The organism is Caldisericum insulae (assembly GCF_047785965.1).
Lineage (GTDB): Bacteria > Caldisericota > Caldisericia > Caldisericales > Caldisericaceae > Caldisericum > Caldisericum exile_A.
Map to the genome: position 1 here is coordinate 1 of NZ_JBLOBF010000002.1, position 57,479 is coordinate 57,479.

Annotated in this window: 60 protein-coding genes and 2 tRNA genes (1 of these 62 running past the window's edge); 25 read left to right on the forward strand and 37 right to left on the reverse strand. The window is 34.0% G+C overall.

Annotated elements, in window-relative coordinates:
* Positions 1-195 (forward strand): hypothetical protein (locus tag ACMV0E_RS01850; protein ID WP_416084677.1); only part of this gene is annotated, 195 nt, incomplete at its 5' end.
* A 198-nt stretch (positions 196-393) separates the two neighbouring features.
* On the opposite strand, the gene ACMV0E_RS01855 is transcribed toward ACMV0E_RS01850, so the two are convergent.
* The 15 genes from ACMV0E_RS01855 to ACMV0E_RS01925 all read right to left on the reverse strand — a co-directional run bounded on the left by ACMV0E_RS01855 (position 394) and on the right by ACMV0E_RS01925 (position 12,438).
* A complete protein-coding gene (locus ACMV0E_RS01855; protein WP_416084678.1) occupies positions 394-1,779 on the reverse strand; it encodes a J domain-containing protein in 1,386 nt (461 codons plus the stop codon).
* A 2,253-nt stretch (positions 1,780-4,032) separates the two neighbouring features.
* Positions 4,033-4,107, reverse strand: a tRNA-Ala gene (locus tag ACMV0E_RS01860).
* A 5-nt stretch (positions 4,108-4,112) separates the two neighbouring features.
* Positions 4,113-4,189, reverse strand: a tRNA-Ile gene (locus tag ACMV0E_RS01865).
* Positions 4,190-4,245: 56 nt separating this feature from the next.
* Positions 4,246-5,430 carry an iron-containing alcohol dehydrogenase gene (locus ACMV0E_RS01870; protein WP_416084679.1) on the reverse strand — a complete coding sequence of 395 codons (1,185 nt, stop codon included), beginning with the start codon at positions 5,428-5,430 and terminating at the stop codon, positions 4,246-4,248.
* Between the two features lie 68 nt (positions 5,431-5,498).
* Positions 5,499-6,713 (reverse strand): NAD(P)/FAD-dependent oxidoreductase, encoded by a 1,215-nt coding sequence (locus ACMV0E_RS01875; RefSeq protein WP_416084882.1) that lies wholly within the window; start codon positions 6,711-6,713, stop codon positions 5,499-5,501.
* 17 nt (positions 6,714-6,730) lie between these two features.
* A complete protein-coding gene (locus tag ACMV0E_RS01880; protein ID WP_416084680.1) occupies positions 6,731-7,222 on the reverse strand; it encodes a ferritin family protein in 492 nt (163 codons plus the stop codon).
* A gap of 2 nt (positions 7,223-7,224) precedes the next feature.
* Positions 7,225-7,383: a rubredoxin gene (gene rd / locus ACMV0E_RS01885; RefSeq protein ID WP_416084681.1), complete on the reverse strand. Its 159-nt coding sequence runs from the start codon at positions 7,381-7,383 to the stop codon at positions 7,225-7,227.
* 13 nt (positions 7,384-7,396) lie between these two features.
* On the reverse strand, positions 7,397-7,900 hold the full coding sequence (locus ACMV0E_RS01890) for a rubrerythrin family protein (RefSeq protein ID WP_416084682.1): 504 nt from the start codon (positions 7,898-7,900) through the stop codon (positions 7,397-7,399).
* A gap of 35 nt (positions 7,901-7,935) precedes the next feature.
* A complete protein-coding gene (locus ACMV0E_RS01895) occupies positions 7,936-8,697 on the reverse strand; it encodes a HesA/MoeB/ThiF family protein (RefSeq protein ID WP_416084683.1) in 762 nt (253 codons plus the stop codon).
* On the reverse strand, positions 8,698-8,871 hold the full coding sequence (locus ACMV0E_RS01900) for a YHS domain-containing protein (RefSeq protein ID WP_416084684.1): 174 nt from the start codon (positions 8,869-8,871) through the stop codon (positions 8,698-8,700).
* Positions 8,872-9,096 carry a MoaD/ThiS family protein gene (locus ACMV0E_RS01905; protein ID WP_416084685.1) on the reverse strand — a complete coding sequence of 75 codons (225 nt, stop codon included), beginning with the start codon at positions 9,094-9,096 and terminating at the stop codon, positions 8,872-8,874.
* A 4-nt stretch (positions 9,097-9,100) separates the two neighbouring features.
* Positions 9,101-9,736, reverse strand: a complete 636-nt coding sequence (locus ACMV0E_RS01910; protein ID WP_416084686.1) for an iron-sulfur cluster assembly scaffold protein — start codon at positions 9,734-9,736, stop codon at positions 9,101-9,103.
* A gap of 1 nt (position 9,737) precedes the next feature.
* Complete coding sequence (locus ACMV0E_RS01915) at positions 9,738-10,886, reverse strand: cysteine desulfurase family protein (protein WP_416084687.1); 1,149 nt, start codon at positions 10,884-10,886, stop codon at positions 9,738-9,740.
* Entirely contained in the window at positions 10,883-11,188 is a 306-nt protein-coding gene (locus tag ACMV0E_RS01920; protein ID WP_416084688.1) for a metal-sulfur cluster assembly factor, read from the reverse strand. The genes ACMV0E_RS01915 and ACMV0E_RS01920 overlap by 4 nt, the downstream gene beginning before the upstream one ends.
* A gap of 11 nt (positions 11,189-11,199) precedes the next feature.
* Positions 11,200-12,438, reverse strand: a complete 1,239-nt coding sequence (locus tag ACMV0E_RS01925; RefSeq protein WP_416084689.1) for a DUF438 domain-containing protein — start codon at positions 12,436-12,438, stop codon at positions 11,200-11,202.
* Positions 12,439-12,613: 175 nt separating this feature from the next.
* Here ACMV0E_RS01925 and rpsU point away from each other — a divergent pair, with 175 nt between their 5' ends.
* Both rpsU and ACMV0E_RS01935 read left to right on the forward strand, forming a co-directional pair.
* Positions 12,614-12,775 carry a 30S ribosomal protein S21 gene (gene rpsU / locus ACMV0E_RS01930; RefSeq protein WP_014453423.1) on the forward strand — a complete coding sequence of 54 codons (162 nt, stop codon included), beginning with the start codon at positions 12,614-12,616 and terminating at the stop codon, positions 12,773-12,775.
* 49 nt (positions 12,776-12,824) lie between these two features.
* Positions 12,825-13,079, forward strand: coding sequence for a DUF6812 domain-containing protein (locus tag ACMV0E_RS01935; RefSeq protein WP_416084690.1), 255 nt, complete (start codon positions 12,825-12,827; stop codon positions 13,077-13,079).
* Here the strand turns inward: ACMV0E_RS01935 and ACMV0E_RS01940 are convergent, their stop codons facing one another.
* On the reverse strand, positions 13,080-14,318 hold the full coding sequence (locus tag ACMV0E_RS01940; RefSeq protein WP_416084691.1) for a threonine synthase: 1,239 nt from the start codon (positions 14,316-14,318) through the stop codon (positions 13,080-13,082).
* Between the two features lie 119 nt (positions 14,319-14,437).
* Here ACMV0E_RS01940 and ACMV0E_RS01945 point away from each other — a divergent pair, with 119 nt between their 5' ends.
* The 4 genes from ACMV0E_RS01945 to ACMV0E_RS01960 all read left to right on the forward strand — a co-directional run bounded on the left by ACMV0E_RS01945 (position 14,438) and on the right by ACMV0E_RS01960 (position 19,240).
* Positions 14,438-15,640 (forward strand): BMP family ABC transporter substrate-binding protein, encoded by a 1,203-nt coding sequence (locus tag ACMV0E_RS01945; RefSeq protein ID WP_416084692.1) that lies wholly within the window; start codon positions 14,438-14,440, stop codon positions 15,638-15,640.
* 70 nt (positions 15,641-15,710) lie between these two features.
* On the forward strand, positions 15,711-17,264 hold the full coding sequence (locus ACMV0E_RS01950; RefSeq protein ID WP_416084693.1) for an ABC transporter ATP-binding protein: 1,554 nt from the start codon (positions 15,711-15,713) through the stop codon (positions 17,262-17,264).
* Entirely contained in the window at positions 17,248-18,315 is a 1,068-nt protein-coding gene (locus tag ACMV0E_RS01955; RefSeq protein WP_416084694.1) for an ABC transporter permease, read from the forward strand. Before ACMV0E_RS01950 ends, ACMV0E_RS01955 begins: the two co-directional genes overlap by 17 nt.
* Before the next feature lie 4 nt (positions 18,316-18,319).
* A complete protein-coding gene (locus ACMV0E_RS01960) occupies positions 18,320-19,240 on the forward strand; it encodes an ABC transporter permease (protein WP_416084695.1) in 921 nt (306 codons plus the stop codon).
* A 47-nt stretch (positions 19,241-19,287) separates the two neighbouring features.
* Here ACMV0E_RS01960 and allB read toward each other — a convergent pair whose 3' ends face one another.
* The 5 genes from allB to ACMV0E_RS01985 are packed head-to-tail and all read right to left on the reverse strand — an operon-like array spanning position 19,288 to position 25,133.
* Entirely contained in the window at positions 19,288-20,664 is a 1,377-nt protein-coding gene (gene allB / locus ACMV0E_RS01965) for an allantoinase AllB (protein WP_416084696.1), read from the reverse strand.
* A gap of 10 nt (positions 20,665-20,674) precedes the next feature.
* Positions 20,675-22,402, reverse strand: coding sequence for an adenine deaminase (ade, locus tag ACMV0E_RS01970; RefSeq protein ID WP_416084697.1), 1,728 nt, complete (start codon positions 22,400-22,402; stop codon positions 20,675-20,677).
* A gap of 2 nt (positions 22,403-22,404) precedes the next feature.
* Positions 22,405-23,730 carry a putative aminohydrolase SsnA gene (gene ssnA, locus ACMV0E_RS01975; protein ID WP_416084698.1) on the reverse strand — a complete coding sequence of 442 codons (1,326 nt, stop codon included), beginning with the start codon at positions 23,728-23,730 and terminating at the stop codon, positions 22,405-22,407.
* Between the two features lie 12 nt (positions 23,731-23,742).
* Positions 23,743-24,021 carry a DUF503 domain-containing protein gene (locus ACMV0E_RS01980; RefSeq protein WP_416084699.1) on the reverse strand — a complete coding sequence of 93 codons (279 nt, stop codon included), beginning with the start codon at positions 24,019-24,021 and terminating at the stop codon, positions 23,743-23,745.
* Complete coding sequence (locus tag ACMV0E_RS01985) at positions 24,021-25,133, reverse strand: ABC transporter ATP-binding protein (protein WP_416084700.1); 1,113 nt, start codon at positions 25,131-25,133, stop codon at positions 24,021-24,023. The genes ACMV0E_RS01980 and ACMV0E_RS01985 overlap by 1 nt, the downstream gene beginning before the upstream one ends.
* A gap of 102 nt (positions 25,134-25,235) precedes the next feature.
* On the opposite strand from ACMV0E_RS01985, the gene ACMV0E_RS01990 reads away from it, so the two are divergent.
* From ACMV0E_RS01990 to gmk, 7 genes are read left to right on the forward strand one after another with little or no spacing between them, the layout of a single operon-like run.
* Complete coding sequence (locus tag ACMV0E_RS01990) at positions 25,236-26,675, forward strand: glycoside hydrolase family 57 protein (protein WP_416084701.1); 1,440 nt, start codon at positions 25,236-25,238, stop codon at positions 26,673-26,675.
* Between the two features lie 10 nt (positions 26,676-26,685).
* Complete coding sequence (gene galT, locus ACMV0E_RS01995; RefSeq protein ID WP_416084702.1) at positions 26,686-27,699, forward strand: galactose-1-phosphate uridylyltransferase; 1,014 nt, start codon at positions 26,686-26,688, stop codon at positions 27,697-27,699.
* A complete protein-coding gene (glgA, locus tag ACMV0E_RS02000; RefSeq protein WP_416084703.1) occupies positions 27,696-29,123 on the forward strand; it encodes a glycogen synthase GlgA in 1,428 nt (475 codons plus the stop codon). The genes galT and glgA overlap by 4 nt, the downstream gene beginning before the upstream one ends.
* Complete coding sequence (locus tag ACMV0E_RS02005) at positions 29,113-30,543, forward strand: phosphoglucomutase/phosphomannomutase family protein (protein ID WP_416084704.1); 1,431 nt, start codon at positions 29,113-29,115, stop codon at positions 30,541-30,543. The genes glgA and ACMV0E_RS02005 overlap by 11 nt, the downstream gene beginning before the upstream one ends.
* Entirely contained in the window at positions 30,533-31,900 is a 1,368-nt protein-coding gene (locus tag ACMV0E_RS02010) for a glucose-6-phosphate isomerase (RefSeq protein WP_416084705.1), read from the forward strand. The genes ACMV0E_RS02005 and ACMV0E_RS02010 overlap by 11 nt, the downstream gene beginning before the upstream one ends.
* 10 nt (positions 31,901-31,910) lie before the next feature.
* A complete protein-coding gene (locus ACMV0E_RS02015) occupies positions 31,911-33,032 on the forward strand; it encodes a S41 family peptidase (protein WP_416084706.1) in 1,122 nt (373 codons plus the stop codon).
* Entirely contained in the window at positions 33,029-33,592 is a 564-nt protein-coding gene (gene gmk / locus ACMV0E_RS02020) for a guanylate kinase (RefSeq protein ID WP_416084707.1), read from the forward strand. The genes ACMV0E_RS02015 and gmk overlap by 4 nt, the downstream gene beginning before the upstream one ends.
* Here gmk and ACMV0E_RS02025 read toward each other — a convergent pair.
* The 3 genes from ACMV0E_RS02025 to polA are packed head-to-tail and all read right to left on the reverse strand — an operon-like array spanning position 33,537 to position 37,467.
* Positions 33,537-34,304, reverse strand: coding sequence for a RecB family exonuclease (locus ACMV0E_RS02025; protein ID WP_416084708.1), 768 nt, complete (start codon positions 34,302-34,304; stop codon positions 33,537-33,539). The two genes, gmk and ACMV0E_RS02025, sit on opposite strands and share 56 nt — an antisense overlap.
* Positions 34,277-34,879: a dephospho-CoA kinase gene (gene coaE / locus ACMV0E_RS02030; protein ID WP_416084709.1), complete on the reverse strand. Its 603-nt coding sequence runs from the start codon at positions 34,877-34,879 to the stop codon at positions 34,277-34,279. Before coaE ends, ACMV0E_RS02025 begins: the two co-directional genes overlap by 28 nt.
* A complete protein-coding gene (gene polA / locus ACMV0E_RS02035; protein ID WP_416084710.1) occupies positions 34,876-37,467 on the reverse strand; it encodes a DNA polymerase I in 2,592 nt (863 codons plus the stop codon). Before polA ends, coaE begins: the two co-directional genes overlap by 4 nt.
* Before the next feature lie 52 nt (positions 37,468-37,519).
* On the opposite strand from polA, the gene ACMV0E_RS02040 reads away from it, so the two are divergent.
* Both ACMV0E_RS02040 and ACMV0E_RS02045 read left to right on the forward strand, forming a co-directional pair.
* The gene (locus ACMV0E_RS02040) at positions 37,520-38,719 is read left to right on the forward strand and encodes an iron-containing alcohol dehydrogenase (RefSeq protein WP_416084711.1); all 1,200 of its coding nucleotides are present in this window, start codon (positions 37,520-37,522) and stop codon (positions 38,717-38,719) included.
* A gap of 36 nt (positions 38,720-38,755) precedes the next feature.
* Positions 38,756-39,520 carry a Gmad2 immunoglobulin-like domain-containing protein gene (locus tag ACMV0E_RS02045; protein ID WP_416084712.1) on the forward strand — a complete coding sequence of 255 codons (765 nt, stop codon included), beginning with the start codon at positions 38,756-38,758 and terminating at the stop codon, positions 39,518-39,520.
* On the opposite strand, the gene ACMV0E_RS02050 is transcribed toward ACMV0E_RS02045, so the two are convergent.
* Both ACMV0E_RS02050 and ACMV0E_RS02055 read right to left on the reverse strand, forming a co-directional pair.
* Positions 39,517-39,813 carry an iron-sulfur cluster assembly protein gene (locus tag ACMV0E_RS02050; RefSeq protein ID WP_416084713.1) on the reverse strand — a complete coding sequence of 99 codons (297 nt, stop codon included), beginning with the start codon at positions 39,811-39,813 and terminating at the stop codon, positions 39,517-39,519. The two genes, ACMV0E_RS02045 and ACMV0E_RS02050, sit on opposite strands and share 4 nt — an antisense overlap.
* Positions 39,810-40,697 (reverse strand): dihydrodipicolinate synthase family protein, encoded by an 888-nt coding sequence (locus ACMV0E_RS02055; protein ID WP_416084714.1) that lies wholly within the window; start codon positions 40,695-40,697, stop codon positions 39,810-39,812. Before ACMV0E_RS02055 ends, ACMV0E_RS02050 begins: the two co-directional genes overlap by 4 nt.
* A gap of 87 nt (positions 40,698-40,784) precedes the next feature.
* On the opposite strand from ACMV0E_RS02055, the gene ACMV0E_RS02060 reads away from it, so the two are divergent.
* From ACMV0E_RS02060 to ACMV0E_RS02095, 8 genes are all read left to right on the forward strand, one after another.
* A complete protein-coding gene (locus ACMV0E_RS02060; RefSeq protein ID WP_416084715.1) occupies positions 40,785-41,642 on the forward strand; it encodes a damage-control phosphatase ARMT1 family protein in 858 nt (285 codons plus the stop codon).
* A gap of 74 nt (positions 41,643-41,716) precedes the next feature.
* Complete coding sequence (locus ACMV0E_RS02065) at positions 41,717-43,300, forward strand: ABC transporter substrate-binding protein (RefSeq protein WP_416084716.1); 1,584 nt, start codon at positions 41,717-41,719, stop codon at positions 43,298-43,300.
* 55 nt (positions 43,301-43,355) lie between these two features.
* The gene (locus ACMV0E_RS02070) at positions 43,356-44,357 is read left to right on the forward strand and encodes an ABC transporter permease (RefSeq protein ID WP_416084717.1); all 1,002 of its coding nucleotides are present in this window, start codon (positions 43,356-43,358) and stop codon (positions 44,355-44,357) included.
* Positions 44,358-44,366: 9 nt separating this feature from the next.
* Entirely contained in the window at positions 44,367-45,266 is a 900-nt protein-coding gene (locus ACMV0E_RS02075) for an ABC transporter permease (protein WP_416084718.1), read from the forward strand.
* Between the two features lie 56 nt (positions 45,267-45,322).
* The gene (locus tag ACMV0E_RS02080; protein ID WP_416084719.1) at positions 45,323-45,619 is read left to right on the forward strand and encodes a hypothetical protein; all 297 of its coding nucleotides are present in this window, start codon (positions 45,323-45,325) and stop codon (positions 45,617-45,619) included.
* The gene (locus ACMV0E_RS02085; RefSeq protein WP_416084720.1) at positions 45,616-46,155 is read left to right on the forward strand and encodes a QueT transporter family protein; all 540 of its coding nucleotides are present in this window, start codon (positions 45,616-45,618) and stop codon (positions 46,153-46,155) included. The genes ACMV0E_RS02080 and ACMV0E_RS02085 overlap by 4 nt, the downstream gene beginning before the upstream one ends.
* Complete coding sequence (locus ACMV0E_RS02090) at positions 46,152-47,000, forward strand: nitrilase-related carbon-nitrogen hydrolase (protein ID WP_416084721.1); 849 nt, start codon at positions 46,152-46,154, stop codon at positions 46,998-47,000. The genes ACMV0E_RS02085 and ACMV0E_RS02090 overlap by 4 nt, the downstream gene beginning before the upstream one ends.
* Positions 46,993-47,814, forward strand: a complete 822-nt coding sequence (locus tag ACMV0E_RS02095; RefSeq protein ID WP_416084722.1) for an NAD+ synthase — start codon at positions 46,993-46,995, stop codon at positions 47,812-47,814. The genes ACMV0E_RS02090 and ACMV0E_RS02095 overlap by 8 nt, the downstream gene beginning before the upstream one ends.
* 46 nt (positions 47,815-47,860) lie before the next feature.
* Here ACMV0E_RS02095 and ACMV0E_RS02100 read toward each other — a convergent pair whose 3' ends face one another.
* From ACMV0E_RS02100 to ACMV0E_RS02150, 11 genes are read right to left on the reverse strand one after another with little or no spacing between them, the layout of a single operon-like run.
* On the reverse strand, positions 47,861-48,232 hold the full coding sequence (locus tag ACMV0E_RS02100; RefSeq protein WP_416084723.1) for a roadblock/LC7 domain-containing protein: 372 nt from the start codon (positions 48,230-48,232) through the stop codon (positions 47,861-47,863).
* A gap of 31 nt (positions 48,233-48,263) precedes the next feature.
* A complete protein-coding gene (locus tag ACMV0E_RS02105; protein WP_416084724.1) occupies positions 48,264-48,740 on the reverse strand; it encodes a metallophosphoesterase family protein in 477 nt (158 codons plus the stop codon).
* Positions 48,741-48,742: 2 nt separating this feature from the next.
* Positions 48,743-50,629 carry an aldehyde ferredoxin oxidoreductase family protein gene (locus ACMV0E_RS02110; protein WP_416084725.1) on the reverse strand — a complete coding sequence of 629 codons (1,887 nt, stop codon included), beginning with the start codon at positions 50,627-50,629 and terminating at the stop codon, positions 48,743-48,745.
* A 17-nt stretch (positions 50,630-50,646) separates the two neighbouring features.
* Positions 50,647-51,639: a M42 family metallopeptidase gene (locus tag ACMV0E_RS02115; RefSeq protein WP_416084726.1), complete on the reverse strand. Its 993-nt coding sequence runs from the start codon at positions 51,637-51,639 to the stop codon at positions 50,647-50,649.
* 11 nt (positions 51,640-51,650) lie between these two features.
* Positions 51,651-52,667: a M42 family metallopeptidase gene (locus ACMV0E_RS02120; RefSeq protein WP_416084727.1), complete on the reverse strand. Its 1,017-nt coding sequence runs from the start codon at positions 52,665-52,667 to the stop codon at positions 51,651-51,653.
* On the reverse strand, positions 52,654-53,688 hold the full coding sequence (locus ACMV0E_RS02125; protein ID WP_416084728.1) for a M28 family peptidase: 1,035 nt from the start codon (positions 53,686-53,688) through the stop codon (positions 52,654-52,656). Before ACMV0E_RS02125 ends, ACMV0E_RS02120 begins: the two co-directional genes overlap by 14 nt.
* Positions 53,689-53,691: 3 nt before the next feature.
* Positions 53,692-54,093, reverse strand: coding sequence for a nucleoside-diphosphate kinase (gene ndk / locus ACMV0E_RS02130; RefSeq protein WP_416084729.1), 402 nt, complete (start codon positions 54,091-54,093; stop codon positions 53,692-53,694).
* Positions 54,090-54,581 carry an AAA-associated domain-containing protein gene (locus ACMV0E_RS02135; RefSeq protein WP_416084730.1) on the reverse strand — a complete coding sequence of 164 codons (492 nt, stop codon included), beginning with the start codon at positions 54,579-54,581 and terminating at the stop codon, positions 54,090-54,092. Before ACMV0E_RS02135 ends, ndk begins: the two co-directional genes overlap by 4 nt.
* On the reverse strand, positions 54,581-55,372 hold the full coding sequence (locus ACMV0E_RS02140) for an ABC transporter ATP-binding protein (RefSeq protein WP_416084731.1): 792 nt from the start codon (positions 55,370-55,372) through the stop codon (positions 54,581-54,583). The genes ACMV0E_RS02135 and ACMV0E_RS02140 overlap by 1 nt, the downstream gene beginning before the upstream one ends.
* Positions 55,372-57,069, reverse strand: coding sequence for an ABC transporter permease subunit (locus ACMV0E_RS02145; protein WP_416084732.1), 1,698 nt, complete (start codon positions 57,067-57,069; stop codon positions 55,372-55,374). The genes ACMV0E_RS02140 and ACMV0E_RS02145 overlap by 1 nt, the downstream gene beginning before the upstream one ends.
* Before the next feature lie 3 nt (positions 57,070-57,072).
* Positions 57,073-57,378 carry a TIGR04076 family protein gene (locus tag ACMV0E_RS02150; RefSeq protein WP_416084733.1) on the reverse strand — a complete coding sequence of 102 codons (306 nt, stop codon included), beginning with the start codon at positions 57,376-57,378 and terminating at the stop codon, positions 57,073-57,075.
* Positions 57,379-57,448: 70 nt separating this feature from the next.
* Here ACMV0E_RS02150 and ACMV0E_RS02155 point away from each other — a divergent pair, with 70 nt between their 5' ends.
* Positions 57,449-57,479: the 5' end (the start) of a phospholipase D-like domain-containing protein gene (locus ACMV0E_RS02155; RefSeq protein WP_416084734.1), read on the forward strand. 1,013 nt of this gene lie beyond the right edge of the window; only the first 31 of its 1,044 coding nucleotides appear in the window; it begins with the start codon at positions 57,449-57,451; the stop codon falls past the right edge of the window.

Consider the following 57,479-nt stretch of genomic DNA (forward strand, 5'->3'; position numbering starts at 1 on the left):
GATTTCTTTTATGGGATATCTAATGTAGATAAAGATCTTGCAAAAAAGATTTTAGAAAAGAGAGATGTTGATGATCTTATAGAGAAAGTTAAGAGGGAAGAGGATATTGAGAAGATTGGATGGTTCTTTGATGGGATATCTAAGGTAGATAACGATCTTGCAAAAAAATTGGAGAAAGAGTTAGGAGTTAATTAAATCAATCTTGAAAAGATGTTTATACAATCTATTACTGTATAGGAAATCTACTAAAAGGGCAATAAGATTTGCTAATGAAATTTGTTGAAAAAAAATTATTAATTAATTTTGATCCTTAAGGATATTTAAAGTTATAATTTTTTATTAATATCAAATGCTACAATATTAGATCAAAAGTTCATTAGAGAAAAGTTAAAATTAGATCAGTATTAAAAGGATCAACATTACAAATATAAGAAAGAACCAGCCTACAGTAAATACAAAATTTAAAATAAGTGCAAGAACATAACTTGTTGTAAGTGGCGATGAAGATAGTAAAGTCGGATTAAACCAATTTTCATAGAACGAAACTCTACGAAAGAGAGGATATAATATTCCAACTATTAAAGATGATATTAATGTGTGAAGAGCCACTTTCTCTATAAGAGCTGCGTTAATTTTCGAATTCAAAATTAGAACATATAAAAGAAGATTTCCAGCAGCAAAAATAATTGCGCTAATTCCAATTTCAAGTATTCTTCTCTTACTTTCTCTTGTAGTTCGTACTGTACGATCATATATAAAACTTAAAGTAAAAGCTACAATTCCCCAAAGAATTATCTGAGCAATAAGAATTGGTTTATCGATAAATGGCGTAAAGATCTTTGAAAGAAGGCTCATATTTTGAATAGAAGGTTTTTTTATCCAAGTCCAATTTCTCAATGTTTTAACTCCAACAGAACTGATTTTTACAAGCGGTTTTGATTTGATTGTTGTTAATAATAATCCTAATGAAGATTCACCCTTGAGAAGAGCAATAACTTCTCCCATAAAACAAGCAATCGCTGATGTAACGAAAGCAGATCCCACAGGTAAAAAACCAGAAATAAAGGGAATGATGGGTAATAAGAAATAAAGTTTTGGATTAAAAGCAAATATAACAGTAGCTGCAAATACAACAAAATGATATGGTTGCATTATACCAAAGACGAAAGTAATAAATAAAAAAACTATATAAATTTCCGCAAGAACAATAGAATTATAAGCAATGGGTACTGCATAAATTGCACCTGCAACTAAAATACCAATTGTTGGTTTGAACCATGCTATAAGGGCAATTAAAGCAACAAAAATCCAGTCCCATCCCTTAGGATAATAAGGGATAGATCTCATAACAAAATAACTGAAACTTGCAAGCAAAAGAGAAAAAGGAAATTTTGAGATTTCGTTTTCCTTTTTTATTCTTTCTCTAATATAATTAACATAATTATAAAAAAATTCTCTGAAAATTTCATTTTCCCTGTTATAACCCCCATAGGTATTATAACTTTCATAGCCTGATTCTTTGCTACTTGTTTGTGCTTGTGAGTTATAATTAAATAATTGCTCATCATAGGCTTTTCTCTTAACTGGGTCAATAAGAGTTGCATAAGCTTCGTTGATTTCGGCAGCTTTCTCAGACAAAACCTTTTTTGCTTCCTCTGAATCATTTTGATGAAGATCTGGGTGATATTTTTTAATGAGTTCTTGATAAGCTTTCTTGATTTCATCAGGAGTCGCGTTATACCTCACACCTAATATATCATAATAGTTTTTCGGTTTCATAGAACTCTCCTCCTTGCAATTAATTCTTGCAATATATCCATCTTAACCTTTATTCTAACCTAAATTAAGCGATTTTCTATCACTAAAGTTTTAGTATTTTTTTTGAAAATTTGCAAGTTTTTTTGGACTATATTTTTTTGCCTTTGTATTTTGTTATGATTAATGTGATTTTAAATTTCTCAATTTAAGCAATTTTACTGTATTTTATGCATTTTAAGCATAATTACCCTATCCTTTTATCTAAGAAAGAGAATTATAGAAATTGATTACTCTATCTCTATGCGATAACAGTTGGACTTAATTTTCTAAAACCTGTGACCTTTTTCAACAGATTATTGCACTTTGAAAATAATTTTTCTACCTGTATGGGTAATCTTATTTGCATTCTCAATAAGCATCCTTCTAAATGTTGTATGATAGCTTTTCATGCAAATAATGCCTTTTTTACACCTCTTTTGTAATCCACACTCCTTTTCAGTGGATTCTGATATGAGTGAGAGATTCTATTACTGTGTCAGAATGGTTTATGGATATTCCACCTCCTAAGACAGCATCAATTAGATATTCATTTTGCCATAATCTAACAGTAGTGACTTGAAGAATCTCTTTGCACTGTGAAAGTTCAACATTCCTATGACGCCATTCTCTATTGTCTCTGTATACCCCCGCTATCGCTTAAAAAGTCGTCAAAATGTTTTAGATAAAGCGATATACAATCTCATAATGAAACAGAATAACTACTTGAATGTTCTTTCAATTGGTATTCCTTTCCTGATTTTTCTGGTACTCCCGAAGTATTTCATAACCTTGTGGTATATCCCTATCTTTGAAAGATACTGTTCAAACAGTGCAAGACCTGCTTTGTCGGGAAATGAATCTGATGTTTTTTCAATACTATCTATCTATATTTCATACGAGTTCTTCCTGTTTGGTTTTTTCATTTTTGTTTGTCATATTTTCAACTCATTAAGATAGTGCTTCATCGCCAAGTAAGTGAAAGCACTATCTTTTTTATATGCTCAAATTATACATTAAATCTATGTTGTACAAAAGAAAATATATGATAAATTTGGAGAATCGCTCAGGTTAGGATTAATCATTTCGTGTGCAGGCATTAAGCATTGGCTTGGTCATCCATTAATTTTTGATCAAGGATAGATAAAAAGTTGAGTTGCGCAATATGAACAATTTAGCTAAAGAAAAGATGTATAGCAAAATCTCGAAAAATGGAGATTTATAGCAAATGAAAACTACGATAGTACATAAGGGTTCCCATTCCCAATTAAGCAGAGGAAGTCGAAAGCCTTGGATTGCAAAAAGAGCGAATTCTGGAATATATCAAGGCCCAAAACTGTAAATCGTTTAAAAATTTATTAAGATGCAAGGCTTTCAAGCGGTTTGACAAAGTGGCGAGCATTCCAAGAACTCTCAAAAGACGCACAGAATAAGCTTTTTGGTGTCGTTTTGGTCTATAAAATAGATAGGTTAAGTCTCTTCATTGTAGATTTTTAATACTCTTCAATTATTTGAAAACAAGGCATTGCCTTTGTGTCTATCACTCAGCAGTTTGATACTTCAACGACTACGGAAAGACTCGCAATGTTAATGATAGTAAGTTTAGAAGACTTCGAAAGGTCAATCGGAATCAAAAGGGAAAAGACAATTCCTTTTTATTCCGGATATTTAGCATAAAAGAGAATTCACATTAAAAAGAAGAGTTCAGAGTTAGAATGGAAATTCTATCCGGGAAAGCACGAGGCAATTATACCTTATGAAAAATGGAAGACAGACCAAGATATCAGGAAAAATAAAAAAGCCTCCGTAAGAAAAAAGTTTACCTCTTTATTCTCAAGATTAATCTACTGCGCTAAAGATAAAACATAATGCGACTTTCCAAATAAAACGAAATACTCCTTGCTATGTTTGCCTTCCTATTTATGAAGGAGATACATACTGTAACAGAAAATTAAAAGGAATTGATTTGGAAGAAAAACTTTTAAAGACTATCGAGATGAGATAAAAACAATTGAAAGAAAGATCACACGGGCAAAGAACTGGAGGAAAATGAAATTTGTCTATATAACAAGCAAGAAAAATACCCGCACATGACAAAAGAAGAGAAAGCCTTATTTTGGTATATTTTAATTAAGCAAATTACAGTAAAGTCTCACTGAATCCAAACAGTTTAGACTTTTGATTTCTCTGCTTCAGAGTTTCGTTTAAAGCCACACCAGATATAAAAAGGGTAAAATATGGTGGAGATGAGGGGATTTGAACCCCTGACCCCATGGATGCAAACCATGTGCTCTACCGCTGAGCTACATCCCCACCTCTGGTGGGCTTCTCTGGACTCGAACCAGAGACCTCGTCCTTATCAGGGACGCGCTCTAACCTACTGAGCTAGAAGCCCTTACGCAGTATATTCTAATAAATTTAACCTTTTTGTCAAGAGCTTAAGAGCATATGTTACACATTTTTAAATAAATCTTTATAATCAAAAGCAAGTTCATAAATTTCCAAGACTTTCTCTTTACTTAAAGGCTCCCTTGCTAAAATGACATTCTTCCCCTCATCTTCAAATGCCATTCTTGCAAATTTTTCAAGATCATCCTTTTTAACACCATATTTTTTTAGCGATTCAAATGCCTCAACCTTTTTAAGGTAATGAACAAGTCTTTCGATGGTTTTAGAAGGCGAGTCAGTTGAGAAAATTTCTCGACCAAGGCGTTTTAATCTATCTTCATGTACATCTTTTGTTATATACAAAAAAGCAGGAAGCAAAATCGCTAGTCCACGTCCATGTGAGATTCCATAAAGTCCAGAAATGGGATGCTCAAGTCGGTGAATAGGGAAGGGTCCGCTTCTTCCAGCAGAAGGAATACCTGAAAGTGCAAGAGAAGATATCCAAGAAAGTGATTCTCTTGCATTTACATCGTCAGGTTTATTAAATGCTATTTCACCAAACCTTAAAGCCTCTTTCATTAGAGCTTCTGAGATAGAGTCTGAAACGGGTGCGTAAGCCTTAGATGATAAATAACTCTCAAGAACATGAGTAAACATATCAATGACGCCATCAACGGTTTGTTTTGGTGGAATCGACAAAGTAAGAAGGGGATCAATGATTGAAATCTTGGGAAACAAGAAAGGAGAGATTATTCCCCTTTTACTTCTTGTGTCTGTATTTGTTATAACTGCAGCACCATCAAGCTCGGATCCAGTTGCAGCAACAGTTATTACAGATAAAATTGGAAGAACTTCACTTTTGACGGTCTTTTTAGGTGGCCGTTCAAGATAATCCCAAATTTTGTCCCCGGTTTTTGCAACAATCGCTATTCCTTTTGCAGCATCAATAACGCTTCCACCACCAATTGCTATGATGAAGTCAATGTTCTCTTTTCTTGCAATTTCACCACCTTCATCAACTGTTTTTGATTCTGGATTTGGTTCTATTTCAGAATATACAACATACTTAATACCTACTTCATCCAATTGTTTTAGTGCTTTATCAAGTAATCCTGATTCTTTTGCAAAACGTCTTCCTGTTACTACAAGTGCACCCTTACCAAGTTCTTTTGCATGCTTTCCAAGAGAACTAAACTCTCCTTTTCCAAAAACTACCTTCGTTGGTATATGTAACACAAAATTGTCCATAGTATTTTCCTCCTTGTGAGGATCAGAGAGGGTATTTTATGCCCCCTCTTTTTTAAAATAAAAAATCGTTAGGCACTAATTTCTTTGAGAGAAAAATTAATATCACCTAATTTATCCTTATATTGGGTGACATCCACCTTTTTGTTAACAAGTTTGTTTGCTATATTTGCTTCCTTAATACCAAGTATAATTATTCCCACAACCTTATTATCTTTAAGTACAATCTTTCTATATTTATGAGACGACTCGTCACTTGCTCGTATAACTTCATAACCATCTTCCTTAGGATTTACAAGACCAACAGAAGTCAAATCAAGTCCAACAACCTTCAAAGTATTAGATGGAACAGAGCCTTTATACTCTAATGATCTATCTTTAACCATGTTTGTTGCAGCAATTGTTGCTTGTTCTATTGCCGGAGGAATTATTCCATAAATAGTTCCATTAAACTCCGCTATATCCCCGGCAGCAAAAATGTCTTCTGAAACCTGCATATAAGAATCGACAATAGCACCTCTATTAAATGGCAGCTTAGAGAGTTCTAAAAGTGAAGTATTAGGACGAATACCTGTAGATAAAAGAACCATTTCTGCCGGAACAACCGTGCCATCGGCCAAAACAACTTTTTCTACATTTGTATTTCCCTCAATTCTTTCTACTTTTGCATTTTCCAAAACACCTATTCCCCAACTCATTAATATACCTTTTAGAATTTTTGAACCTTCCTCATCTAGCTGCCTTGGTAGAAGATAAGGAGCGCCCTCGACAACAACAGGCTTGAGTTTATTTTTTAGAAATGAGTATGCCGCTTCTAATCCTAAAACACCACCACCAATAACAGCAGTCGGTTTTCCGTTACCTATAAGAAAAGAATGTCTTCTAATTTTAAATGCATCATTTAGATTTCTCAAAGTAAATACGCCTTCTGTATAAACTCCATCAATAGGTGGAACAAAGGAAGAAGCCCCATTTGCAATCAAAAGTTTATCATATGCAACACTGCCTCCCATATCCAGATATAATAGATGCTCCTTAGGATCAATTTTTCTAATCTTTACACCAAGGTGAAGCTTTATATCTCTTTCTTCATACCACATTGAATCATAGAAATATAAATCTCTAGCCTTTATTTCCTCTCTTATAACCTCAAACAATTTAGGTCTAGGATAGTAAAGGGTGGGCTCGTCCGAAAAAATATGAATTTCTCCCTTGGGATCTAATTGTCTTATAATCTTAGCAGCTGTAACGCCTGCAACCCCTAAACCAATAATAGCGTATATCATATCTTTCACCTACCAATTTAAAATGGCGAAAAATCATTTACCTGCCAAAATCTTTCTTTTAAATCGTTATATTCATTAGTAAGCATATTTAGATGCTCTTCTTCCCACTTCATAAGTTCTTCAAATAGGTATTTTACCTTTGGATCGTGGGCTTTCTCTGCTTGCTCCTTATAGAACAGAATTGAATTTTTCTCCAATATCATTCCCGTAGAGATTGCAGAAAATTCGTAATTTTTACCTTTCAGATTGTTTAAGAAATCCTCAGAAAAAATTCTTTTAAAAGTCAAGCTTGGCTTAGGAATGCTATTTACATCAAAATTAGTCTTGTTCTTTATTGCATCGTGTAATTCTTTTAAATATCTATAGTGTTTGCCTTCTTCCTGTGCAAGGAAAAGAAAAACTTCTTTTGCTTGTCTATCCTCTGTTTTTTCAGCTGCAGTTTTATACAAATTTATGCCATCAAGTTCAACTTCCATTGCAGCTTTCAAAATTTCCAAAACATCATCCATGTTTAAATCTCCTCAAACTGGTCTTTTGTAGCTCCACAAACTGGACAAGTCCAGTCTTCTGGCAAGTCCTCAAAGGGTGTTCCAGGAGGGATATCCTGGGTGTCATCGCCTTCTGCTGGATCATAAACATACCCACAAACCATGCATTTGTACTTTTTCATTTTTGCCTCCTTATTAAAATTCTTTAAAAGCACTCTTTGGTGCTCCACAAATCGGGCACTGTTCTGGTGCTTCACCAATTACTGTATAACCACAAACAGGACAAATATAAATCTTATCAAATTTGACTTCCTCACCTTTGTCTAATTTTTCTTTAGTTTCTGCGTAGAGTTCTCTATGTATTTTTTCGGCTGATAAAGCAAAATGAATTGACCTAAGAGCATCTTTCTCGTCCTGCAAAGTTGCTATCGCATTGTAAGCAGGATACATTTCTTCAACCTCAAAATTCTCTCCACCCCAAGCTGATTGAAGATTTTCAGAAGTTTTCTTAAGCTCCATTAAGGCTTTAAAGTGATTGGTAGCATGAACTTGTTCTGCAAACGAAATCGCCCTGAAAAGTCTTGCTACATCATGTAATCCTTCTTTCTCAGCTTGTTCTGCAAAAATTAAGTACTTCATGTGAGCTTGAGATTCACCCGCAAATGCTTCTCTTAAACTTTTTTCCGTCATTTGTCTCATTTCAATTTCCTCCTTTCAAATAATTATAAATACTATCAAATTATACTACAAATTTTACAATTTGGATCTCTTTCTAAACTAATTATCGAAAATTCATTAGTTAAACCATCAAATATTAGAAGCTTATTTTTAAGTAAGGAACCGATGCCTAAAGTATATTTTAAAAACTCATTTGCCACAATTGTTCCTGTTACTCCAACTGTAGTTCCAATAATACCTTGATTCCTATTTTCTTCGGTTAATTTAAAAAGAATTTGTTTTTCTCTTTCTGGAAAGATACAGTTTAAACAAGCTGTCTCATGTGGTATTACAACCATTACTTGACCAACGAAACGCCCAACAGCCCCAATAAATAAAGGCCTATTTAAATGAACTGCCACTCTATTTATTAAATACCTTGTTTCATAATTATCAGTTGCATCTATTATAGCTGTGAATTTTCTTAAAATTATTCTCGCAGTCTCTTCCTCTGTAAGCCAAGTGTTGTAAGCTTCCACTGCAATATTAGGATTTAATTTCTCTATTTTTTCTTTTGCAACTAGTACTTTCGCTTTCCCTATATCGTGAATATTATAAAGAATTTGCCTATTTAGATTTCCAACGGAAACTACATCACCATCTACAATACCAATTCTACCAACACCTGCAGATGCAAGATAAAGAAGAATAGGACTTCCTAAGCCGCCAGCTCCGATAACTAAAACGTTTGAATTCTTTAATTTTATTTGACCTTCTATTCCTATTTTATCAATACGTATTTGTCTATCATATCTTTCTAATTCATCTTTTGATAACATCTAACACCCCGAATTTTCAGGTTTTTTGGGTTTAATAAGATACTTCTCTGGATTCTTCAGAAACTGCTCTTTGCAATCTTCTGAACAGAAATAATAAATCTCACCATTATATTCAACTCTTGTAAGTGCTTCGATTTTCTCCATAATCATTTTACAAACTGGGTCTTGAACCATTTAGCCACCTCCAACAGGTGAGAACACGCTTACCACATCTCCATCGTTTAACTTGTCCTCAAACCATGCTCTTTTAAGATTAACAAGGACTATAATATATTTTCTTTCCTTTATGCCAAATCTATTCAAAACATCTTCCACTGTTGAGTCTTCTTCAATATCAATGTATGTTTCTTCTGGACCATATTTTAAATAATCTCCGTAGAGTTTGACTTTTACATTCATACTTTTACTCCTTAAACAATATTTTAACCTCTTTTACATCCCAAAGATACTGAAGTCTTTCTAATATTTCTTCTTTTATATTTTCTCCAAATTGAAAAGTTTCAGGAATGTTAAGAACGATTTCAACTACGTGAGAATTTACGACAACAGATTTTACAATCTTTGATTTAACAATATCAATACCTGTTTCAGGATTCATAACATGAGACAAACGCTCATACACTTTATCAACAGTAGTAGGTTCATGTTCTTTAGTTAAACCGTTTTTCTCAAGGTAGAGTTCAACAGCAGAATGCAATGCATCTGCCGCAAGAACAGAACAGTGAACCTTAACAGGAGGAAGACCACCCAAAGCCTCCGCAGCATCTTTCCATGTAATATTTTTTGCCTCCTCAACAGTCTTTCCTTTAACCAAATCTGTAATAATTGAAGCAGTTGCAATGTTTGAAGCACATCCGTATGACTTAAACTTTACATCAACAATTTTGCGTGTTTTTGGATCGATCTTAAGATAGAGAGTTATCATATCACCACAGGCCGGGCTTCCCTCAGTTACTTTCACATCAGCATCTTGTATTTCACCAACGTTATGTGGATTTTTAAAATGTTCTATAACCAACTTAGTATATGGAATTGGCATATTACTCACCTCCTAAAAGTGGACTTATTCTTCTCAAATCTTCTACAATTTCTTTAAGTTTTGAAACTGTATAATCAATTTCTTCTTTAGAATTATACTTGGACAATGAGAATCGTATTGAACCATGAGAATCTTCGTGTGATTTTCCCATCGCAAGGAGAACATGACTTGCCTGTAAGTTTCTGCTATAACAGGCAGATCCTGTCGTTACTGAAATACCTTCAAAATCAAGCCTTAAAGCAATTGATTCACCTTCAATATATTTGAAGGTAACATTAAGTATGTGCGGCAAAGATTTATTAAGACTTCCATTAAGCATAACATCAGGTATTTCACTTAATAATTTATCATATAGATACATTTTCAAGTTCCTTAAATACTCCGATATACTGCTATCCCAAATTTCAAACGCTTTTTTTGCGCCAACAATCGCAGGAGTATTTTCATGACCAGCCCTTAAATTAAATTCGTTATATCCACCGTCTAATATTTTTTCAAGCTTCAAACCTTCTTTAACATATAATATTCCAACACCTTTTGGACCATAAAACTTATGAGGAGAAATAGTGAGCATATCAATATTATCCAATTTCAAATTTATATACGGAATAGCAATAGCACCATCAACATGTACAGTAATTCCTTTTTCTTTAGAGATCTTGGCGATTTCTTCGATATTTTGAACTGTACCAACCTCGTGATTTGCAAGCTGTATAGTAACCAGAATAGTATCATCCCTTATGGATTTTTTTAATTCATCTATATCTATGAAACCGTCCTTATCGACTCCTATATAAGAAATCTCATAACCATCTCTCAAAAGCTTTTTTACAGTTTCTAAAACAGAGATATGCTCAATTTTTGAGGTTATTATGTGCTTTCCTTTATTCCTGTTCGCAAAAACATAGCCTTTAATTGCTAAATTGTTTGCTTCAGTTCCGGAGGAAGTAAAGATAATTTCACTTCCCTTAACACCTAATTTGTTTCCTATAAAATCTCTTGCCTCTTGAATTTTGTCAGCGACTTGTAATCCTAATGTATGAGAAAAAATAGAAGAAGGTATTGCATAATAATCACTCGCAAACTCGCACATTTCATGCAATACTTCTGGATCGGGTTTTGTAGAACTTGCACTATCAAAATAAATCATAAATAGCCCAGCTCCTTCTTCGCCTCTTCACTCATCATATCGGGTGACCACGGCGGATCGTAGGTAAGCTCAATTTGAACATCTTTTACGCCATCAAGAGACCTTAAAACCATTTCAACGTCATTAACTATATAATTTCCCATGGGACACCCAGGTGCAGTTAAAGTCATTAAAATTTTCACAATCCCATTTTCTTCATCCACATCAAGTTTGTAGATAAGGCCAAGATCAACAATGTTAATCGGTATTTCTGGGTCATAAACATTTTTTAATGCATTAATAATTTCTTCTTCTGAAACCATTTTTTTCCTCCCTACTCTTCTGAGTAAATTCTTTTTTCTCCTTCTAACTTTTTAATATCTGTAACATCTTGTGTTACTTCCAAAGTTCCAAGATAGTTTCCTAAAGAATCACGAACTGCAAAGTACCTAATATATATTAATCTCCCTTGCATATTTATCCAAAACTCAGCAACATTTCTTTTGCCACTTTTAAAGTCTTCCAAAATTTTGTTTACTATGTGGACGCTCTTTGGCGGATGGCAATTTTGAACAGTGCGTCCTAAAACCGTCTTTGTTCTTACAAATACTCTTTTTTCACCCCTGTTAAAAAATTGTACTATATCATCCTTATTTATGAATGTGATTTCAATAGGTAAAGTCTCAAAAAGAGCATTTAACTCATCAAGTGTAAATTTACCCGATTCAAGATATATATATCTATCTTCTAAAATTTCTTTCTTTTTGTAAATTTTCCCTGTTTCCTTCACTAAACTTAAATCTGTATATTTTGCATATCCAATCTCGTTCATCCCCTCCCAAACCTTATCCCACTCCGCCTCCTCAAGTTTATCAAGTGCAGTTGGAAAAAGTATTTTGTTCTCTTTGTAAATGTGGGAAGTTTTAAGATCTACAATATATTTGAGTAGATTTGGTAATTCATCGATTTCTTGATTATTAAGATTTGAAGCCTTATTTAGATATCCTCTCAAATCTTTAAGTCTTGCTCGTAGCGAATCATGTTCGTTCCATAAAATTTGAGGCGGCTGAACTACATCATGCTTCTCTAAAAAGGGAAATAAGGCATTTTCTTCCCTAACCATATGATTTTCAATATCAAATAAGCTATCAAAGACAGGTAAATTCTCTTCAAGAATTTTTGTAACCGCATCAACATTTTTGTTATTCTCAATGCTTGATGCAATTTTCATCACCATTCCCAAAATTTCAGATATTTTTTTATGTTCATCATACAAAAGGTACAAGGGATGGCTTTTTTGAACATTAATTTCTTGACTTTCAAGTGATTCTCTAAAAATGTCGATATGCACGTCGCAAAGTCGATGAATTTTTTCTTGTGGAAAATGATCCTGAACTATAAGAATGTTTTCAATTATTGCAATTTCAGCCGGATGAACATTTTCCAAAATCTTCTTGAAACGCTCCTTCACTTCCGCAGGAGAAATTAGTCCTTTATCCATGTCGATAAGAAGCTTTCTCATTAAATTTAGTCTTTCAACTCTACTTAAATTGTTTTGTATAAATTCGCTCATTTTTATCACCCCGCATTAATTATAACTATAAAAGTAATATTTAGCAAGATAAAATTAAAAGAATTTTTATAAATTTTAGTAAAAATTCTTGACAATAATTGAAAATTCTGTAAACTTGTATTGAGAAAATTGTGAAAGGAGGCGATTATCCTAACTAAAAGTTAGGAGAAAACCAGTGGCAGAAGTACACAGAAGACAAAATGAGTCCTTAGAGGACATGCTTAAGAGATTTAGAAGAGAATGCGCAAAAGATGGGATTTATGCAGAAATTAAAAAAAGACGTTACTATGTCCCACCAAGTGTAAGAAAAAAACAAAAAGAAGCAAAGAAAAAGTAAAAATTAAAGGCAGGTTTTTTCCCTGCCTTTAATTTTTTTGGAGGTATAAATGGCAATAAATCCAAACACTAAAAAAACAGAAGTTACAATATTAACAGAAGCATTTGTAATAAAAGGTTTCGTTTATGTTCCAGCGAATATGCGATTTTCAGATGCGTTAAATAAGTTTTTAAAGGACACACAGTTCTTACCCGTAGTAGATGCAGAAATACGTTCAATTAATTCTAAAGAAGTCATTGAAAAAAGAGACTTTATTCTTATAAAAAAGGAAATGATAGTTGTGATTTCACCAGTATCAGAATAATTATTTTGTCTCTTTTAATTTATTTTTAACATCCTCAATAGTAGGATCTACATAAATAGGTTCCTTTACAGCTCTCATAGCACTATCAACATCTTTTAAGCCGTTCCCAGTTATAATCACAACTACTTTATCATCTTTTCTAATAGAACCGCTATTAAGCGCCTTCAAATAACCTGCAAATGAAGTTGATCCAGCAGGTTCAGCAAAGATACCACTTTTAGATCCAAGATATTTTATTGCATTTAGAATTTCTAAATCACTGACTTTTATTCCAAAACCTCCGCTCTCTTTAATATACTTAACTGCCATAATTCCAGATCTTGGGATTCCAACTGAAATACTATCAGCTATTGTATTAGGTATGACTGGTCTAATTATTCCATCCCCATTAACGGCATCAACAACGGGAGAGCAACCTTCTGCCTGGACTGCAATAAGTTTTGGCATTCTATCTATAAAGCCGAGATTTAATAAATCAAAAAACCCTTTATAAACTCCTGAAATAATATTGCCATCTCCAACTGAAACGAAAATATAGTCGGGAACATCAAAGTTCAATTGTTCTGCAATTTCAAGTGCTACAGTCTTCTTTCCTTCAACAGTATATGGGTTAAAACCTGTATTTCTATTATACCATCCAAATTCCTTTGTCGCCCTTATTGAAAGATCAAATGCTTCATCGTAGGTCCCGTTTACAGCAAATACTGTTGCACCAAAAACTAAAAGCTGAGTAAGTTTTGCCTTTGGAGCATTTTTGGGGACAAAAATGTATGATTTTAAGCCGACTGAAGCAGTTGCACCAGCAAGAGATGAAGCAGCATTTCCAGTTGAAGCACAAGTTATATCATTTAACCCAACTTCCTGAGCTTTAACAACAACTACAGCTGATGCCCTATCTTTTAAAGAGGCAGTTGGATTTCTTCCTTCATCTTTTATAAAAAGATTTCTCACACCTAAATCTTTTCTAATTATTGGCACATCATAAAGTGGAGTAAAGCCTACTTGAAGTGGTCCAATTTTTGAAGCATCGTTTATTGGAAGTAATGGCAAATATCTCCACATAGAATAATTTTTATTATTTTTTAGATATTCTTTAGTAAACTCTGTTTTGATTGTTCCATAATCGTATTCAACTTCAAGCAAACCTTCGTTTCCGCACTTAGGACAAGTGTACTCTACTTCATCTTCTTGATATTCGGATCCACAAATCAAACACTTCAAGCTTTTAACATGTCCCATAGATTGTCTCCTTTCTTGTTTAAGATAGCTTTTATATTATAATATTTTTTAAGAAATATTCACAAACATATTGCAAATTTTAAGTAAATTTAATAAAATAACTTTAAAGGAGGTGAAGTATGCTAAAAAATAAATTAAAAACATTATTAGTAGCATTAGTTCTATTAATGCTTGTATTTACTTCTGTCTCATGTTCGCCACAACAAACTTCCCAAACAACATCCCAACCACAAGCTCAAGAAAAAACTATTAAAGCAGGATTTATTTATGTAGGACCTACGGGTGATTATGGTTGGACTAATGCACATGATGTAGCAAGAAAGCAACTCGAACAAAAATTCCCATGGCTTAAAACAGTCTACATTGAATCAGTTCCAGAAACTGATGCTGGTCGTTACATCGACAGGTTAGTTAACGAAGAAAAATGCAACATTGTATTCACAACAAGTTTCGGATTTATGGACGCAACAGCTGAAGCAGCAAAAAAGTATCCAAATGTTATTTTTGAACATTGCTCTGGCTACAAGAGGGATACCAATCTTGGCACTTATTTCTCTGAACTTTACCAAGCTTATTATCTTACAGGTTTAATGGCTGGCGCTCTTACAAAAACTAATAAAATTGGATATGTTGCAGCTCATCCAATTCCCGAAGTTATAAGACACATTAACGCATTTGCAATTGGTGTAAAAGAAGCCAATCCAAAGGCAAAAGTCTATGTAAGTTGGCTATTCACTTGGTATGACCCTGCAAAGGCAAAAGAAGCAGCAGAATCTCTGATATCTAATGGAGTTGATGCCTTAGCGTTCACAGAAGATTCTACTGCTGTGATCGATGTTGGCGAAGAACATACAAAGAAAGGACAGCAGATCTATACATTTTCTCACTATAGCCCTATGTTACAATATGGACCCGATACAGTAGTTTCTGGGCAGCTTGCAGATTGGGAACCAATCTATGAAGACATTATAAGAAGAGTATACACAAATACTTGGACTAACCAGGACTACTGGTGGCTTATGAAAGAAGGCGCTTGCAAACTTGGAGCAGACTTTAATACTCCAATTAATCCAAAGTTTGTTGATGCACTTAAAGCAAAATTTGTAAACGATCCAATCCTTGGAAAAATTAGCGTATACGATCTTGTTATGAAGAGAGAAGAACAAATGAGTGAACCAACAGTTCTCTTTGATCCGTTTACAGGTCCAATCTATGATCAAAAAGGAACATTGAGATTAAAACCAGGAGAAAGAGCCTCTCACGATTTATTGTGGAATATTAATTGGTTTGTTGACAATGTAGTTGGAGAAATTCCAAAATAAAAAAACAATTAAAGAAGTTAATTTAGGGGGGTTAAATCCCCCCTTCAATTAAATTAAGTGAGGTGAAACCTTGGAATTAGACAATATCGAATTCAAATCGCTTGAATTAAAGGACATCTACAAAGAATTTCCAGGAGTTGTAGCAAACAATAAAATCTCTTTAAAAATCAATGCAGGTGAAATTCATGCCCTTTTAGGAGAAAATGGTGCGGGAAAAACAACACTTATGAATATAATCTATGGCATCTACCAACCTGATGATGGAGAAATATTTATAAACGGAAGGAAAGTTTTTATTGACTCTCCTCGAACTGCAATGAATTATGGAATCGGTATGGTTCACCAGCATTTCATGCTTGTAGAGAATCACTCAGTTGCTGAAAATGTAGCGCTTGGACTTAATAGAACTAAATTTCTAAATCCAACAGAAGATATTGCAAAAGAAATAGAAAGGTACAGTAGCGAAATTGGTTTACATGTAAATCCAGATGCAAAAATATGGCAGCTTTCAGCAGGAGAACAACAAAGGGTTGAAATCTTAAAAGCACTAATGCGTGGAGCAAAATTGCTTATCCTTGATGAACCTACCTCAGTACTTACACCACAAGAAGCAACTGAACTTTTTAAAACAGTTAAAAAACTCGTTGCTAATGGACATTCAGTCATTTTTATAACTCACAAACTTGAAGAGGTTTATGAATTAGGTGGAATTGTAACAGTCTTAAGGCAAGGAAAAGTTATTGGAACCACAACGACAAAGGATGCAACAAAAGAAGAGTTAGCAAAAATGATGGTTGGTAGAGAAATTATATTCAATTTGGAAAAGGAAAAGGTTGAACCAGGTGAAGTTGTAGTTAAAGTTGAAAATATTGATGTTCTAAGTGACAAAGGCATAAAGGCTGTAAAAAATTTATCTTTTGAAATAAGAAAGGGAGAAATTCTCGGTATAGCCGGTGTTTCCGGAAATGGACAAAAGGAATTAGTAGAAGCACTTACTGGACTAAGGAGAGTAGAAAAAGGGAAGGTAATTATTAATAATAAGGAGATACAAAACAGAGGTGCACGAGAAATAGGAGAAATGGGTGTTGCTCACATTCCTGAGGAAAGGATAAAGTATGGAATAGTACCAAATTTTCCAGTTTACGAAAACGCCGTGCTTAGAGACTACTATAAAGAGCCATTTTCTAACAGAGGATTTTTAAATTACAAAACAATTAAAGATTTTACAATTAAACTGGTGAAAGATTTTTCAATTGCAACACCGTCGATAGAGACAAAAACAAAACTTTTATCGGGAGGAAATATACAAAAATTAATCCTTGCAAGAGAGACTACAACAAAGTCTAATTTTATTGTTGCCGCACACCCAACTTATGGCCTTGATATCGCTGCAACTGAATATATAAGAAAACTATTGTTAAAGAAGAGGAAAGAAGGTTCTGCAATACTTCTTGTCTCAGAAGATTTAGAGGAAATACTTCAACTAAGTGACAGAGTTGCAGTGATGTTTATGGGAGAATTTATGGGTATAGTTGATCCAAAGAAAGTTTCAATTGAAGAAATTGGTTTAATGATGGCTGGATCCCTAAGGAAACAGGAGGAGAATAATGCACATCTCAATTGAAAAGAGGGGTTATGTCTCAAAAAAGTACTATACTTCTGTTTATCTCATCTCCATCTTTGTAGCTGTAATTTTATCAAGTTTTATTTTTTTATTGCGTGGTATTAACCCTTTTTATGCATTCTCTAAGATCTTCCAAGGATCATTTGGTTCACCTTTTGGTTTAAAAGAAACAATAGCTAAAGCAATCCCACTGCTTCTTATAACAGAAGGTTTAATTGTAGCATTTAAAGGCAAATTTTGGAATATAGGCGCAAATGGACAGTTATTGGTTGGGGCAACTTTTGCAACATGGATTGCATTAAACTTTGGTCCTTATCATTCATCAATTTCAACAATAACTATTATGTTTTTGGTGGGTTTTTTGGGTGGAGCACTATTTGGTCTAATTCCTGCACTGCTTAAAGTTAAGTTGGGAATCAACGAAATTATTTCCACACTTATGCTGAATTACATTGCAGAAGATTTTGTAGAATATCTTGTATATGGCCCTTGGAAAGGTAAAACACAGTATGGTTTTCCATATACAGACAATTTTCCACAAAGTGCAACCTTAGCCCAGATTCCAGGGACAAGAATAAGCTATATTACTTTGATAATTGCTTTACTATCAGCAGTATTGATCTATTTATTTATTGAAAAAACCAAATATGGTTATGAAATAAAAGTTACTGGCGAAAATCCTCACGCTGCGCGGTATTCTGGAATCGATTTTGTTAAAATAACTATAATTATGATGCTAATTTCAGGAGGACTTGCAGGAATTGCAGGAGTAGGAGAAGTTGCAGGAATTCATAGGCATCTTACTTATCCTGCTCAGATTTCCTCTGGATATGGATACACTGCAATTATAGTTGCATGGCTTGCTCAACTGAATCCAATTCTTGCAATTGTCTCAGCAGTCTTTTTTGGAGGTATTTTAGTAGGCGGCGATGTAATCCAAACTTCACTTGGCTTTCCATTTTCAACTATAAACGCATTTAACGGCTTAATCCTAATTTTTGTCATGGTGGGTAATTTCTTTACAGAATATAAAATAAAGATAAGAAGGTGATGCTATGGATTTAATTATATCAATTCTTCAAAGAACAATGGTTGCAGGAACTCCCCTTCTTTTGGGCACAATAGGCGAAATAATTACAGAAAGATCTGGCATTTTAAACTTGGGTATAGAAGGAATGATGGCTTTGGGAGCGATTATAGGATTTAGCGTAACATATATAACTAAAAATCCAACTTTGGGCTTGATTGCGGCAATCCTATCAGGAGGAATTCTTTCGCTCTTGCATGCATTTGTTTCGATTACAATACGTGGAATACAAACACTCTCAGGACTTGCAATTGCAATGATAGGCATTGGACTTGCTGGTATGTTAGGCAAAAGCTATATTGGAGCACCACTTTCAGTAAGGTTTTCTGAAGTAGCAATTCCTGGACTTTCAAAAATACCATTCATTGGCCCAATATTATTCAATAGAGATCCCTTATTTTACATAGGTATCATTCTTGCAGTAGTATCATGGTTTATCCTTTTTAAAACAAGATGGGGGATTATTATAAGATCAGTTGGTGAAAACCCTAAAGCATCTGATGCTTTGGGCATAAATGTCTCTCTTGTAAGATATCTTTCTACTTTTATTGGTGGTTGCTTTGCTGGTTTTGCAGGTGCATACTTAACACTTGCGTATATGCCGTCGTGGATTGAAGGAATGACTGGAGGACGAGGATGGATTGTAATTGCGCTTACAATTTTTGCTCAGTGGGACCCTCTTCGTGCAATTCTTGGCGCATATCTATTTGGTGGTGTAGATGTTTTACAATACATTTTACAACCACTTGGTATTCCTGTTCCAATACTTAAAATGACACCATATTTTGTAACAATTATGGTGCTTATTATAACAGCAAGAGAAGTAATGAGAAAACATCTTGGTGCACCAAAATCTCTTGGTGAACCGTTCATAAAAGGAGAAAAATAAAAGAGGGGTGTTTCACCCCTCTTTTTAAATAAATAAGTTTAGAATACCTAATATTCGCTTTTTACAAATTTTCCAAAACCTCCATTTACTGTTATACCCTTATCTTTCTCGTAAACAATTTGTCCTCTAACAATAGTTTTTTCAATCTCCCCTTTAAACGTAAATCCATCAAAAGGAGAATACTTGTTTTTGCAAAGAAGATCTTTGCTTGCATTAAATTTAAATTCACCATATGGATTTACAATAACAAAATCCGCGTCATTCCCGATTTCAATTTTACCTTTGCTTTTGAGTCCAAATCTTTCGGCAGGTTTTTCAGACAACACTTTCCTTAAATCCTCAAGGGTAAGGCGTCCAGTTGAATAACCATATGTAAATAAAACGTTAAATCGGGTTTGAACACCCGGGATACCAGCATAATTATCCCAAATACTTTGTTTATTTTTTTCTTGTGGATAAACACCCCCTGCATGATCTGTTGTTACAAAATCAACACTTCCTTTTTTAAGCCCATCCCAAAGATATTCTGAATCCTCTCTTTTTCGAACTGGAGGTGCAGTTTTGAGAATTGGACCAATTCTTTCAAGGTCATTCTCATTAAAAACAAGATAATGAGGGCAAGTCTCAGTTGTAATATTAATACCCTCATTTTTTGCCATTTCGATTATCATAAGGCCAAGTTTTGTAGAAAGATGAACTATATGAACCTTATTTTTAAACTCTTTCGCGAGGGCAATACTTCTTAAAATAGCAACTGCTTCAGCTTCATAGTTTCTACCTTTTGTCCATGCCAAGGGATAAATATGATTCAAATTTTGCTCTCTTTTTGAAAAGTAATCAACAAGTTCAAAATCTTCAGCATGAATTCCCGCAACGAGTCCAAGGTCTCTTATGTAATCAAAAACAGCTGCCATTTCCTCAGTATTAACTTTCGGATAAGTCTTCATTCCAGATATCGTATAGAGTTTTAGTCCTACAACACCCTCTTCTTTCAATTCTTTTATAGTCTTTTTGTATTCACCAGTTTGAATCTGAATAGGAGTTACTCCACCCCAAAAAGCAAAATCTACAATAGCCTTTTTTGAAACAATATCAAGTTTGTAGTGAAGATTTTCCTTTGAGATCACTTCAGGAACTGATGTACAAGGCATGTCTACAATTGTTGTAACTCCACCTTTTGCAGCACTTTGTGTACCAGTAAAGAAATCCTCTCTATCAGTATAACCAGGATCATTAAAATGAACATGAGCATCAATAAATCCAGGAAATACAATATAATTGCTACAATCTATTATTTCTTTATCCTTTATGCCGTAAGGAATATTGCCTTCAAAAATTTCTTTGATTTTTTTATTTTCAACTAAAATATTAACTTTTTTCAGATTATTACCATTTGCAATAATATTTGCGTTTTTTAAAAGCAATTTGCCCTCCTTACTCAACGAATAGATCAACAAAACTGAACTTTTCAACATCGACAAGACCTGAATCAGTAATTTTAAGTTTGGGGATTACTGCAAGGTGCATAAATGCAAGCGCCATAAAAGGATCAGGATAAGATACTCCGAGTTCCTCGTGAGCAACTTTGTGAAGCCTTTTTAAGACCTCTGCAACCTCATACACCGATCGATTGGTCATAAGTCCACCATAGGGAAGTGCCAAATAATCAATGACAACTCCGTCTTTTGCAATTGAAATACCGCCACCCATTGCCTCAAGTTGACTTACTGAAAGAAGCATGTCTTTATCATTTTCTCCTGCAACAATAATATTATGAGAATCGTGTGCAATTGAGGTAGCAAAAGCTCCCTTTTTTAAACCAAGCCCATGGATAAAACCAACCGAGACTTTACCAGTTGCTTTATGTCTTTCAAAAACTGCTATCTTAATGATGTCTCTTTCTGTATCAGAAACTAACAAACCGTTATCTACTCTCGGTTCGAATACAAGCTCGTCTGTTACTATTGAATCATGTCGTAAGCCAATTACTCTAATTCTATTTCCTTTCAAAGGAACCTTAAGCTTTTCAAATGTTGCGACTTTAATATTTATAGTATTTTTAACAGCGTCATCGTGCTTTGGCTCCTCAACATCAAACAAAGGAACTCCATCTTTTGCAACTAAATTACCGTCCTTGAAAACCAAATCCATTTTGTTTAGATTTTCAAATACGACTATATCTGCGGCATAACCAGGTGCAATGCCTCCTTTTCTTCTAAATCCAAAAAATAGTGATGGATTAAGCGTTGCAAGTCTTATAGAAGTAGGTAAAGGAATCCCACTTTCAAAAAGAAGTTTTATTGCAAAATTTATATGACCCTCTGATATTAGATCTTCCGGATGCTTATCATCAGTACAAAGTAAAAATCGATGTTTAGTTTTGTCATTTAAAACGGGAAGCAAATTTCTCACATCTCTTGTGACAGATCCTTCACGCATCATTATCCACATACCCTTAGATAACTTCTCAAATGCCTCTTCTTTTGTTGTGCATTCGTGATCTGCAAGAATACCTGCTGACAAATAGGCATTAAGTTCATAGCCTGAAAGCGTTGGAGAATGACCGTCAATTATACCATCTCTAAAAAGAAGAATTTTATCAAGTATTTCGGAGTCTTTATTTATAACACCTGGGTAGTTCATCATTTCTGCAAGTCCTAAAACTCTCTTATGGTTTTTCAACACTGCAAGATCTTCCGCATATAGAGTTGCACCAGAAGTCTCAAGGTTTGTTGCAGGAACACAGCTTGAAAGCATAAAGTAAATATCCATTGGCACATTATTTGAAGCATTAATCATAAACTGAATACCTGGAATTCCCGCAACATTTGCAATTTCATGTGGATCAACTACAGCTGTTGTTGTACCAAGCGGAACTACTGCCTTTGCAAATTCAGTAGGGATAAGCATCGTACTTTCGATGTGCATGTGCGAATCAATAAACGATGGAGAAACAAAGGCTCCGTCGACATTATACACTACGTTTCCCTCGTCATATCTTCCGACTCCTGCTATAACTCCTTCTGCAATTGCAATGTCCCCCTCTTCAATTGATTCGTTAAATACATTAATGATTTTTGCATTTTTAATTAAAACATCTGCTGCTCTTCTTCTCCTTGCAACATCTATAATATTTGAAAGTTTCCTTCTATCGAGTTCCATATCTAAAACTTCCTCCAAAATTTTTGAGCTACTTCTTGTGACTTTTTTGAGACTTCAACTTCGTCAATTTTTGTAAGCTTTTGATCTTTTACTAGTAATTCTCCATGTACAAAAACATCTTTAACCGCATTATCTCTTATTCCGAAAATAAGATGGAAGAAGAAATTATTTTCATCAAGTGGAGTTGGCGGATTGTAATCAAGTACAACAAGATCAGCGTAAGCTCCAACTTTTATAACGCCTAATTCCCTATTAAAGAAACGGTTTGCAATAGAGGCATTATTTTCAAAAAGCATTCTCCTTGCAAGATCGCTTCCAACTCTTGGATCTCTGTGGTGAAGTTTGGGCAAGATATATGCAACTTTCACCGACTCAATCATTGATGGGGTGTATCCATCAGTCCCAAGACCAATCAAAATACCCTTTTTGTCCATCTCAAGAATAGGGGCAACTCCAACTCCATTATTCATATTAGATTCAGGGTTATGTATTACAGTTGTTTCTGTTTGCCTAAGGATTTCTATTTCTTTTTCATTTATATTTATGCAATGAATTGCAAGAGTATCTCTTTTTAGAATCCCGAAATCATTAAGTCTTTCAACTGTTCTCTTATTTGCAACTCTTTGTGCATGCTCAACATCTTCTATTCCTTCTGCAACATGTATATGAAAACCAACATTCAGTGAGTTTCCAATACTTGCAACCTCTTCAAGCGTATCATTCTCAAGAGTAAATGAAGCATGAAGTCCAAAAAGCGCATTAAAGAAATCTTTATCTTTTTCTTTTTTTATATACCTTTCATTTTCCCTTATCGATTTTTGAGATAGTTCCTTACCCCATCGGTCAGAGGTCTCATAAGCAAGAACACCTCTTATTTGAACATCTTTCAGTGCTTTTTCTAAAATGTCAAGAGAGCCATCTATAAGCCCAAAAGAGGCATGATGGTCAATTATGGTTGTTGTCCCAGATTTTAAACCTTCAATTGCAGGCATTAAGGCACTATAGTAAATTTCTTCTTCCGTGTCAAGGAGTTTATCGAGCTTCCACCATATCTGCTCAAGAATTTCTTTAAAAGTGTAAGGACTTGCTCCACCAAAGCCAAAACCCCTAGCAAAAGTACTATAAAGGTGCATGTGAGTATTAATAAAGCCAGGAATCACATATCTATTCTCAAGGTCATAAAGTTCAGCGTTTTTATATTTAGAGAGGATTTGTTGGGTTATTCCTAAATCTTTGATTGCTCCGTTTTCAATAACAATTGCACCGTTATCAATATAAGGCTGCTCTACGTTAAAAGTTATAATTTTACCGTTATATAGAACTTTCATAAAACCTCCTCCTTATAGAATTTCAATATTGTAATCCTCTAATACTACTCTTGGCTCGCTCTTAATAAATTCAACAACTTTGGAAAGAGTACTAAAAAGATGCGATTTTTCAGTATTAACACTTACAACAGTTAAATAAACGTCTTTCCATGAATCAATGTTCTCTTCTGCAATTGATACATTAAAGTTGTTCCGCAATTTCTTAACAAGGCTTTGAGTAACTTGTCTTTTATCCTTAAGCGAAAAGGAATCAGGAACTAAAAATTTGATATTGCAAATGCCAACTTGCATTAGAAATAAGCAGTTTCAGTCTCTTTATCAAATACATGAATATTTCTTAAGTCTACGTATAACTCAACAATATCGCCCATTGCATAATTTGCATTAGCGGAAGCACGTGCAATTGCAAGAGTTCCGTTCAATTTGAAGTGGAGAAAAGTCTCAGAACCCATTAGTTCGACAAAATCAATAGGTGCCTTTAACTGTTCTATGTAAGGTTTCATGCTTTCCAGCAACTCTTCCTTAGGGAAAATATCTTTTGGTCTAATTCCAAGAATTACTTCTTTCCCTTTGATGTTTGCGGACTCTAATAATTTTGCATGCTCTTTCAATGGCTTAATTCTAAAATCAGAGCCCTTTAAAACTAAATCATCGCCTTCTTTTTCGACAGTAACGTCGAAGAAATTCATAGGAGGTGTTCCTACAAAACCTGCAACAAATTTATTCGCTGGTTTATCAAAAACCTCTTTAGGTGTTCCTACTTGCTGAATTTTACCCTTGTTCATAACGACGACTCTGTCTCCAAGTGTCATTGCTTCAACTTGGTCATGTGTTACATAAATTGTTGTAACCCCAAGCCTTTCGTGTAGTTTAATTAGCTCGCCTCTGGTTTGAACTCTAAGCTTTGCATCAAGGTTGGAAAGTGGCTCATCCATAAGGTAAACTTTTGGATCTCTTACAATTGCCCTTGCAAGAGCAACTCTCTGTCTTTGACCACCTGACAGTTCTCTGGGTTTTCTGTCTAAAAGATTTTCAAGACCTAACATTTGAGAAACTTCTCTTACCTTTTTATCAATTACATCCCTTGGTACTCTTCTTAATTCAAGCCCAAAGGAGATATTTTTATATACATTCATGTGCGGATAAAGAGCATAGTTCTGAAACACCATAGCAATATCTCTGTCTTTCGGTGGTACATCATTAACCAATTTACCGCCAATATAAACTTCACCAGATGTTACCTCCTCAAGACCTGCAACAATTCTTAGAGTAGTTGTTTTTCCGCACCCTGATGGTCCAAGTAACACTAAAAATTCCCCATCTTTGACATCAATGTTTACATTGTCAACTGCAACAACATTCCCAAACTTTTTTGTAACATTAACTAATTTTACATCAGCCATTGTTTCACCTCTCCTATTTTTTACATTTTGTAATAAATGCAATGTTATATATACTATTATAGTATATTTTTTTAAAAAAAACAAAATAGAACGGAGTTAGAAATGCAAAATAAATTGTTTTTATGGCTTCATATGCACCAACCAGATTATTTAGATTCTTTAACAAACAAAATAATTTTACCTTGGGTTAGAAGGCATTCTTTAAATGGCTATTACTCTGTACCTTCGATGCTTCTTAAGAGTGAGTTCAAAGCCAATATAAATTTCTCTGGCATTCTTATTGAACAAATAAAAAGATATCAAAACGGAGAGAAAGATGTTTATCAAGTTTACGAAGACGCAGATCCTGAAAGTCTGAACCAAAGCGAAATAAACTTTATGTTCAGAAGATTTAGAACCCCTTATTCGTTCAAAAGCAAGCGTTTAGAGTATCTTAGAGAAAAATTTTCTAAAGGTGAAAAATTAACAGCTTCAGAAATACTTGATTTCCAAGTTATTTTTAAGTTATCCGCTTTTGCTCCAATTGACGAAGAAATAATAGAAATGAGAAACAAGAGTTTGCACTTCACAAAACAAGATAAAGAGGTGATAATAAGTCTAGAAAAGAAAATTATCGATAATCTTTTTGTTAAATACAAGGAATTAATTGCAAGAAACCAAATCGAGATAACTTTTACACCTTACTACCATCCGATCATTCCACTTCTTCTCGATTTTAATTCAGCAGTAAAAAGTAAACCAGATGCAAAAGTTCCACTTGTTAAATCTAATTTATTAGAAGATGCAAAAGCACATATTGAGAGATCCTTAAAAATAGGTAAAGAAACATTCGATATTGAGATTAAAGGAATGTGGCCTGCTGAAGGAAGTATATCAGAAGAAGTAGTTCCCTTATTTAAAGAATCCAAAGTTAAATGGATTGGAAGTGACGAAGCACTCGTCAAATCAATTGGTTTAGGACAGGGCATTTACAATTATAAAAATACAATCTTATTTCTAAGAAACCATAGCGTTTCCGATAAAATTGGTTTCATTTATAACAAGATGAAACCAACGGATGCGGTATTAGACCTGAAACATGAACTTGAAAAAAATGGTACTCTTATACTTATACTCGATGGAGAAAACCCTTGGGAATACTTCGAAAATTACGGAATAAACTTTATGGAAGAATTATTTAAATCATTCAATGAAAAAGAAACTCTCCTTGGCAGTGAAGCAATTCCTCTACAAGAGATTGATCATTTTACGCCAGGGTCGTGGATAAATGGTCATTTTGACACATGGATTGGAGATGAGGAAACAAACGCCGCTTGGACTTATTTAATTGAAACTCGAGAATCTGTTAAAAGCGACAAGGCAAACGAATTCATACTAAAGGCAGAAGCAAGTGACCACTTTTGGTGGTATAGTGACTTTCATAAGAAAGAAATTAATTTTGACTTTGACTTTTTATTCAGAGGCCACCTTATAAGGTCTCTTTTAGAGAGTAATAAAGAAGTAAATCCATATTTGTATTATCCAATAAAAAGATTCCCATAAGGAGGTTTAAATGCCAGAACTGAGAAGAGATCCAACAACGGGAAAATGGGTAATTATAGCAACAGAAAGAGCATTAAGGCCAACAGACTTTAAAAGTGAAGAAGAAGCTCTCAAAGGACCAGAGAACTGTCCCTTTTGCGAAGGCCACGAATCAATGACTCCTCCAGAAATTACCTCAATAAGAAAAGAAGGAACAAATCCTAACGAACCCGGTTGGTTTGTGAGAGTTGTTCCAAATAAATTTCCTGCTCTTAAAGTGGAGGGAGAATTAAACCGTCATGGTAAAGGGATTTATGATGTTATGAACGGAATAGGTGCTCATGAAGTAATAATCGAATCAGGTGATCACTACAAATCTCTCGATACTTTACCGCTTGATCAAGTAGAAAAAGTAATTTGGATGTTTAGAGAAAGAATGCTTGATCTAAGAAAGGATGTAAGGCTCAAATACATTCTTGTTTTTAAGAATAAAGGAAGAAGGGCGGGTGCTTCTTTAGAGCATCCACATTGTCAGCTAATCGCTACACCGGTATTGCCAGATGTTGTAAAACTTGAACTTGATATGTCATTAAGGTACTATCAATATAAAGAAAGATGCATTTATTGTGATATTGTCGAACAAGAGCTCAATGAAAAAGAAAGGCTAATTGACGAAAATGAGAAGTTCATTTCTATCGTTCCATTTGCTTCTGCAGTCCCCTTTGAAATAATGATTCTTCCAAAGGAACATATTTCTGATTTTGGACAAATTAAAGCAAATGAAATTACAAAGCTTGCAAAAATTTTACAAAATTCATTAAAGATGCTTGAAAAAGCAGTTCCAAATGTTCCTTATAACTTTTATATTCACACATCACCCCTGGATAATCTGAATATCTCGTATTACCATTTCCACATTCATATTGTCCCAAGACTTACTCAACTTGCAGGCTTTGAATGGGGATCGGGGTTCTACATTAATCCAATGATCCCAGAACAAGCAGCACAATTTTTAAGAAATACTAAGGAGGAGAAACAATCATGAATATAGGAATAGTCTCAAGTGAAGCAGTTCCATTTTCAAAAACTGGTGGCCTTGCGGACGTTGCAGGAGCCTTATTTAAAGTTCTTACAAACATAGGAGAAACAGTCTACTTATTCACTCCCTATTACAAAAAAACAAAAGAACAATTTAAGCAAATCGAAAAAAGAATCCCTTTTAAAATCAGAATAGATGGTATTGATGTTGAAGGTTTTGCCAATTTAGTCGAATTCTATAAAAACGGATTTGCAGTCCTGATAGAACAAGACCACTTTTTTGATAGAGACAACCTTTATGGAGAAAAAGGAATTGATTATCCAGATAACGCAATAAGATTTGGATTTTTCGATAAAGCTGTTCTTGAAATAATTAAGGTGTTAGAACTGAAAATTGATGTTTTACACTTAAATGATTGGCAAACAGGACTTATACCAATGTTTGTAAAAGATAAGGGTTTGCCATATAAGACACTCTACACTATACACAATCTTGCTTATCAAGGAAACTTTGATAAAGAAGTATTAAGGTCTTTAGAAATTGATGATAAATATTTCTCAATTGACGGTTTAGAATTCTATGGCAAGGTAAGTTTTATGAAAGCTGGTATAGTTTTTGCAGATAAAATAAGCACAGTAAGCCCAACTTACGCAAAAGAAATACTCACAGAGGAATTTGGCGAAAGAATGGAGGGAATTTTAAGGACAAGAAAGAACGATCTTGTGGGAATTCTAAATGGTATTGATTATGAAATATGGAATCCACAAAATGACCCTCTCATTTATAGAAATTTTGACGTCGAAAACATAAATAATAAAAAAGATAATAAAAAGAGATTTGTAGAGGAATTTGGGTTAAAAAATGCTAACGCACCACTTTTTGGAATGGTTTCAAGAATTGCTTCGCAAAAGGGGTTAGATATTCTTTCAGAATCCCTGAAAGAAATATTAAACGAAGACCTTAATGTCGTAATTTTAGGAACTGGCGAGAAACCTCTTGAGGAAAAATTAAAAACATTGAGCGATTTGTATCCTGAAAAATTCAAACTGTTTTTAACATTTGACGAAGCACTGGCCCACAAAATATATGCTTCATCAGATTTTTTCCTTATGCCATCTAAGTATGAACCCTGTGGACTTGGCCAAATGATAGCTCAGAGATATGGAACGCTTCCCCTTGTCCATGAAGTTGGCGGATTAAAAGATACTGTTGACAATTATTCAGAAATAACTCAATGTGGAAATGGCTTTTCATTCGAGGAGTATTCAAGTGATGAGCTTACTTTAACGATCAAGAGAGCACTCTTGATTTTCAAAAATGAGAGCTTATTACTAAAATTAATTAGGATTGGTATGAGTTGTAACTTTTCGTGGGAGCAATCTGCAAAAAAGTATTTAGAAATTTATAAGGAGTTAAGAAATGCCAATTAAATTTGGTACATCAGGATGGAGAGGAATAATTGCAGATGATTTTACATTTGAAAATGTAAGATTAGCTTCAACAGCTATCGCTAATTATCTTAAAGAAATTGATGCTAAGTCTATCGTTGTTGGCTATGATACACGTTTTATGTCAGAGGACTTTGCCAAATCTGTGGCATCAGTTATTGCTGCACACGGAATAAATGTCCATTTTTCTCAATACGATATTCCAACACCAGTTGTCGCTTTTGAAATTTTAGATAAGAAGGCTTCAGGAGGAATAAACATAACAGCTTCTCACAATGATTATATGTACAATGGGCTTAAATTTTCAAATAAAACAGGGGGACCTGCTCTTCCGGAGGAAACAAAAAGGATTGAAGAAATAATTAACCAAATCAAAGAAAACAAGGAAAAAATCTTGTCTATTGAATTCAATGAAGCAGTTTCCAAGGGTATAATATCCATTTTTGATAAAACAAATTACTTCGAAAATTTAAAAAAACTTGTCGATTTCGAAAAAATTAAAGAGAGACATCTTAAAGTTGTCTATGAGCCATTCTTTGGAACAGGGAGAAGGTTTTTGCCACCTTTAGTCAAAGATATAACGGATTTTGAGATGATACATGGTGAACGTGATCCACTTTTTGGAAAACTTCATCCAGAACCAATAGAAGAAAATCTTAAACAACTAAAAGAAGCAGTTCTTAACCAAAGAGCAAATGTCGGACTCTCAACAGATGGAGACGCCGACCGATTTGGATTTATCGATTCGGATGGAAGTTTTATTCCGCCCAATATTATTCTTTCTATAATATACTACTATTTACTTGATGTAAGACAACTCAAAGGAAACGTTGTTAGGACTATTTCAACAACAACACTACTTGATAGGATTGCAAAATCTTACGGATTTGAAGCAATTGTAACTCCTGTTGGCTTTAAATACATAGGTGAAGCACTCTTTGAGAAAAGAGCAATTTTTGGTGGAGAGGAAAGTGGTGGAGCTTCTATCCAAGGATGGCTACAAGAAAAGGATGGTATATTCGTTAATACGCTCGTACTCGAGATAATCTCTCATTATAAAAAAAGCCTTAGAGAATTAAGAAACAAGTTGTTTGAAAAATTTGGCGCCGTATACAACAAAAGAATAGATTTTCCTTTTTCAAAAGAATTGCAAGGTAAGATTATGAACCTTCTAAAAAGCTATATACTTCAAAACAAAGATTTTCTTTCTATAAAAAATATAAATGAACTCGATGGTTTACAAATATCACTTGAAGATGGCAGCACAATTCTTTTTAGACTCTCTGGAACAGAGCCAAAGACTAGGATTTACCTTGAAGCATATTCAGAAGAAAAATTAGACGAATTATCAAATTTTGCAATTCAAATCTTTAATAAGGCAGGTGGACTAAGTGAAAATTGATTTTACAAATATTTTTTCAGAAAACATTGGTGAGCATGGAGTTAACAGAAATGAAATTTTTAAAAAGGTAGAATTGATAAAGAGTGTCAAAAAAAGAATAATAAACAAAATTAACGACGATTTTTATCCTCTAACCCTTCCAGATGAAATGCTTAAGGAAGTTTACGAAATTAACAATTATGCATCTTACATAAGAGAAAAATTTGATAATCTCGTAGTTATTGGAATGGGTGGATCAATTCTTGGAAATGAACTCCTACATTATTCAGTTAATGGTATTTATTCGAACTTTGTAAAACCTAAAAAAGTTTATTTTATTGATAATATTGATCCTGAGACAAACCTCACATTAATACAAACTCTTGATCTCAAAAAGACTTTTTTTAATATTATAACAAAATCTGGATCAACAAGTGAAACGCTACTCAATCTACTTCTACTTGTTGACATTCTCAAAAAAGAAGGACTTAATCCTAAAGAACATTTCCTCTTTACAACGGACCCAGAAAAAGGACTACTTAGAAAACTTTCAAATGAGCTTGAAATTAAGACTTACCCAATTCATCCAAAAGTTGGAGGGAGGTATTCAGTTTTATCGCACGTTGGCCTATTTTCTGCAGCCTTTGAGGAGATTAATATTGAAAAACTCCTACTTGGTGCAAAAGAAAGAAAAGAAAAATTTTTAAACAAAGAGCCTATTGAAAATAGTGAAATGTTATTTGCTTTAACCCAATACAAATTCTTTAAAGAAAAAGATGTTAATATAAATGTAATATTCTCGTATTCAGATGGTCTTGAATATTTGGGCAAATTTTATGAGCAACTGCTTGCAGAAAGTATCGGTAAAAAATTCTCAAGAGATGGAAAAGAAATATATGCAGGAATCACACCTGTTGTTGCAAGAGGACCGTATCATCAACACTCAACGCTTCAACTTTTCATGGAAGGACCTTACGACAAGCTGATAATCTTTGTTGTTCCAAAAAAGTTCAGAAAGGATGCTGATATTTACAATAGCCTTGGATATTTAGAGTTAGATTTCTTAACCGGAAAACATTATTCAGAATTGCTTCTAAACGAATACATTGCAACAAAGATGGCACTCACTCAAAATGGAAGACCAAACGTTTCGATTGAAATTGAGAAAATAGATGAGGAAAATCTTGGGCGTTTAATTTACTTTATGGAACTTGAAGTACTTGCGCTTGGGGAGCTTTTAAACATAAACCCGATCGATCAACCATCAGTTGAAATAGGTAAGAGATTTACCCATGCTTTGATGGGAGACAAAAATTACTCCGAATACCTTAAAACACTTGAAAAATTAGAAAATGTTGATAAACTAATCCTTGATTAAGGAGACTCTAATGAAGAGAAACATTATACTTATAGTAATTTTGCTTATAATGATTTCATTTATTGCAGGTTATTTTGTAGGTTTTAGATATCCCCTTGGAGTTAGTCAAACAGGCTCTCATATACTCTTAACAAGAACAGCTGATTATCTTCTTTCAAATTTCTACAAGCCAATAACTGAAGACGAACTTATAAAGGGGATGGTTAATTCTTTAAACGATCCATACACTGTATTTATGAATCCTGAAGAAACAAAGGCACTACAAGAAGAAGTAAAAGGGGAATATGCAGGAATTGGAGTTGTAATAAATAAAAACGAAAAATTAAATTATCCAGAAATTGTAACCGTTTTTAAGGGTTCACCAGCTGAAAAAAGTGGGTTATTGGAAGGAGATATCATATTGGAAGTTGATGGAGTGTCAACATTTGGATTAACTTTGGATGAGGTTGCCTCCAAAGTAAAGGGCAAAATAGGAACACAGGTTGTCTTGAAAATTAAGAGAGACAGTAAAGAATTAACTTTTAATGTAACAAGAGAAAAAATAAACATACCATTAACTGACACACGATATTACGAAAATGGCAAAATTGGTTACTTAAAGATTTTTATGTTCTCAGAAGGAGCAAGCAATGATGTCAAGAAAACACTTGATGAATTCAAACAAAAAAATGTACGGGGAATTATATTAGATTTAAGAGGCAATCCAGGGGGACTTTTATCTGAATGCGAAAATATAGCAAGCCAATTAATCCCAAGCGGTGTATTATTATATACAAAGGATAGAAGTGGAAAACTAACTCCAATTACAGTAAATGGAAAAAAACTCAATATTCCAATGGTTGTCCTTGTGGATCAAGGGACTGCAAGTGCTTCGGAAATTCTTACTGGGGCACTCAAATACTATAAAGTCGCAAAAGTTATAGGCGAAAAAACTTTTGGAAAGGGTGTTATACAGCAGATTTTTCCTCTTCCTCAATCATACTCAATCAAGATAACAGTTGAAGAATATCTTCTCCCCGATAAAACAAGTATTAACGGGAAAGGTATAACTCCAGATATTGAAATAAATAATAATCCAAACACAAAGGAAGACGAACAATTAAATAAAGCATTAGAACTTTTGAAGCCATGATTATAGTTATTTCTGGCCCATCTGGTGTTGGTAAAAATGCTGTAACAAAGGAACTTGTTAAGCTTGACACACGTTTTGAGATTGCTGTTACATGCACAACAAGACATCCGAGAGAAAATGAGATTAACGGTATTGATTACTATTTTGTTGATGAAGAAACTTTTAAAAAAATGATTGATGAAGGCAAACTTGCTGAATACTCAATAGTGCATGGGAATTTATATGGAATTCCTCAAATGTATATTGATTTAGGACTAAGTAACAAGAAAGATGTTATATTCCAAATTGATGTTCAGGGAGCAAAAAAGATAAAAAATAAGTACGAAGAAGCACTTTTGATATTTCTAATGCCGCCAAGTATTGAAGTTTTACTTGAAAGACTCAACAAAAGAGGAACAGAAAACCTTTCGGAAATAGAAAAAAGAACAAAACGAGCAAAAGAAGAAATGGAAGAAAGATACCTATACGATTATGTGGTTGTAAATGATGTTTTGGATAGCACTGTTAAAGAGATTTACGAGATAATTGTACAAGAGCGTAAGCTTCGCAACGGTCTTTAAACTCACAAGTACTACAGCTTTTATTTACATTTGGTTGAAAATATCCTTTATGTATATTTTCAACAATTTCCCCAATTCTCTTTTTACTTTTTTCAATAAGATAAGACCCGACTTCAAAATTGACTTTCTTCCCTTTCCTTAAATAATGAAAGCTAATTTCTTTTATATTTTTCCCATATTTATAGTCACCTGCAATCTTATAAATAACTGGTTGCAAAATTTCATCTTCTCTGAATGAATCAGAAAGAAAATTGTTTGTCTTATAATCAATTATTATAAAATCTTTGTTAACCTTATCAACTCTATCCAGACGTCCTTTCAAGTCCAAGCCTAAAAATGGTATTGAGAACTCACTCTCAACCTCAAAGGCAGGTTCAAATCCAAAAATATTTTCCCTATAATAAGCAGTAAGCATTTCTTTTGCTTTGTTTTTTGCACTTAACTCTTCTTGAACATTTTTATACCCAGCGCTTATCCAGTGCTTGTCAAGAAGTTCTAAAAGATATTTATACGGATCCTTTTTAAGAACTTTGAAGTTTTCCTCTGGACTATAGAATTTCTCAAGCACTTTGTGAATGGAATTTCCAAAACTAAAATAAGGTTTTATTTCTGTCTCTAAATTATCTACATAAATAAATTTATATCTTAACGGGCACTTAATGTATGTAGAAATTTTTGAATAACTTAAGTAGAACTTTTCACTCTTTCCCATAACTCTAAAACTTTATTTCGTAACTCATTAAAGTCACCGCTATTATCTATAACTACATTAGCTCGCTTTATTTTCTCTTCTATTGGCATTTGTGAACTCACTCTTTCTAAAGCTAATTCTTTATCTATATTTTCCCTTTCCATTAATCTTCTTACCTGAAGCTCTTTGGGCGTATAAACAACCCATACCTCATCTACAAACCTATCCCAATTTGCCTCAATAAGAATAGCTGCATCAACAACAACTACATCAAAACCTTTTCTCTTTGCCTTTTCTAACTCTTCTAAAAGCCTCTCAGTCATTACGGGAATCATAATACTATTCAATTTCTCAAGCATATTTTTATTGCTGAAGACAATTTTTCCTAGTGCACGTCTGTCAAGCATATTTCCGTTTTGAAATACACTATCTCCAAAAGTCTCTCTAATTTTATCCAATACACCTCTGTAATTCAAATTTTGAATTTCCTTAGCAATATCATCCATATCAATAATTTTAGCTCCCAGATCTTTTAAGATATTTGAAACTGAACTCTTCCCAGAAGCTATATTTCCAGTTAGTCCAATTACTTTCAAGATCTAGCCTCCCCAAGATTTTTGCCATAGGCGATGTCAACTTCAAGAGGAACAGCAAGTTTGTATATGTTTTCCATCGCATCTTTTATCAAGGGTAGCTTTTCTTGAAGAAAATCCGCTTCAGTTTCAAAAACAAGTTCATCATGAATTTGAAGCAAAATTTTAATATCATCTATCTTATTTACTATTTCGACCATTGCAAGTTTTATTATATCTGCAGCACTCCCCTGAATAGGACTATTGATAGCGATTCTTCGTGCGCTCTCCCTTATTACTCCATTTTTATCATCAAGTCCTCTAATAAAACGCCTTCTACCAAAGATAGTTCGAGTTTCTCCTTTTTCACTTGCAAGAGTTATCTCTCTTTCTATGTATTCTTTAACCATTGGATATCTCTTAAAATAAAGTTCAATATATTCTTTTGCTTCTTCTTTTGAAATACCTACTTGCTTTGCAAGTCCGTAAGGAGAGATTCCATAAATGATGCCAAAATTTATAGCTTTAGCAAAATTGCGTTTTTCTTTTGTAACTTCATCCTCTTTTAAGTTAAAAATTTCCATTGCTGTTCTTTTATGGATATCTTCCTTATTTAAGAATGATTCTATGAGATTTTTATCCTGCGATAAGTGTGCAAGTATTCGTAATTCTATCTGAGAATAATCAGCACTTACAAGGACTTTTTTTTCTCCATGAGCTACAAATCCTTTTTGAATCTTTATTCCCCATTCATCTTTCACTGGTAAGTTCTGTAGATTTGGATTTGTGCTTCTTAATCTACCAGTTGACGTTCCAATTTGATGATATATTGTATGCAATCGACCAGTTTCTTTTGAAACAAGATGTGGAATTGGATCAATATAAGTATTCTTTAATTTAACAAGATGTCTATATTCAATTATAAGAGGAATTATAGGATGCGATCCACTTATCTCTAACAAAACATTACTACCGGTTCCGCCTGAATAACCCTTTGGCAATTCAAGGCCCAAGACTTCATACAAAACTGATGAAAGCTGCTTAGAAGATAAAATATTAAAAGATATACCTGCTAGTTTATAAATTTTCTGTTCAAGCTCTTCAATATGCTTTTCTATTTCTTCCTTTAATTTTTTGAAATACTCTACATCGACTTCAATACCTACTTTTTCCATTTCATAAAGGACCCTCGCTAAGGGTAATTCAATGCGAGTAAATACAAATTCCAAATTTTCTTTTTTAAGATACTCCAAAATATCAGTTCCGTGTGTCTTTAAGAAGTTTATTTCATCTTCTAAATTCGTTATTGGACTATCAATGTTTAGATAACTCTTAAAATTTTTAATCGAAAAGTCTTCTTGGTCTGGATCTATAAGATATAAAGCAAGAGTTGAGTCAAGAACTACATTTCTAAGAGATGTTTCAGTATAATCTGCAACTTTGTAAAGCATTTTCAAATTGTTTGTGTACTTTTCTACATTTTCATTTGAGAGAACTTCTTTTAAAAGTGGAAGATTACGATGGTCAAGGAAAAGATTATTTTCAAAATCAAACTCATAATTAAAATTTTTATAATTGAGAACAACTTTTTCTATTTTTTTCTCGAAAGATATCACATATAAAACCGCTCTCTCGACAAAGCTATTTCTATTTTCAATCCTTAAAGCGGTAGAACTTGATTTATCTTCGGAGTCCACATTAGAACCATTATTCTTATCAATACTTTTAAACAGCGAATCAGCATCTCCATTTTCTTCTTGAAATTGAAAACCTAATTCCTTTATTAGCGAATTAAATTCAAATTTTTTTAATACTTTATACGCTTTTTCCGTTTTAAAATCAGGCACTTTTAACTCTTCAAGCCTAAATTCAATTGGCACATCTTTAACAAGCATACATAATGATTTATTTCTAAGTATCTTTTCTTCTTCTCCATTTATATGAAACCTTTCAACTATTTCTTCATTCTTTATTATATTTTCAACACTTTTAAATTCACTTATAAGTTTTGATGCAGTTTTTTCTCCGATTCCCTTAACTCCCTCAATATTATCTGAAACATCACCTAAGAGAGCTTTATAATCAACGAGATGAACAGGTTCAAAGCCAAACTCCTTAATAAATTTTTCCTCGTCATATACCTCAATTTTTGTAACACCTTTTCTTGTAACAAGCAATTTAACGTTCTTTTGAATAAGCTGTGCAAGATCAAAGTCAGAGGATAATATTAAAATTTCAAGATCGGTTCCTTTCAATTTTTCTACAAAAGTTGCAATGATATCATCTGCCTCAAAGCCATCAAGTTCAAAATATCTTATGTTAAGTGCAATAAGCACCTCTTTTAATACATCAAACTGAAGTGATAACTCATCAGGCATTTTTGGTCTCTGAGATTTATACTCCTTATATTCGATATGTCTAAATGTAGGGACTTTCTTATCAAAAGCAACTGCAAGATAGTTAGGTTTTTCGTCTTTAAGAATCCTCAAGAGCATCCTAAGAAACCCATATACAGCAGACGTTGGAATACCAGTTGAAGTTGAAAACTTAGGCAAGGCAAAGTAAGCCCTAAAAATTATACTGCTACCATCGACAAGGATTATTTTCTCCATTTTAGATATTATACATTTTTTTGATATAATTAAAAAGAAGGAGGAAAATACTATGGACAATTTTGTGTTACATATACCAACGAAGGTAGTTTTTGGAAAAGGAGAGTTTAGTTCTCTTGGAAAGCATGCAAAAGAACTTGGTAAGGTTGCACTTGTAGTATCAGGAAGACGTTTTGCAAAAGAATCAGGATTACTTGATAAAGCACTAAAACAATTGGATGAAGTAGGTATTAAGTATGTTGTATATTCTGAAATAGAACCAAATCCAGAATCAAAAACAGTTGATAAAGGTGGTGAAATTGCAAGAAAAGAGAACGTTGACTTCATCATAGCAATTGGTGGTGGAAGCGTTATTGATGCTGCAAAAATTATTAAAGTTATAGCAAAAACAGGAAAACCGAGTTGGGATTACTTTGAGAGACCCCCAAAAGAAACCATAAAAGGTAATACTCTTCCGCTTCTTACTGTCGTTACCTTTGCAGCAACTGGTTCAGAACTTGATAATGCAGCAGTTATAACTAATTCAGAAACAAGAGATAAAAGAGGACTTTTTAACCCTGAATTATTCCCTGCAATTTCAATAATTGACCCACTTTTAACTTTATCAATTCCGAAACATGCAACAATTGATGGAGTAATTGACATGTTTACACATATATTTGAAAGCTATCTTTCTTCTAATGCATACGCACCTGTTTCGGATAGAATCTCTGAAGGACTCTTGAAAGAATGTATAAATCAAGGAGAAGTAGTATTTAATGATCCTCAAAATATTGACGCAAGAGAAGCACTTTCCTGGATCGCAGCCCTTGCACTTTCAGGTATTCCAAATGCAGGAAGAAGAGGTCCCCATCCAATGCATAGACTTGAACATCCAATTTCTGGAATTTATGGAGTATCACATGGAAGAGGGTTATCAGCAATAATGCCTGCATACTTAATCTATACGTATGATCTTCACAAGGATAGACTTGCACTCTTTGGAGAAATGATTTTTAGAACAAATAATCCAAGAGAAACTATATTAAGAATAGTTGAATGGCTCAAAAGAATTGATGCATTGAATGGACTAAAGGATCTTGGAATAAAGAAGGAATCCTTCGAAGCATTTGTTAGCTCAGCATTAAGAGACGACGGAAATCCAGATTTTATTAGGGCAAAGAGGCCACTTTATAAAGACGAAATCATGAAAATCTATGAAATCGCATATGATTATTCGGAAATTGAAAAGAAAATTATGGAACTTTCATAGAGATTATAGTATCTAATAAATAAGGAGGATGAGATTATGAAAAAAGTTTTACTTTTAGTGTTGGTATTACTTATGTTTTTATCGGGATGTAGTATTTTCAAAGAGAAAGAAGTTTCACTTACAAAAGTAAGCGTTAATAGCGATGGCTCAATTCATGTAGAAGGTAAAGGACGCGCATTTGAAAACACAATTGCTTTAAAAGTTTTAGATGAAAATGACTTCCTACTGTATGAAGGATCTTCAACAACAGATGCAAAAGATATGGGACAATTTGGAAATTTTAAAGAAGACATAAGATTAAATGTATTTCCACAGACAGATAAAATCAAAGTCATTGCATACATTGTCTCACCAAAAGATGGAACAATAACAAATAAAGACGAAAAAATCGTCAATTATGATTTGCCATACAAAACGGTTTTAGTCTTTTATGGTAACACTAAGAAAAACCCTGAAATGCTTGATTGCACTAAGGTATTCCCAGTTGAAAGGCGGGTTGCATCAAATTCACAAAATCCACCAATGGATACGATGAAAGTGTTCCTATTGGGACCTACCAAAAAAGAAGAAATTGAAGGTTATGTTATGTCAACACCGAAAAATTTAACGATAAATAAAATAGAAAAAATTGCAAACAATAAAGTGCAAATAGATTTTGGAAAGGAACTTCTTGACGTAGGTGGATCTTGTAGAGTAGGAGCAATAAGAGCAGAAATCACTCAAACTTTACAACAATTTTATCCAGGTTACGAAGTTATAATTTCAGCAAATGGAAACACAGAAGAGGTACTACAGCCTTAACCAGTTTTATAAATAAGTTTAGGGTTTAGCTCCTCTACAACCTCAACAGTCTCAAAACCTATTTCTTTTAGGGCAGTTACTATATCTTGTGAAATTTTATCGATTATCATCCAAGAAATTGCCTTACAGAAATTGCATGTAGGAGTTGATACTTCAAAAGAAACAAATACCTTGATGTATTTATTTTTAGGAGTATATCCATAAACAAGATTCTCAGATATTATATCAACCCCAGTTTCTGGATCTTTTACCTTTTTTAATGCCTCAATTATTAATTTTTCGGATTCATTCATATCAGACCTACCTCTTCAAGTATTCTTTTAAATTCTTCTTCATCGAAAGCATCTTCCATAAGAGGCTTTCTTACATATCTTTCAATTGGAATATTCATAAAACCAAGTGCAACCTTTATTGCGTAGCCAAAAGAAGTCGTAAGACTATAAATATTTGTAAGTCTTGAAATCTTCTTTTGCAATGAAACTACTTTTTCTAAGTCTCCATTATTGAAAGCTGCTTTAACCTCGTTAAAAATATCAAGCGCAATATTTGCAAGAGCCATTACTCCACCATCTCCACCTGTCAAAATTAGAGGTATATAAAGTTGTTCGGTTCCCGTAAATATTTCAAATTCTTGTTTTACACTTTTAACTTCATTAATAAGCCTTACAAAGTAGCCCATATTATCATATGTTACTTTAATTCCTTTTATTAACGGATGTTTAGCGAGTTCTTTAATCAACTCTACCGATAGGGAATAACCAGTAAGGACTGGTATGTTGTATATAAAGGTAGGTAAAGTTGAAGTTTCTGCAATTTTAATAAAATAATTGTATAAACCTTTTTCTGAAGGCACAAGAAAGAAAGGGGGCGGGGAAACTATTGCATAAAAATTCATCTCTTTTGCAAATCTACACATTTCAAGAGTTTCCTCAAATACTGTAGAATGAACATTTACATAAACAGGGACAGATTTTGAATTCTCTTTAACAAAGATAGCCACCTCTTTCTTCTCTTTTAGACTGAGATTTGTAAATTCTCCTGTAGTTGCGTTCGCAAAAAGTCCATCTGGAGATTTATCTACAAGATAACTCAAAAATTTACCAAATCCTAAATAATCTATCGCACCATTCTCTTTAAATGGTGTTATAAGAGCAACTATATTTTTAATTCTTTTCATTATTCACCTCCAATTATATTTTAGTTTAAAACTCTCCAGTCTCAAGACTTTTCTTGTAAAAGATGAAAATTTATTATAAAATTAAGCATGAAATCAGAAATTGAATGTCTCACATGTATATACAATCAGATACTCCGTATTTCGAAAGTTGCAACAGATAATAATGATAAAATAGAACTTATACTTAAAGAAAGCGCAAAATATCTCGGCAATGCAAATCTCAATCTTACACCCCCAGAACTTGCACAGCCTCTTTATAAACTGGTTTATAAAGCAACAAACAACGATGATCCTTATAAAAAGATAAAAGAAAACCACATAAATACAGCTCTCAATTTATATCCTAAATTAAAGGAAATTGTTGAAAAAGGATCGGATAAACTTTTAGAAAGTGTAAAAGTTGCAATAATGGGAAATGCAATTGATCTCGGAAGTACATTTGATAATGTAGAAATAGATTTAGAAAAATTTCTAATGGATAACTTTGAGTTAAGCGATTATGGAGAATTTAAGAAATCAATAGAGAATGAAAGAGGGATACTGTTTATTGGAGACAACGCAGGAGAAACAGTTTTTGATAGAATATTAATTGAATTTCTTACTGATCTTGGGAAAGAAGTTAAATACGCTGTAAAAAGTAAACCAATAATAAATGACGCAACAAAAGAAGATGCGCTAAATTCTGGAATACCTGTTGTTCTTGAGACAGGTTCCAATATGGCAGGAACAGTATTATACTCCTTAAGCGACGAATTTATTAACATCCTTAATAGTTCAAACCTTATAATTGCGAAAGGACAAGCAAATTACGAGACATTATCTCATGAAGAACTTCCAATATTTTTTCTTTTAAAGATAAAATGCTCTCCTATATCACGTTCAATCGGTTATCCTATAGGAACAAATATTCTATTAAAATCAAAGAAATTTAAATTAAAATATTGACTTAAAATACTTTTTTCATATAATAAGCTCAAAGTTAAAGGAAAAGAAAAAATTAAAACAAAGGAGGCGAAAGCATGAAGAAATTATTGGTTGTGCTTATTACCACACTCATGGTAGTAAGTTTATTTGCAGGATGCAAACAAGCAGCACAACCCAAAACCCTTGTATTCGCAAAAGCAGGAGATGCCGTTGAACTTGATCCGGCAGATGTAACAGATGGTGAGTCTGTAACTGTTATGAACAACATCTTTGAGGGTCTTGTCCGTTACAAACCAGGGACAACAGAAGTTGAACCATGGTTAGCCACAAGCTGGGATGTTTCACAAGATGGACTTGTATGGACATTTCACTTAAGACAAGGAGTAAAATTCCATGATGGAACACCATTTAATGCAGATGCGGTAGTTTTTTCATTTGAGCGACAAAGAGATAAAAATCATCCATTCCACAAGTACGGAAAATGGGAATACTGGCAATGGTGTTTTAGTGAAATTAAAAAGACCGAGAAAGTTGATGACTATACTGTAAAAATTACCCTCGATCATCCATTTGCTCCTTTCCTAAGTACTATGGCAATGTTTACTGCTTATATTGTAAGCCCAACAAACTGTGAAAAATGGGGAGACCAGTGGTTTGCACATCCAGTAGGAACTGGTCCATTTAAATTTGTTGAATGGATAAAAGGCGACCATATTACTCTTGAGAAAAATACCGATTATTGGGGAGAAAAAGCAAAAATTGACAAACTTATTTTTAAGGTTATTCCAGATGCATCCCAAAGACTCCTATCTTTACAAAAAGGTGAAGTCCAGGGAATAGAATTTCCGAATCCAGATGATCTACAAAAAATCTCACAGGATAATAACCTTCAAATTTTAAGCGAACCAGGATTAAACGTTGGTTATCTTGCGTTGAATATGGGTCAAGATACACCTGGTTTCCAAAAACCTTTTGGAGATGTCAGAGTTAGACAAGCAATAAACTATGCAATTAATAAAAAAGCTATTGTAGATCAACTCTATAAAGGGACCGCTGTTGTTGCTAAGAATCCTATTCCGCCAACTCTTTGGGGTTATAACGATGCAATTCAGGATTATGAATACAATCCTTCGAAAGCAAAGGAACTTTTAAAAGAAGCTGGCTATCCAAATGGTTTCAAAACACAACTGTGGGCAATGCCTGTTTCAAGACCATACATGTTTGATCCACAAAAAATAGCAACAGCAATTCAAGCTGATCTAAAGGCAGTAGGAATTGATGCTGAGATTGTGACCTATGATTGGGGAACATACTTGCAGAAAACAGAAAACGGCGAACATCCAATGGCACTCCTTGGTTGGACAGCTGATTATGCTGATCCAGACGACTTTTTGTACGTTTTACTTGATTCTGACTCAGCAACCGTTGGAAGTGCTGGAAATATTGCATTCTACAGAAATCCAAGAGTACATGAGTTAAATATCCAAGCACAAAGAGAAACAGATCAAGCAAAAAGAACAGAACTTTATAAAGAAGCCCAAGTAATCATTCATAATGATGCACCATGGGTTCCTCTTGCACATGCGAAACAAATATTGGTATTTAATAAAAATGTGCAAGGTTTTGTGCTATACCCAACGGGTGATTACCACTTTGAAACAGTAAGCTTAACTAAATAATTTAATAAACATCAGGGGGCGAAAGCCCCCTTAATAAAAAATAGAGGTGTGAAAAGTGAGAAGTTATATAATCAAAAGATTAGTAAATATTTTAATAATGCTTTTTGCAGTTTCAATTATTATTTTCTTGCTTGTCCGCTTCATACCAGGTGACCCTGCGCGAACAATGGCAGGGGAACATGCATCAAAAGAAATCCTTGAAGAAATGAGAAGAAAGTGGGGACTTGATAAACCAATTTGGGAACAATATCTTATTTGGCTTAGATACGCTCTTATGGGAGATTTTGGAAGATCAATTCTAACTCATGAAAGTGTTCTAACAGAAATTATGCAAAGATTCCCAAATACCTTAGAACTTTCAATATTTGCAATGATTTTTGCAAGCGCTTTTGGCATAACAGCAGGTATAATTTCTGCCATTAAAAGATATACAATTTTCGATTATTTAACAATGTTTTTAGCACTTTTTGGTGTTTCAATGCCTATATTTTGGCTTGCAATAATGCTTGTTTTACTATTTAGTATAAAACTTAATTTGCTTCCGACAGGAGGAAGACTTTCGGTTTTTTATTCGATAAGGCCAATAACTCACCTATATCTTATTGATAGTCTTTTAACATTAAACTTTGGTGCCTTTTTTGACGCTCTTAAACATTTAATACTACCTTCAATTGCTCTTGGAACAATTCCAATGGCTTTTATTGCAAGAATAACACGATCAAGCATGCTAAATGTTATAAGTCAGGATTATATAAGAACAGCACGGGCAAAAGGACTCCCTGAAAAGACAGTAATTATGAAACACGCATTAAGGAACGCGCTTATTCCAATTCTTACATCAGCAGGCACTGAGTTTGCAATGTTAATGGGAGGAGCAGTACTTACAGAAACAATTTTCTACTGGCCAGGGTTAGGCACATATATCGTACAAGCAGTAAACGCAAGAGACTATCCTGCAATACAAGGCGCAGTAATCTTTGTTGCATTCGTTGTGGCCGTAGTTAATCTTATTATAGACGTGCTTTATGCCTACATAGATCCAAGAATTCATTACTAAGGTGAAATTATGGAAGAAAAAATTTTAGAAGAAGAAATTGAAGTGCATGAAACATTTTTAAGTGATAGTTTAAAAAGTTTAAAGAAAAATAAATCTGCAATTGTCGGCTTAGTAATCATTTCTATCCTTGTTATAACTGCAATCTTAGCACCTGTCATATCCCCCCATAACCCGATAGAACAAGATCTTTACAATAACCTTAAACCCGGAATCTGGGCAGGAAATACAAATAATATCTTAGGGACTGATGAGTTTGGAAGAGACATTCTAAGTAGGATTATATATGGTGCTCGAGTATCACTTACGGTTGGTGTTATTGCAGTTATAATTGGGGTTTTTCTTGGAGGTATTGCTGGTATTTTCTCAGGCTTTTATGGCGGATGGGTTGATAACCTACTTATGAGACTCACGGATATAATGTTTGCACTGCCATCAATACTTCTTGCAATAGTAATTGTGTCAGTTTTAGGAAGAGGTCTTTCTAAAGCAATGATTGCAATAGGCATAACATATGCTCCTCAAATTGCAAGAGTTGTTAGATCAGAAACAATTGTTGTAAAAAACAGTGAATATATTGAGGCTGCAAAAGCAATCGGATCGCCAAATTTAAGAACACTGAGAGTCCACGTTTTGCCAAATGTTCTCTCTGTAATCATTGTTTATACGACACTGAGTATAGGAAGTGCTATTCTCGATGCAGCTGCCCTCGGTTTCTTAGGATTGGGTGCTCAACCACCTACACCAGAGTGGGGCGCAATGCTTGCAAATTCAAATCATTATATAACGGGTGGTTACTGGTGGCTTGCAACTTTTCCAGGAATTGCAATTCTTATATCTGTACTTGGCTTTAATTTATTTGGCGATGGTTTACGAGATGCAATTGATCCAAGGCTTAGGAAGAAACTTTGAAATTTCCTAAAAGTATTGTAAAATCTGAAGTGAGATAAAAATTTTGGAGGTTTATTATGAAAAAGATTGGCGCTTTACTTATTGTTTTGCTCGTGCTTTCAGGAATATCTACATGGTTTTTGCTTCTAAACATCAGCTATTTTACATCAGTAAATCTCTTCGGATATATGATAAATAATGTAACTTCTGGCACATTAGTCATAGTTTCGTTCATTTTAGGCGGCATTCTTATATGGTTTATTTCGTTTATTGCATACAATATAGAGATTCAACAGCTTAAAGCACAAATTCAAAAAACAGCGGTCGAACAACAATCTTCAAAAAAAGAGGAGGAACAAAAAGGAGAGAAGTGAAATTCCAAAAAACAACTTTAATTTCTCTCATAAGATCATCAATTATTGCTGGACTTTATTTTGCCCTAACAGTGTTTTTGGCTCCAATCTCCTTTGGCGCAATACAAATTAGGATTTCTGAGGCTCTTGTTGTTCTTCCATACAGTTTTCCTGAGGCAATATTTGGTGTAACGCTTGGATGTTTTCTTTCAAATCTATTTTCACCATTTGGACCAATAGATTGGGTTTTTGGAACATTTTTAACCTTAATCTCTTCTCTTTTTACCTACCTTATTGGCAAGAAAAAGCTAAAAAAGTATCTGGCTCCACTTCCTCCGATTATTTTTAATGCTTTAGGTGTTAGTTTTTATGTAGTTACTCTTGCAACACTCAATACAAAGCTTGGACTAATTGATGCTTTTAAATATTCTTTTGAGCACTTTGCATGGAAGCCATATCTATTTGGAGTCCTCACAATAGGCGTAGGCGAAGCAATATCAACATATTTGCTTGGACTTCCGTTACTTTATGCACTTGAAAGGAGATTGAAAGAATGAAATTTAAAATTTCTCTTGCTCAGATTAATCCAACGCTTGGAAATCTTGAAAAAAACTTATCAAAACATCTTGAATTTACTGAAAAAGCGATTTTAGAGGACGCAAAGGTTGTTGTATTTCCTGAGTTAAGTATTTCAGGTTATGTCTTAAGAGACCTTACATATGATGTTTCTCTTCCTGCAAACTCTGATTTTTTCAAACCGTTAAAAGAAATAAGCAAAAACATAGATATTATCTTAGGATTTGTTGAAAAAGGTGAAGATAAGATCATTTACAACTCTGCAATGTATTTGTCAAAAGGAGAAATAAAATTAGTTTATAGAAAAATGTTTCCGCCAACTCACGGAATGTTTGAGGAGTTAAGATTTTTTGGAAAAGGAACATCTTATAAATCAATAAAAACAGATTACGGAAAATTAAGTATAGTAATATGTAGAGACTTTTTCCATCCAACACTTCTAAGCCTTGCTTATCTTGACAACGTTGATTTTGTTTTTGCCATAAGTAATATGCCACTTAGAGGGTTAAAAGGTGAGAAACCTCAAATTCAAGAAACCGTTGAAAATGCCTCGTCTCTCTATACTAATTTCTTTGGGTTTTTTGTTGTTTATGTAAATAGAGTCGGTTTTGATGACGGCCTTGGATTTTACGGTGGGAGCTTCATTCAATCACCAACTGGGAAAAAGGTTATAGCTCTCAGACTTTTTGAAGAGGAACTTCTGACAGGAGAAATCGATACAGACGATATTTATAAAAAGAGAACTTCATTCCCGCTTATAAAAGAGGAAGACAAGTTAACTTTTGAAGAGAACCTTCGAAGACTAATTGGAGGTAGAAATGATTGATCTCTCTCTTAATTACGAACTTACAAAAAAGTTTATAATTAAATTTATTGAAGAAGAAGTAATAAGTAATAATTTCAAACATGCATTGCTTGGAATATCTGGTGGCATTGATTCAGCACTTGTTGCTTACCTTGCGGTGGAGGCGCTCGGGAGCGAAAATGTTTTCGGTGTACTCCTACCATATAAGCTCAGTTCAAAAAATTCACTTGATGACGGCCTTAAAGTTGTAAAAGAACTGGGAATAAAACATGAAATAATCGAAATATCAGACATTGCAGATTGCTACTTTGAAAAAGAAAAAGTACAGGATAAATTCAGGATTGGAAATTTTCTTGCACGCCTCAGAATGAGCATAATCTTTGATAAGGCAAGAGAATTTGATGCAATAGTTCTTGGCACAAGCAATAAAAGTGAAATAATGCTTGGATACACAACTTGGTATGGAGACATGGCTGCAGGGATTTATCCTATTGGTGATTTATACAAGACTCAAGTCTTTGGGCTATCTAAGTATATTGGAATTCCAGAAAATATACTTAACAAAAAACCCTCTGCAGACCTGTGGCCAGGACAAACAGATGAAGAGGAAATAGGCACTTCATATGATTTGATTGATCAAATATTGTACCTTTATCTTGAAGAAAGAAAAACAAAAAAAGAAATAATTGAAATGGGATTTAAGAAAAACGATGTTGAAAATATTTTAAATAGAATGTTCTCAACTCAATTCAAGAGAACTTTACCACCAGTTTGTAAAATATCTCAAAGGACTTTTGGGCACGACTTTCTATATCCACATGATATTTTTAAATAAAAATAAACCGGGCTTGTACCCGGTTTATGTAGATAGTAATCAACAATTAAAGTAATTTTGAGAGTTCTTCAACACCCTTTTTGATTGTAAGCATCACCATTCCAAGTTTTGCTTCCTTATTTGTTACAACCATTAATGCAGCAAGATTTTTAATTCCAGTAGTAATAACATAACCAAATTCACCTTTTACATAAGCCTGTTCCAAAGTCCCTTTTTTAAGTTCATCAAGTGCTCTTTCGCCCAATGCAAGAATTGCAGCAGACATTGCAGCGACTCTATCTTCTTCGGCATCTGGTGGCAATAAACTTGCAATTGGAAGACCATCTAAACTCACAACTGCAAGTGCTTCAACATCAGGATTGTCCTGTTTTAACTGCTTTAAAACCTCAACGATTTGTGCTGGTTTTCCTTCTACCATTTTCGCCTCCTTGTTTTATTCTATAGACTTTTTACAAATAAACAATATCTCCCCAAATATTTCCATCCTCAACGAATAAGTATCCCAAACTTGGATTTTGGATAGCAAGAGACCCTGGATTAAAGTAAAGTGTCTCATCTATATACTTGTTCATTGGCTGATGCGTATGTCCAAAAACAAATGCATTACACCTTGCCTCAAAAGTTGCTCTTATTCTTTCCTCTATTCCCTTAGGACCGCCATTTCCATGAGTAAGACAAACCTTTAACCCTTCTATTTCAATAGAAATTTTTTCTCTAAGATGTTCCTTTAGCAACGGCTCATCCATATTTCCGTACACTGCATATACAATTTTTTTAAGTGAGCTTAAATAGTTAAGTACATCAAAAGATGTAAAATCGCCCAATGCAAAAATTGCGTTTACATCTATTGCAAATTTACTTAAATCGGGAATTACTGAAACTCTATCAGGATAGTGTATATCAGAAACAACCAGTATCTTAATCATAATTAAATCGGTGCTCCGTACTCTTCTGCCTCTTTGTCAAGACCTAGCCTCTTTAAGTGCATCTTGGTTGGAATTCCTTCTTTCGACCAACCTCTTGTCATATAATATTCATCTAACATCTTTTGAAGTTCTTCCTCAGTTACAAGATGTCCTTTACTTACACCATTTGAAATTGGTTCATGAGTAACTCTATAGGGCAAATAATCATCCTTTCTCCCGAAACCTTCTCTTACGTTAAACAACTTTTGCAAATTATAGATTCTTTCACCTATTGTCATGAGCCAATCAACGCCCATTTTAATTCCAGTTACCGCTTCAATTCCTTCAAGTATATCGTCTTCTAACCAGAAAAGACTTCTTGAGAATTTGCACATACCAATTGTATCATAAACAGTCATAAAGTCTTCGCCAGTCTTAACTTCATAACCCTTCCAGTTTGTTGAGAGCCTATCAACATTAGAAAGCTTCCAAAACTTTCCAGTTAACTCTGGTGCATAGATTCCACCTGTTAAATGGCATGCACCTCTTACGGAAACTGCAATTGCAAGCGCCATTCCCTTGAGACCTCTTACATCATAAGCAGGAGGCTCAAGACCTTTTACTTCAATGGCAAACTTCTCAGAACCCTTTCCAAGCTTTTTTGATGCTTCTTTTACACCATTGAAAAGAAGTTCTCCTAGACGGCCCTCACGCTTTGCAAGTTTTTCCATTGCCTGGACTGCAGCATCACCATTTCCAAACCTAAGATCAAGACCATCTGTATCTTCCTTAGTAAGTAAGCCTTTCTCGTATGCCTCCATTGCCCAAGCCAAAGTTACTCCGGCAGAAATTCCATCAAGACCTGCTCTATCGCAAATTGAATTGAGTTTTGCGGTAACTTCGATGTCTTCAATCCCAAGCACTCCACCCAGCGAGTAAAGAATTTCATATTCGACTCCTTCCACTCGAAGTCCTGCATACTTGCCATCTTTAATCACTATATGCCTTCCGCATGGCTTATTGCAGTTTGGACATGGATGTAATTTTTCGGTGTAAATTGGAGACCAGTAATAAGGATCAAGATGTGATTTTCCATCTGGATGCGCCTTAAAACTAGCCTCAAAATAGCTTTGTTGCCAATTTTTGACAGGGAAAACACCTATCTCTTTATTAACCCATTCATAAAATTCACCTGAGCCATATGCCATATCAAGTTTTGCAACTTCACTTCCAATAATTTTACCATTCCATCTTTTGATCGCTTCTTTGAGTTTTTCAGAATTTACAACAGGAATTTCTTTTGTACCCTTAACTGCAATCGCTTTAAGCATTTTACTTCCCATCACAGCACCGCCACCAGCACGGGCTGCCTGGCGCTCTTCAAAATCTATACCTGAAATCTTCGAAAGCATCTCTCCAGAATAACCTATAGCACAAGTATTTACGTTTCTGTGTTCAATCTTTAAAATTTCTTGTGTTTCAATTGCATCTTTTCCCCAAAGATGTGACGCATCCTTTAATTCACACTTCTCATCTTCGATAAGAAGATACACAGGTTTAGAGCTCTTTCCCTTTATAACTAACGCATCATACCCAGCCTTTTTAAGTGCAACGCCAAGATAGGCTCCTGCAACACTTCTACCAAATCCATTTGTTAAAGGAGATTTAAATGTTAGTGTTGTTTTTGACGCAGTAGGAAGCCCTGTTCCAACAAGCAATCCTGGAGCAATAACAAGAACATTCTTTTCTGATAATGGATCAATGTGTGGCTCTGTGTAATCAAAAATTAACCTTGTTGCAAGTCCAAGACCACCAAGATACTTTAAAAAAACTTCTTCGGAAAGATTTTTTACCTCAATTTTTCCGCTCGTAAGGTCAACTTCAAGATACCTACCAAAAACTCCTTGCATAAGTTGAACACCTCCTTTTATTTCTCAATAAAGTTCTTTAATAAAGCCACTGTATTTTTAATGTCGCTAAGATCGATTACTTCACCTTGAGTATGGGTATATCGTGTGGGAATTGAAACTGCAGCAGTCTTTACACCTTCTTTGGTTATTTGAATCGCAAATGCATCTGTTGTCCCGGAAGTTATCACTTCAAGCTGAAACGGAATCTTGTTTTTAGTTGCAACATTAATTAATTCATTTCGCAAATCAATGTTTGTAATCATTCCCCCATCCATAACTTTAATAGCGGGACCCTTTCCTAACTCCAGTGCATTAATGTGAGGATCTACAAAATCACCTGCTGTCGTTACATCTACTGCAATTCCAAATTCTGGTGTTATTTCATAGGTTGAAGTTCTTGCTCCCTTAACTCCGATCTCTTCCTGAACAGTAAAAACTGCATACAAATCATATTTAAGGCTCTTTTTCTTAATGTTATTTAAAAGTTCAACAATCACAGCACAACCTGATCGATCATCAAGTGAAGGAGAAATTACTCTATCGTAATTTTTAGAAAAAACTGGATAAAAAACTCCTTCCATTCCGATATTTACAAAATTTAAAGCATCCTTCTTGCTTTTTGCTCCAATGTCTATAAAGAATTTTTCAACCTTAAATTCTTTGGGTTCCCACAGGTTTTCTTTATCATCATAATAAATCGTTCCTGAGATTCCGTTCTCAAAAAGTACACGACTACCCAGCAAGAAGGAAGGTCTCAATCCACCAATTGAAGTAAATCTTAAAAGACCATTTTTATCAATATCTGTCACTATGAAACCAATCGTATCAAGGTGAGAGGCAATCATCAATTTTGGTCCATTTTGTGGAATGTGCGCAACAAGATTTCCAAACTTATCTTCAAAAATTTCACAATCGCATTTTTTAAGTTCTTCTTTTATGAGATGTTTAACTTTATCTTCTTTTGATGAAGGACCAAAGGTTTTAACTAATTTTTCTATTAAATATTCCATTATTCCCCCCCTTATAGAGACCTCAAAAATTCAATAATGAGCCTTTTTGTATTCTCATAGTCATTTATATTAAAAAGAGAAACAGGTGAGTGAATATATCTTACTGGGACAGCCACAACAAGCACTCTAACTCCACCTTTTGTTAGCTGAATTCTTGATGAGTCAGTACCACCTACAAATACCTGTTTGAATTGATATGGAATTTTAAATTTTTCTGCTATCTTAACAAGTTTATTTCTCAATTCATGATCGGTAATAACGGAATTGTCTTTTATCGTGATAACCGGACCATTGCCAATTGAAGTACACTTTTCATGTTCTGCTACATCTGGGAAATCCGCTGAGATTGTGCCTTCAAGGGTAATTGATATCTGGGGTGTATACTTGAAGGCTCCAACAGTTGCACCGCGCAAACCAATTTCTTCCTGTGACGAGAATAATGCAACAATTGGAAAATTAAACTTCTCTTTTAAAATTTCAGAAACAAGCGAACATCCTAATCTGTCATCAAGTGCTTTTCCGATAAAAGTATCATTAGAAAGTCTCTCAAATTTAACGTCAAAACCAATGTAATCGCCTAAACTTACAAGTTTTTCTGCTTCTTCCTTTGTTTTTACCCCGATATCTATGACCATATCTTTTGCTCTTTCAACTGATTTCTGCTCACTTTGTTCTTGAAGATGTATAGGAACTGTTGCTATTACACCTTTGACTTTATTTTTTCCAATTACAACTCTTTTTCCCAAGAGAACTCTGTCATCAATGCCACCAATTTTAGTAAATTTGATAAATCCTTCAGAGGTAAAACCTTTTACAAGAAGCCCTACCTCATCCATATGAGCATTAAGCATAACTATAGGTTTTGAAGATTCGAACTTCTTAGTCACTATAAAGTTTTTTAGAGGGTCAACTTCGAAACTGTCTATGTAACCCTTTACTTCCTCTTTCAAAATTTCAATAACTTCATCCTCAAACCCGGAAACGCCAATTGCATTACTCAACTTTTCAATAAGTTCAATATTCGCCATTTCTATCCTCTGTTGGCTCAAATTCTCCAATAAAAAGCTTCAATAGTTGCACAGTTTTATCAACATCAAATGGATCAAACATTTCAACAGGTGTGTGCATGTATCTTATTGGAATGCTTAAAAGAGATGTAGGTATTCCAGATCTTACAAGACCAACTTTGTCAGCATCAGTTGATGATAACACTCCTACCTCCTTCTGGTATGGAATTCCGTATTTATCGGCAACTGAAGCAAGTTTATTTGTAAGTTCTCTATTGACGGAAATTCCATAAAATATTGTAGGGCCCTTACCTAATTCAAAACCATCGAAAGGTGTCACCTTATACTGTGTTCCAAATGTAACATCAAGTACAACAGAAGCATTAGGAAAAACTGAAAAAGTAGCGGTTATCGCACCAAGTCCAGTATATTCTTCTTGAGAAGAAAAGAGAAAATAAACATTCACATCATGCTTAATATTTTTCAAAACCCTTGCTGTTTCAATAAGAACATATACACCAAGCCTATTATCAAAAGACTTATTTACTAAATAATTGCCAATTTTATCAAACGAAGGAGCGAAGCTTACATAATCACCAACAGAAACCAAATCCTTTAACTCATTCTCTGAAAGACCAGTATCAACAAATAGCCTATTAAAATCATATGTAAGATTTTCTTCTCCTTCCTTCACGAGGTGGTAAGGTTTTATACCAATTACTCCTTTTATTTTTTTCTTACCATGCACTATTACTTGCGATCCTGGCAAAATCTTTGGGTCAATCGACCTTGAAGTCACTTTTAAAAACCCATTTTTCTCAATGCTACTTACAACCATAAACACTTCGTCAACATGTGCTTCAAGCATCAAGGCAAAATTCCCATTACCTTTTTTCAAAGCCATGAGAGAATTGCTCCTCTCATGAATTTTAATTTCATCTACATAACCTTTTAAAGCACTTTCAATTATTGGAAAAATAATTTTTTCATTGCCTGTAGGAGCAAAACTTTCGGTAAGATTTCTTAAAAGACTTTCATCCATATATCACCCAAAGAAAATTTTAAGCTCGCGTTCAGCATCTTCTTTGCTTGATGATGCATGAACAACGTTCTCAGTAAGATATGGTGAAAAATCGCCTCGAATACTACCTGGCAATCTTTTTTCAGGATGAGTATCCCCAACAAGGATTCTACAATTCAAAATTGCATTTTCCCCTACAATTTTCATTACAACAACAGGTCCAGAAGTTGAGTAGTTAATTAGTTTTTCAAAGTAATCTCTTCCTTTGTGTTCTATATAAAGCTCTTCTGCTAATTCCCTTGATAGAGTAAGCATTCTAAGTTCGGTAATAATCATTAATTTTCGTTCGAATCTTGAAATTATTTCACCTATTAATCCTCTTTTTACACCGTCAGGTTTTATCATTACAAAAGTTTCCTCTATCATATCTCCTCCAGTTTATCAAGGTAGACTTCCTTGTCTTCTGGATTATATCCAATTAATTCAGCATACCTGCCAAGTTCAATGATGCTTTTGAGCGTTTCTTCTGCTTCTTGCTCAGACATCTCTTCCTGAAGGAGTTCAAGAAGGTCATCCCTATCGATTGAGTTCTCAGTTGCCTTAATAAGAATATTTATTACCTTCTTAAAAATTGGCAATTTCTTTAATGATTCCTTAAAAATTAGTTTTCTTTTATTTTCGTCACCATCAACCAGTTCGTGACCCAAATCAGTTAAGAACACATCACCCTCACTAACTTCAACAAAGCCAAGCATCTGGGCAAGACGTAAAAGTGAAATTAGTTCATCCGCTTCGATTTCAATATCTTCCGGGATCATATAAATGTCAACTTTTCCATCTGAATCTTCAAGGTAAACAAGCAAACCAATAAGTTTGCCAACTTCTACATACGGCAAAGGCGATATATCGTCCATTATGTCCCCTTTCCGGGATTCACCTCCTTACTTATACTTGATCCAAGTATCATTGAATATATTTTATCATAAATCTTGTAAAATTCCTTACTTTCTCTATCTCTTGGTCTTGGTAAATCCACTTTTTCATCTGCAATTATTTTTCCAGGATGAGTTGAAAGAATAATAATTCTATCCGAAAGATAAACTGCTTCCTCAATATTATGAGTAACAAGAAGTATAGACTTCAAAGAGAGCTTCTTTGATTCCCAAAGATCTATTATCTCTGATCTCAAGTTTTCTGCTGTTAGCGCATCAAGTGCAGAAAATGGTTCGTCCATTAAAAGTAATTCTGGCTCCATAATCAAGGCTCTAGCAATACCAACTCTCTGTTTCATCCCGCCAGACAATTCCCTTGGATAAGCCTCTTCAAAACCTTCAAGTCCTACCATATCAATGTATTTAAAAGCTTTCTTTAGCCTCTCTTTCAAAGGGACACCTCTTGCTTCAAGTCCAAGGGTAATATTTTCAGTTACATCAAGCCAGGGAAGCAACCCAAACGTCTGGAAAACCATACTTGTATATGGATTAATTCCTTTTATCTCTTGTCCTCTAAAGAATACACTTCCTGAAGTAGGTTTCAGAAGCCCAGCAATAATTCTCAGAAGTGTACTTTTTCCACAACCTGACGGTCCAACAAGGCTAACAAATTCGTTTTCTTGAATATCAAAATTTATATCCTCAAGTATTACTACTTCTTTATTCTTTAGAGGAAATGTTTGGTATACACTTTTAACACTCAAAAAGTTCATTATGCCTCCATCCTGTATCTATCAAGGATTTTATCATAAAGAGGTCTATACACAAAATGATTAATTGAGTAAACCATAAAAACAAGGGAAACAAGAGCAAGTGTAAAAAGAGCTTTCTCATTCTGAGCCAAAGATGTATTCAAAAGTGCACCGATACCTTGAACCGAAAAAGGTTGTCCTTTTATATCTATGTATTCTGCAACAACCAATGCGTTCCATGCACCGCCCATCGCGGTAATCGTGCCAGTAAGAAATGAAGGAAGCATAGCCGGAATCAATAGCCTTCTAAGTCTCAAATTTCCTTTTACACCGTAAGAATCTACAACTTCTAGAAGATCATTTGGTATTGCTTTTAACCCACCAAGAACAAGAAAGAATATATACCATTGCATTCCTGTAAGGATTAATATTATTGAAGATAACTCAAGTCCAAATTTAAATGGTAAAAGAAAATAAAGTAACAATGGAAAGAACGAAATTGCAGGTATCGAAGAAAGAATTTGGAAAAAAGGTAGAATAAAATTAGCAATCTTTTTTCTATTGTAAAGAAAAATTGCAAATGGCACCGTCCAAGAAACCGCAATAATATAAGATGAAAGAACTCTCAAAGTTGAAAATATTAGAGATTTTAAAACAATCAGAATATAACTGAGTTTAAATGACAAAGCAATGCTATAAATCCCTTTAAAAGTATAAAACATAATGTAAATTGAAACAAGTATGGAAACTACAAGGAGGACATATTTCAATACTCTTTCGATAGTAACAAATAATTTAGCTTTAAAAATTTGCTTTAGATTTATGCTCTCAAAGTTTATCTTTTCAAAGGGCCGTTTAATCTTGTTAATGATATTCCCAACAAATTCCCAAAAAATAATGACAATATCAAGAACTTCCTTCTCTTCCTCTTCACCAGGACTTATTGAATATCTAAATTTTCTTGACCATTGCGAAAGTGGACGCCACATGAACATATCGAGGAAAAATATAGTAACGCCAAGTGCAAGAATTCCTAGCAGAACCAAACCAATTTTATTTTCTGTTGCAGAAACAAGAATAAAACTTCCAATTCCTGGAAGCCTAAATGATTTTTCTCCTACAGCAAAGATTTCCGAAGCAACAAGGAAATACCATCCATTAGACCAACTTACAATACTATTATAAATGATTTTTGGAATGGAAGCAGGTATGTAAAGCCTTCTAAGTTTAAGAAGGCCTTCTGGATCAAAAAACTCATAAGCCTCTTTAACATCATTTGGTATTCCTTTTATGCTTTCATAAACTCCAAATGCAATATTCCAGGATTGAGATGTAAAAATTAGAAATATAGAGGCAAGTTCAACGCCAAGAATTGAATTCGGAAAAAGAGAGATAAAAAACGCAATTGCTACCGGGAAAAATCCTAAAATCGGCACGGATTGAAGAATATCAAGTATTGGTATCATTATTGCCTCTCTTTTTACGCTTGTTGCCGCAAGATATCCGTACGTAAAAGAGAATAAAAGAGAAAAGAAATAAGCAGAAAACATTCTAATAAGAGATCTAAAAATATAGTATGGAAGATAAGAGACCTTTAAATCTTCAACATAACTTGCAATGTTAATTTGTTTCTTATAAAAGGCATATACAACCCCTATAAGGAGCACTATTATTAATAGCTGCAAAACTAACTGAGAAAAAGTTCTTTTCTCTTTCATTTTTTAAAAGGCAGGAGGATTTTCCTCATTTATTTTATCTTCTTTTTCTCTTATAATTTCGAAAACAACAGTATTAAATGGATCTGGGCAAGAAACATAAGCTTTATTTTCTTCTTTCTCCCAGGGTAATCTTCCACCATAGCGAAGTGGTGTTATAAAAGGCCAAAGCGAAACAAACGCCCATCCACAAAAATTAATAGGAACTGGTTGCCCATTTTCGTTTATTTCAAATTCATCTCCAGCTTTTAGATTAGCAGAACAAGTCCCTCTCACTTCAACAACTCTTATCTTTATCTTGTATATTGCCATATCATTTAATTCTATTAAAAATTAACATTTTTTCAAATACAAATAAGAAGTTTTTAGGTATAATTCAAATATGGAAAAAGATAAAGTTAATAGATCAATAA

Bases quoted from the DNA above. Each gene is read 5' to 3' on its own strand.
- ACMV0E_RS01855 (WP_416084678.1), bottom strand. From the start codon at position 1,779: ATGAAACCGAAAAACTATTATGATATATTAGGTGTGAGGTATAACGCG.
- ACMV0E_RS01870 (WP_416084679.1), bottom strand. From the start codon at position 5,430: ATGGACAATTTTGTGTTACATATACCAACGAAGGTAGTTTTTGGAAAA.
- ACMV0E_RS01875 (WP_416084882.1), bottom strand. From the start codon at position 6,713: ATGATATACGCTATTATTGGTTTAGGGGTTGCAGGCGTTACAGCTGCT.
- ACMV0E_RS01880 (WP_416084680.1), bottom strand. From the start codon at position 7,222: ATGGATGATGTTTTGGAAATTTTGAAAGCTGCAATGGAAGTTGAACTT.
- rd (WP_416084681.1), bottom strand. From the start codon at position 7,383: ATGAAAAAGTACAAATGCATGGTTTGTGGGTATGTTTATGATCCAGCA.
- ACMV0E_RS01890 (WP_416084682.1), bottom strand. From the start codon at position 7,900: ATGAGACAAATGACGGAAAAAAGTTTAAGAGAAGCATTTGCGGGTGAA.
- ACMV0E_RS01895 (WP_416084683.1), bottom strand. From the start codon at position 8,697: ATGTTATCAAAAGATGAATTAGAAAGATATGATAGACAAATACGTATT.
- ACMV0E_RS01900 (WP_416084684.1), bottom strand. From the start codon at position 8,871: ATGGTTCAAGACCCAGTTTGTAAAATGATTATGGAGAAAATCGAAGCA.
- ACMV0E_RS01905 (WP_416084685.1), bottom strand. From the start codon at position 9,096: ATGAATGTAAAAGTCAAACTCTACGGAGATTATTTAAAATATGGTCCA.
- ACMV0E_RS01910 (WP_416084686.1), bottom strand. From the start codon at position 9,736: ATGCCAATTCCATATACTAAGTTGGTTATAGAACATTTTAAAAATCCA.
- ACMV0E_RS01915 (WP_416084687.1), bottom strand. From the start codon at position 10,886: ATGATTTATTTTGATAGTGCAAGTTCTACAAAACCCGATCCAGAAGTA.
- ACMV0E_RS01920 (WP_416084688.1), bottom strand. From the start codon at position 11,188: ATGGTTTCAGAAGAAGAAATTATTAATGCATTAAAAAATGTTTATGAC.
- ACMV0E_RS01925 (WP_416084689.1), bottom strand. From the start codon at position 12,438: ATGAGCGAATTTATACAAAACAATTTAAGTAGAGTTGAAAGACTAAAT.
- ACMV0E_RS01935 (WP_416084690.1), top strand. From the start codon at position 12,825: ATGGCAATAAATCCAAACACTAAAAAAACAGAAGTTACAATATTAACA.
- ACMV0E_RS01940 (WP_416084691.1), bottom strand. From the start codon at position 14,318: ATGGGACATGTTAAAAGCTTGAAGTGTTTGATTTGTGGATCCGAATAT.
- ACMV0E_RS01945 (WP_416084692.1), top strand. From the start codon at position 14,438: ATGCTAAAAAATAAATTAAAAACATTATTAGTAGCATTAGTTCTATTA.
- ACMV0E_RS01955 (WP_416084694.1), top strand. From the start codon at position 17,248: ATGCACATCTCAATTGAAAAGAGGGGTTATGTCTCAAAAAAGTACTAT.
- ACMV0E_RS01960 (WP_416084695.1), top strand. From the start codon at position 18,320: ATGGATTTAATTATATCAATTCTTCAAAGAACAATGGTTGCAGGAACT.
- ade (WP_416084697.1), bottom strand. From the start codon at position 22,402: ATGGAACTCGATAGAAGGAAACTTTCAAATATTATAGATGTTGCAAGG.
- ssnA (WP_416084698.1), bottom strand. From the start codon at position 23,730: ATGAAAGTTCTATATAACGGTAAAATTATAACTTTTAACGTAGAGCAG.
- ACMV0E_RS01980 (WP_416084699.1), bottom strand. From the start codon at position 24,021: ATGCAAGTTGGCATTTGCAATATCAAATTTTTAGTTCCTGATTCCTTT.
- ACMV0E_RS01985 (WP_416084700.1), bottom strand. From the start codon at position 25,133: ATGGCTGATGTAAAATTAGTTAATGTTACAAAAAAGTTTGGGAATGTT.
- ACMV0E_RS01990 (WP_416084701.1), top strand. From the start codon at position 25,236: ATGCAAAATAAATTGTTTTTATGGCTTCATATGCACCAACCAGATTAT.
- galT (WP_416084702.1), top strand. From the start codon at position 26,686: ATGCCAGAACTGAGAAGAGATCCAACAACGGGAAAATGGGTAATTATA.
- glgA (WP_416084703.1), top strand. From the start codon at position 27,696: ATGAATATAGGAATAGTCTCAAGTGAAGCAGTTCCATTTTCAAAAACT.
- ACMV0E_RS02005 (WP_416084704.1), top strand. From the start codon at position 29,113: ATGCCAATTAAATTTGGTACATCAGGATGGAGAGGAATAATTGCAGAT.
- ACMV0E_RS02015 (WP_416084706.1), top strand. From the start codon at position 31,911: ATGAAGAGAAACATTATACTTATAGTAATTTTGCTTATAATGATTTCA.
- gmk (WP_416084707.1), top strand. From the start codon at position 33,029: ATGATTATAGTTATTTCTGGCCCATCTGGTGTTGGTAAAAATGCTGTA.
- ACMV0E_RS02025 (WP_416084708.1), bottom strand. From the start codon at position 34,304: ATGGGAAAGAGTGAAAAGTTCTACTTAAGTTATTCAAAAATTTCTACA.
- polA (WP_416084710.1), bottom strand. From the start codon at position 37,467: ATGGAGAAAATAATCCTTGTCGATGGTAGCAGTATAATTTTTAGGGCT.
- ACMV0E_RS02040 (WP_416084711.1), top strand. From the start codon at position 37,520: ATGGACAATTTTGTGTTACATATACCAACGAAGGTAGTTTTTGGAAAA.
- ACMV0E_RS02045 (WP_416084712.1), top strand. From the start codon at position 38,756: ATGAAAAAAGTTTTACTTTTAGTGTTGGTATTACTTATGTTTTTATCG.
- ACMV0E_RS02050 (WP_416084713.1), bottom strand. From the start codon at position 39,813: ATGAATGAATCCGAAAAATTAATAATTGAGGCATTAAAAAAGGTAAAA.
- ACMV0E_RS02055 (WP_416084714.1), bottom strand. From the start codon at position 40,697: ATGAAAAGAATTAAAAATATAGTTGCTCTTATAACACCATTTAAAGAG.
- ACMV0E_RS02060 (WP_416084715.1), top strand. From the start codon at position 40,785: ATGAAATCAGAAATTGAATGTCTCACATGTATATACAATCAGATACTC.
- ACMV0E_RS02065 (WP_416084716.1), top strand. From the start codon at position 41,717: ATGAAGAAATTATTGGTTGTGCTTATTACCACACTCATGGTAGTAAGT.
- ACMV0E_RS02075 (WP_416084718.1), top strand. From the start codon at position 44,367: ATGGAAGAAAAAATTTTAGAAGAAGAAATTGAAGTGCATGAAACATTT.
- ACMV0E_RS02080 (WP_416084719.1), top strand. From the start codon at position 45,323: ATGAAAAAGATTGGCGCTTTACTTATTGTTTTGCTCGTGCTTTCAGGA.
- ACMV0E_RS02090 (WP_416084721.1), top strand. From the start codon at position 46,152: ATGAAATTTAAAATTTCTCTTGCTCAGATTAATCCAACGCTTGGAAAT.
- ACMV0E_RS02095 (WP_416084722.1), top strand. From the start codon at position 46,993: ATGATTGATCTCTCTCTTAATTACGAACTTACAAAAAAGTTTATAATT.
- ACMV0E_RS02100 (WP_416084723.1), bottom strand. From the start codon at position 48,232: ATGGTAGAAGGAAAACCAGCACAAATCGTTGAGGTTTTAAAGCAGTTA.
- ACMV0E_RS02105 (WP_416084724.1), bottom strand. From the start codon at position 48,740: ATGATTAAGATACTGGTTGTTTCTGATATACACTATCCTGATAGAGTT.
- ACMV0E_RS02110 (WP_416084725.1), bottom strand. From the start codon at position 50,629: ATGCAAGGAGTTTTTGGTAGGTATCTTGAAGTTGACCTTACGAGCGGA.
- ACMV0E_RS02115 (WP_416084726.1), bottom strand. From the start codon at position 51,639: ATGGAATATTTAATAGAAAAATTAGTTAAAACCTTTGGTCCTTCATCA.
- ACMV0E_RS02120 (WP_416084727.1), bottom strand. From the start codon at position 52,667: ATGGCGAATATTGAACTTATTGAAAAGTTGAGTAATGCAATTGGCGTT.
- ACMV0E_RS02125 (WP_416084728.1), bottom strand. From the start codon at position 53,688: ATGGATGAAAGTCTTTTAAGAAATCTTACCGAAAGTTTTGCTCCTACA.
- ndk (WP_416084729.1), bottom strand. From the start codon at position 54,093: ATGATAGAGGAAACTTTTGTAATGATAAAACCTGACGGTGTAAAAAGA.
- ACMV0E_RS02135 (WP_416084730.1), bottom strand. From the start codon at position 54,581: ATGGACGATATATCGCCTTTGCCGTATGTAGAAGTTGGCAAACTTATT.
- ACMV0E_RS02140 (WP_416084731.1), bottom strand. From the start codon at position 55,372: ATGAACTTTTTGAGTGTTAAAAGTGTATACCAAACATTTCCTCTAAAG.
- ACMV0E_RS02145 (WP_416084732.1), bottom strand. From the start codon at position 57,069: ATGAAAGAGAAAAGAACTTTTTCTCAGTTAGTTTTGCAGCTATTAATA.
- ACMV0E_RS02150 (WP_416084733.1), bottom strand. From the start codon at position 57,378: ATGGCAATATACAAGATAAAGATAAGAGTTGTTGAAGTGAGAGGGACT.